Raw genomic sequence first — 57,671 nt, 5'->3', positions numbered from 1 at the left:
TGGTTTTTGTTATGGAAATTATGCTTGTGGTTTGGTGCAATATGATGGTATTCTGTATGATGAAACGCTTGATACGGCAAAATTGTATTTTTGGGATCTTCCGGTAGGAGAGTGTGCACTTGAAAATGAACTTGCGGTTATGAAGGAGTTTTTAGAAAACAAAACACCGGCGTATCGAGTATTTGGAAATGGAACTAAAAGTTCTTTTTCTTTTGAGTTTTTCCCAAAAGAAACTTCAGAAAATCAAGAGTGTTATTATTCTTCCAGGTTTGGTGATAATACAGATGCAACGATTACCATTTCATCTGTAGAAGAAGTAGATAAAGGAGTTTATATTGTAGAAGGAAGGTTTAGTTGTAAACTATATAAGTTAAATGATAGTGCTGTATTTAAACAATTAGAAGGAGGACAGTTTAGGGTTAAAATATCTAATAACTTGAAGGAGTAAAACTTAATCTAGACTTAATAATTAGAAGTTTTATCATGAAAATTTCATGATAGTCTATAACATTTCTTTGCCTTTCTAAATACTTGAAATCGTATTGATAAATAAAACCCAACCATATACAATGGTTGGGTTGTTTTTTTGAGATAATAGTGGAGGAGTTTTAAAAGTTTACTTATTAAAAGATCTTATAAAACAAGAAGGTTTGATCCCCATTTGTTTATGGAAAGCATTTGAGAATGTTTCTGCACTGCCATATCCCATTTCATTTGCAATAGCTTTTATGGTGTATTTTCTAAACTTAGAATTCTCTCTTATTTTTGTGATAGCATAAGTTATACGCAATTCATTTATATAAGAAGAAAAAGTTTTGTTTTTAGAGTATTTTATTACCTGAGACAAATATTTGACGTTAGTTTTTATGTGATCGGCCAAAGAATGTGCGCTTAACCCTGGTGTGAGATATTGTTTTTGATTTTCAAACTCCTCTAATTTTTTAATGATATAGGCGATGTGTTTTTCGGGGACATTTATAACGTTGTTAGGTGTCGTGGTTTTTTGGATATGTTGATTTTCGATAATCTTAGCATTGCTTCGTTCTTCGATTAGTTTCTTAAGATGGGTATGATAACATTTCGCTTTTCTATACTGATAAAGAAATGAAAATACAAAACAAATGCATAGAGCCAATATGATGAGTGTATAAATAGAGGTATTTTTGTTTACAGAAGCAGTTAGCTCATTTTGTTTTTTTAATAAAAGCGTTATCATACGCTCTTTTTGGGTAATATCATTGATCAAATTGGCTTTTGATCTATTCTGTATGTTTTCATTAGTATAATATGTTGTGCTTTTTTCTTTTTCAAAATTTGATAGAGTTGTTTCATGTTCTTTTAATGCTGTTTTTTGTTGTAGAAGCAAAGATGTGTTCTCTGTAAAAGATATTGATTCTAAGGGAAATACAAATGTCGGTAATAGGATTAATACCATTAAAATACGTGTTATAATACGATGGGAGTTCCTTATTTTCATAAGTATATGTTTTTTTGATTGATCGATGAATGAATGTTGATGTAATTGTGATGAATTTTTTGCTAAGAGATTAGATGAATATAAAAGATCCTATGATCATCCAGGTGCCAATTATAAATCCTAAGATGCCTAATTTGCCCTGTTTGGGAGCTAACTTTTTTCTGATATGGCTAGCTTGTTCTTGAGCAGTTTCATGATTTGATAAAAAAAAATTATTGATGAGTCCGAAACCAAGCATAAAGCCTAATAGTGTTTCAATGCTGTTGCCTACAAAAAGAGTGATCCACCAAATAGGTTCTGTGGTGAGTATTTCTATGTTTAGAATAGCACAGGTAACCCCCCAAATCCCCCAAAGACAAAAAGCGAGTCCAATCCAACCTTGGTTTGGTTCGATTTTTTCTAAAAGTTCATTGGCATTTGGTTGCTTAGAAATTAGTAGAGATGGTATTGCAATAATACTTAGTAAAATTAATGTAATTCCCCAGGCCATAGTTCTTAGGTTTTAATGATTTGACAACTTTTGTAATAAGTTGACCTTATTGTAGGTAAGTAATATTGCTACAATAACATTACAAGAATAGCGGATATTCATTCATAGAAAAACACTTATTTCAGTGAAAAAGGACTCACTGAAAACAGGGGGTAAGCAGTGTTTTTAAGAAATGGTTTTATAGTGTTTGAACAAGAAAAGTGTTCAAGCAGGAAAAGGAGAGTATATTAACTAGGGGTAGGTGTTGATATATAAGATTGGTTGAGGTTTTTTAAGGTTCTATATATTTCATTTTTAATGCATATTTTGTTAACCCAGCCAGATTTCTTACGTTAAGTTTTGCTATGAGATTTTTTCTGTAACTTTCTATAGTATGTTTGCTTAATGATAATTTATCGGCAATTTCTTGAGTAGTAAATTCATGCGCAATGAGCGTAATTACTTCAATTTCTCGTTGTGTTAACTTGATACTTTCGTCTTTCTTTTTAGAAAATTTGTTTTGCATATAGGAGTCCATTATTTCTCTTGAGAAATATTTGTTACCCTCTAATATGGTTTGTATAGCCCTAAAAAGTTCTTCCTTTTCGGCATTTTTAGGGATATAACCATCGACATTATCTGATATAAGCGTGTCTATTGTGTCTGGGTTGTTATGCATGCTTACCATCAGGGTCTTTATACGATTGCTATGTTGTTTTACAATTTTATTCAAGGTTATTCCATCCATCTCGGGCATAGAAATATCAGAAATGATAAGGTCAATTTTTTCATTAGGGTTAATTTCTATGTATTTAGAAACCTGCACTCCGTTTTTGGCAGTAAACAAAATAGAGTACTCTTTTTTAGAGGTAAGAAGACTTATTAATCCATCTAAAAACATTTTATGATCGTCGACAATTATTATGTTATATTTCATTTGACGTGGTTACTAGATTTGGAATTTCAATATTAATAATAGTACCTCTTTTTAACATAGAGTCAATATGAAGTGTGCCAGAAATTTTATTAAGCCTGCTTTTTATATTTTTAAACCCTATTCCGTTTATGTTTTTTTCTACTGAGAATCCAATTCCATTGTCTTCAAACAAAATATTTAAAATATTATCGACCAAATTAAGTTGCAACTCTATACACGAGGCTTTGGCATGTTTGATAGTATTTGTAATCAATTCCTGAATAATTTTAAAAACCTCAATTTGTAATTGCTCATTTAAGTCATCGATTTTTGTCCTGGGGTGAGCAATAAATGAAGATGAAAAGTTACGAGCGTTTCCTATATTACTACAATACTCTTCTAATACATCACAAAAATTATTTTCACTAAATTTTTTTGGAATCAAATTATGAGATAACTCTCTTACCTTTTCATAGGTATCATCTATTTGTTCGTTTATAGATAAAAAATGGATGTTCTCCTCTTTATTTTCCTTATTGTTTAGTTGAAGTTTGATTGCGGCAAGATTTCCGCCAATACTATCGTGTAGTTCCTGGGCAATTCTCTTTCGCTCATTATCCTGGCCTTTTATAGAAGCTTTTATAAGTTTTAATTCCTGTTCCTTTAATAAGGATGAAATTTTTTGTTCATTAATTTCCTCTTGCTTTTTATTTAATTCGCTTTGAGCCTGAAGTTTTTGGTAATAAAGAAAGAGCAACCCTATTAAAGGGATTAAAATGATTCCAAAAGCATAGGCAATGATTTTTTTTTGAGATTGCTGTTGTTGCAATTCTAAAGTTTTAAGCTCCTGATCTTTTTTAAGAACTGTTATTTCTTTTTCCTTTTTTAAGGTTTCATACTCTACTTCTAATTTAGAAATCTCGTTGTCTTTTTGCATACGGTTAATAGAGTCTTGTATCAAATTCTTTTTCTCGGTATAGGTAAGTGCCTTTTCGAATTTTTTTTCTTCAAGAGCGATATCTTTGAGTTGTTGGTATACATAGGTCTGTTGCATAAGATATCCTGATTTTTTTGCAATAGACAGTACTTCAAAATAGTTTTCTTTCGCTTTGGAAAAGTCTTTCTTATTCTTAAAAACCTCACCAATATTAATCATATTGTTAAGGGTAATTAGCGGGTAGTTATATTCTTTAGAGATCTTGATCGATTTGTTAAAGTACGTTAGTGCTTCATCATCTTTGTGTTTTTCAAGATAAATATTACCAATGTTAAGTAATGCAATAGCAATACTTCTTTGATTGTTATTTTTTTTAGAAAAATCTAATTCTTTTTTTTGGAAGAAAAGGGATTGATCATAATTCTTTAAATCCAAATAGCAGATTGCAATAGACGCATAATAATTTGGATATTCTTTATACTTGAGAGCAGATTTTAGGAGTTCAATGGCTTTTTTTGGATTTCCCATCTTACGTTCTATAAGTGCTAGATTGGATATGTGTTGACCCATATAAATACTATCATCGATTTTTTCTGAGGTTTTTATCCCTTCTAAAGCCCATTTTTTGCTGTCTTTAAGCAAATTTTTATCTCTTGAAGCATGAGAAAGTGCCATATATAAAGAAGATAAAAATCGTAGCGAGATAGAATCTTGTTTATTGCCTATTAATGCAATGGCATTTTTTGCATAATATATTGCAGAGTCGGTTGCGTATTTATAATAGTGATAATTAGACAAAATTCTATTTGCATGAACCTTATGATGAAATATCTGAGTTCTTTTTAAAATGTCATGACCTATATTAAAGGATTTTTCTCTATCCGCTTCTTTTTTTACATAGGTTTCTGCTGTTTCAAGTAATAAACTATCATTAACAGCAATTTTTGAAGTGGTATTGATTTCTTGCTGAGCATTTGTAACATAACAAACCATCAACAAAATGAATAGAATGCTAAACAGCAACGAGGTTGATTTATTAGGTTGAGACATTTTTTGAAGGCTTATTAGATAGGTAAAAGTAACAAAAAATGTGGTTTTTGTTTAATTCACAATAATTTAATATTTAGATGACCCGATGACTTATAAATGTTGAACTAATACCAATTGGACACATTTATGTTTTGTGTGACAGCTAACAATTTTTAGAAGATACGACCGCCATACTTTTCTATTGCATATGGATTAGAGTGTTTGTTTCGAAAATGCGTGCTATTTTTTTGACCAATTTACCATGTGATAAAAGGTCTAAAAGCGATAATGATACTTTATAAATGTTGTCCTATGGTTAGTGAATTTCTCTTATTTTAAAATCTCGAAGTTCGAATTTTTTACCACATTCGCATTGTCCGTAATAAATGGTAGAAGAAACCATTTTTGTTAGTACCAATTCATTACCACAACTACATGTGGTAAAGGCGTTAGTATGCATATAGGTTATAGGTCTTGTGTTGTTGGTTAACTTCATTTTTTTGGGGTTTTAAGATTTTGAACTACGCTAAAAAACTAACATAATCACGTAGTTAAGATACCTTAATTTTTTAAAATCTACTAACCGTTAATCGAGTTTAACATAAAAAACAACTGTGTATTGAAGTTACAATTAATTCAATATAGTGTAAATAATAAATAACTTAAGGTGTTATAAGATAGTAGGTTAAATGTATAAATGTCCTATTTTTTTATGCCTTTTAACAAATCATGAGGAGATACGTTTGTAATTATACTTGTAAAATCTAAGTATTTTTTTGATAGGAGTAATGTTGTTGATTAATTTTTATTAGCCATTTTTTTTGTCCCAAAGTAAATAGCAATACCCCCTGTAAAGAACATTAGAAGACTGTAGACAGCAGGTGCTACAGCAAACGAAGTGTTTTCGAGTAAAACAACGGCAATAGTAATCGCTAATGTCCCATTTTGAATACCCGATTCTATAGCTATTGAAATAGCCTGTTTGTTTTGGAGGCTTAATAATTTGGAAGAAAAGTACCCAACAGTCATGGTAATCACATTTAGGCATAAGGCAACTACACCTGCTTGTTGAAAATACGAAGCAAAATTATCCTTTTCTTTTATGGCAATACCGACAATGACAAGTATGATGACTATCCCTGAAGCTTTTCTAACAGGCTTAGCCATTTTTAAAGCAAAGTTTTCCTTGTATTTTCTAATTAGCATTCCAATGCTTACTGGAATTACCGTAATTATTAAAATCTGAGCAATTGTTTTAAAAATATCCAACTGTATCATTTGACCTTCTTCTATAAAATGCTCTAGTGCAAAATTAATGATAAATGGTATTGTTAATATGGTGATAAAACTACTTAAGGCGGTTAAACTAACAGATAAGGCAATATCACCTTTTGCCAAATGTGATATTAAATTTGAAGTAGGCCCCCCTGGACATGCAGCAAGAATCATAATTCCGATGGCAATCTCTGGTGATATTGGAAACAAGTTTGCTATAGCAAAACCTAGTAATGGTAAAATTATAATTTGATTGATCAGGCCTAAAACAATCGCTTTGGGATGTAAGAATATTCTTTTAAAATCATCTGTTACTAATGATAACCCCATGCCTAACATGATGATTATAAGGGATAAGGCTAAAATTGTAGTCGAAATAGTATCCATGTATTTGTGTAAAGATTAAATAAGCAATATAAAAAAATCTTATGGTCTATAATATAAAGTATCTCGGTTGTTTTGAAACTAATTCTAAATAGATAAGATCAGAAAAACGATTAAACATGTCTTTTATCTATGATTGCTTTCTTTTATGTTTTGTTTTTTAAGGGAATAGAAAAAATGAGAAGTAGTTTTAATACATGATAATCGTTGATAATAATATTTAGAAGAAATGTAATGGAAAAGGATATAGATATTTCTGAAATAAAGCTAATCATACGTAATCTGATTGCTTTTATCGTAGTCGAAGGTAAGCAGTATGTTAGTGAAGCAAAAAAGAAAGAATATGTATATGCTTATCTACAGCTTCTTATAAAAACTATTCATTTGGTCGAAGAAGAAAAATTATCAATAATTGAAGATATAGCAGAGGATATTTCAACTTTTATAGAATGAAATTTTATGATTATAATATTGAAGGATAAATGATCTCATAAGTTGATATGTGTTCTAGATGTTATTGAAATGGAATAAACTTATGAGAACTGATATAACTTTTATATCTTATGCCTGCTAATTTCTAAAAATTCGAGGCGTAGTGAACGAACAAGATTATATCGAACGGCTAAAGAAAGAAAATAAAATACTTCAGGATAAGCTGGATAAAATAAATAAAGGAAAACAGAAGAAAAGAAAATTTAAATGGTGGCTCTTAAAAAAAACCAGTACTCCAATTTTTGGGAACCGTCTAAAAAATAGTATTAGCAATGCGATTACCGAGTTTAAAGAGTATAAAACAGTATCAGTAGATACCGTTTCAGATGTTTCTTCTAGTGTTATTTGGAGGGTTACGAGAATAGGTCTGTTTGCTTTTTTCTTTGCTATAGTTCCTTCTTTAATTTTAATTTTTCAGACAAAATTATTAATAAATCAAAATAAAAGTATTAAACGTCAGAATAGCCTTATCGAAGCAGATCGTAGGTCTTCTTTGGTGTTTGTTATGAGTGATGTTCTTAAAGATTTAAATGAAGAATTAAAATATAAAGGAACTAGTAGTAGAAATATAAGTAGGACATTAGAAGCTAGAGTTATTAGTTTGTGTATGGCGATGAAACCCTATCATTATGTAGATAATGGGGTTTTGGTAGAAAAACCAATAAGCCCAGAGCGAGGACAGTTGTTGTATACAATTCTTAAAAGTGATTTGGGATTAGAGTCCTCTCAGGATATCCTTAACTCTGCTGCGTTTTCATACACTGATTTAAGAAAAGCAAACTTAGGAAGAGGAGTGAATCTCAAATATGCACAATTGGATCATTCTAATCTTACTGAAGTCGATATGCCCGCGGCTAACTTAGAACGAAGCGAGCTTAAATATGCAGAAATGTTTAAAATTAACTTGTCTGATTCTAATTTAAAGCGAGCTAGGTTGAATCATGCCAACTTGGAACAGGCAGAGTTGTTAAGTGTGGATTTGACCAATGCCAATTTGTACGGGGCAAACCTTACAAAGGCAGATCTTTCTGAAGCAATTCTTTGGGGTACCAAATTAGAGAATGCTAATCTTACCGATGTAGTGTTAGATAATGCTATTGTTGATCGACAAGACTGGATCGATTATATTTCGGATTCTCTGGATCTTGAAGGTGCATCTGATGTAGAAAAAAAATATAGAATTAAAAAACAAGGTAAACAACAATTTGTCTTGATAAGAAGAAAATAAATTCTGATAAATAACTATCTAGATAAAGGGAATATTTTTAAGTAGTATAAGCCCTTATCTTCTGGTTATGTCTAGGGTTCTATTTCTACAATCATTCGAAAAAATGGCTTTTTGTAAATTTTAAATTGTTGTATGTTGGTTTGCTGAAGTGTACTTTGTAATTCACTAATCGAAAAAGACCGTTGGATCGCAAGTAAACCATCTTCTTTAGCCATTTTAGATATAGGAATAAAATATCTGATCATTTTAAATGTATAGTAAGCGATCTTACTTCTGTATAACTCGCTAAAAATAATTTGCTTGACCTTTTGTTTTTTTAGTTGTTTTAAAAACTGAATGAGGCTTTTGTTGTCAAAATGATATATAAAATGACTACAGATTAAAAGATCACAATTTGGAATACTAAAATCCTTATGCAGAATATCAGCTACCATAAAACGAATCTGGTTAGAAGTGAAATTTTGTTTATTCGCATAAGAAATACTTTCTGGATTACCATCTATGCCTATAAAAGAAGCGTTAATATCATGTTGCTTTAACTTTTTTGAAATAAAATAAATGCAATCACCGCCCCCACAACCTAAATCTACAATATGATACTTGTTTTTAGAAGTGTTTTTTTTGCAATAAACTAATACAGCTTTTGATAATTGTCGATGATTTCCAAAAAATGAATTGATCCATTTTAGGCTTGATAGCGTTTTGTGCAATGTTTTTCCTGATAAAGTTAGGTCGTCGAGTTGTTCAGGAGTTAATGCCCTTTTACCGAAATTCATAAAGTAAGAATTAGTAAATAATTGATGATATATAGTCTTTAGAATAGTAATAACTTTACAAAAAGAAATTGCATATGAATATAAGTGAAATTATTAGAAATAGGAGATCTATTTTTCCTCCACAATATAATGAGCACCCTGTTTCAGAAGAATTTATTAAAAAACTCTTAGAAAATGCCAATTGGGCTCCTACACATCGATTAACGCAACCCTGGAGGTTTAAAGTAGTTCTTGGTGAGGCAAAGGATAGATTGGGAGTTTTTTTGTCAGATACGTATACTGATATTACCTCTAACGAGAGTTTTTCTCCGTTTAAGCATAAAAAAATAATAAACAATTGTAAATCATCTAGTGCTATTATTGTGATATGCATGCAACGTGATTTAAAAGGACGTGTTCCTGAGTGGGAAGAAGTAGCTGCCACAGCCATGGCGGTGCAAAATATGTGGTTAACATGTGCAGCTAATAATGTGGGATGTTATTGGAGCACTCCAAATTTAATAGAGTATGTTGGTGATTTCTTTGATTTTGAAGAAGGTGAACAATGCTTAGGGTTATTTTATTTAGGGAACTATAATATTGAAGAAGAGAAAACCGACCCAAAAAGAGATGCTATAGAAGATAAAGTACAATGGTTGTCATAAAAAAAACCACCTACAGGGTAGGTGGTTTATATACGTATGTATACGTATTATATTTTTCAAATATTATTGTTGCTGAGTCATTGACTGAGCTAATTCTTGCATCTTCTTAGAGCTTGCAGTCATATATTCTGTCCATTTCTGAGCATCTTCACCAGTAAGTTTTCCAGAAATTTCCTGAGCTTGAGCAGCAAGTTCTTGTCCTTTTTGGCTAAGAGAAGCAAAAGCAGTCATATCTTTACTTTCTACAATTTTTGTATACTCAGCAATATATGCTTCATATTTTTGAACGTATTCAGTAATAGCTTTATCGCTAAAAGTAGGTATACCGTCTACAGCGCTTTCTACCTTTTCAGCAACTTCCTGAACAGTTTCTTGTGCTTTATCTGCAGTTTCTTCAACAACTTCTTGTGCTGCATCTGCAGCTTCCTGAGTTTTGTCAGCAGCTTGTTTACAAGAAATTACCGATAAAAACATTAGAGCCATGGCCCCTAAAACTAATTTTTTCATAATTTAATAGATATAGTTAATTTGGTTATTTAAACGTCAAATCTAGGGCTTTATTTCATTTTGATAAAATTAAAAAAAGGTTAATTAACGTTAAATTTTTATTTCCTAATCAATAAATTGATCTATTAGTTTTGAAAGTTTCCTGCGTTTTAATAGGTAAAGCTAAACTATTGTAATTCTTAACATATAAATATTGATCGTATCGAGACAAACAATTTTTAATTGAAAGATGAATTATAAACCACTTGTTTAAGATTCTAATAATACAATTGTATTTACTTGATTCTTTAGTGCTCTAACAATTTCTTCAATGTCTGTGAGGATTTGATAATCGGTAAATTTAAGTACTGTAATGCCTAAAGATGCAATAGAAAATTTTTTTGGAGCATCAAGGTTGTATATATCAGAGAACTCATGTGCATAGCTATCTATCTCAATAGCTGTTTTTGATTCTGGACAATAAAAATCGAACTTGTAGTTACTAATTGTTTTATTTCTAAGAAATTTAAATCCCTTTTCAATTAGTGTTTGGTGTAATTGGTCAATGGCATTAATAGAGTTGTCTAAAGAGTGTCTTATAACGTGCTCTGATGTTTTTTGAAACAACGGGATTGTAGAGGTGTGCATGTTGTAATGATTTAATAGTAATTTTTCCAAATTTATGGAAAAATTCCATACAAATAAAAGTTTTATAATGTTAAAATTGGAAATATTCCTAAATCTCGTATCTTTGTGTGGAAAGTTTACTAAAACCCTCGCTTTTTATGAGAAACAACTAAAATCTTTTTTTATGGACGATCTAACCAACCAAACTATAAAGCGTTTTAAACAAATACGTGAGGAAAACCATTTTACCCAAGCAGATTTTGCCAAGGTACTACAGATAAAGAACTCTACAGCGGATATCGAACGAGGAAAAACAAAAATTTCGGGAAAAGTGGTAGCTCGTTTACTACAAGAATTTAATGTCAACCCCTTATGGTTGTTTGGAGAAAGTAGCCAGAAGAAATTAAAAGTGTATTCTGGAGATGTTTCACCCAAAGTAGTAACTGTTGATTCTGAAAAAAATGAAAATATTGTTTTGGTAAATGTAAAAGCGGCAGCAGGCTACCCTCATAATGTTCAGGATTTGGATTGGTACCAGCAGTTACCAGCTTTTGACATTCCTTTGCCAGAGTATAGAAATGCAAGTTATCGAGGATTTCAGGTAGAAGGAGACAGCATGTTACCTTTACTAGAACCCAAAGAATGGGTAATAGGTAAGGCGGTAAACAATCTTTCTGAAATTGCGAATAATACAGTTTGCGTTGTTGTATTAGAAGATAGTGTAGTGGTTAAAAAAATAAGAAAGAGCGAAGATGCGTCTGTTATTACATTAATTTCTTTAAATACAGAGTACTTACCCTATACCATTTTATCTCATCAGATTGTAGAGCTTTGGGAGGTAAATAGTAAACTAAGTTTTAATATAGATGCTAATCCTGATACTGCAGGAATTAAACAATTGCAAGAAGCAATGGCTGCTCTTACTTCTGAGGTACGCAGTTTAAAAAATTAAAGAATATATCCTAGATCTTTTGCATGTCTTATCGCTTCATCTGGATTTTGAATTAGTAAAATAGGACAATGGTTAAAAGAATTGATTATTTTTTTAATGCGCTTTTCTTTTCCAGAATGATTTACATTTCGAATATAGATTGCTAAAATTCTATTGGGGTGTTCTATCGCAATTTTTGTATAGATGTCGATATCCTTTTCACCACTATCGCCTATCATAATATAATTGAGATCAGGATAAAGTTGTAAAAGGTTGATGATTTCTGATCGTTTGTGAGGTGTTTTAGGTTTGGGAGTTTTATCAAAGGGAGTTCTAAAATCACGAAGTAAAACTGGACCTTTTGGAAAATTGTTTTTCTTTAAAAATGCAGATAGATAATCGTATAAATTCCAAGGGCTATTACTTACGTAAAAGAAGGGGTTGATAGGATGATTGTTTGTGCCAAGTTGTAATTTTTGATATAGGTTTACGATTCCCTTTGTAGCGGCTCTTTTATCATAGTTTTTGAAAATTGTATTTGCAATTACCCTCCATTTAAAAAGCGAAGCAACACCGGTGTGTAAAATAGTATCGTCAATATCACTAATAATTCCAAAATCAGCAGTATGGGACGGGATGAGCATTTTGCTTTCAAATTGATTTTGTTCGCTTATTTGCGAGTCCAGATGCTTATTTTTAAAAGAAACACTATACGATATCCACCCATCTTTATCTCTATATTCAGAAAGTGAAGGTACTGCTAGTTGTACATGATAATATCCTTCGGGGTCAGTAACTGTTTCAATTACTTGATTGTTTGGTAATATTAGTTTTATAGGAGTATTTCTAATTTCATCACTTTCGAACTGTTTGTAGATGTTTCTAAGGGTTTTAAAAAAATGTTGATTGGTTTCAAAATTGATATTCTCGCCTTCTAAAGCCCGTCCAGTTGCACGAAAAACAGTATTAGTACCATGACCGAGATACGTATTGATTCGTAGCGACTTTTTCTTAAACATAAATAATAAATTAAGTTATAAAAATAAACAACCCCGCTTAAATAGCGGGGTGTTACAAATTATTTTATGACTTTTATTTTAAAAGCTCACTTTTGGCTGTTTGACTTAATTCTTTTGTTTTCTCATTGTCTTGATGAGCAATATCTCTAGTTTCAGTAATTTCTGTTTTATTGTTGGCTACAGCGGTTTCTGATGTATGCCCTCCTAAAATAGGTGCAATTACAAGCCCAATAAGGCAAGTTAATTTAATTAAGATATTCATAGATGGTCCAGAAGTATCTTTAAAAGGATCACCTACTGTATCCCCTGTAACGGCTGCTTTGTGTGCATCAGATCCTTTGTAAGTCATTTCTCCGTTAATTTCTACACCTGCTTCAAATGATTTTTTAGCGTTGTCCCATGCACCACCTGCGTTGTTTTGAAAGATGGCCCATAAAACACCACTCACAGTAACTCCAGCCATGTATCCTCCAAGCATTTCTGCAATAGCTAGTCTTTCCATTCCAAATAATAAGGGTACAAAAGCAATTATGATAGGAAATCCAATAGTTAATAAACCAGGTAACATCATTTCTTTTAAAGATGCTTTTGTTGATATAGCAACGCACTTGTCATATTCTGGTGTTCCTGTACCTTCCATGATTCCTGCAATCTCTCTAAATTGACGACGTACTTCTTGTACCATTTCCATAGCAGCTTTTCCTACAGCATTCATTGCCAAAGCAGAAAATACTACAGGCACCATACCCCCAACAAATAGCATGGCTAATACTGGTGCTTTAAAAATATTAATACCGTCAATTCCGGTAAAAGTTACATAAGCGGCAAACAAAGCTAATGATGTTAATGCTGCAGAAGCAATGGCAAACCCTTTTCCGGTAGCTGCCGTTGTGTTGCCTACAGAGTCTAAAATATCAGTACGTTCTCTAACTATAGGTTCTTGTTCACTCATTTCTGCGATTCCACCTGCATTATCAGATATTGGTCCAAAAGCATCGATTGCTAGTTGCATTGCAGTAGTAGCCATCATTGCTGATGCAGATAATGCTACTCCGTAAAAACCAGCAAAAGCGTAAGATGCCCAGATAGCTCCTGCAAATAATAGTACAGAAGGAAATGTAGAAATCATTCCTGTAGCCAAACCAGCAATAATATTGGTCCCTGCACCTGTACTTGATTGTTGTACAATTTTAAGAATAGGTGATTTACCTAATCCAGTATAATATTCAGTTACAGATGAAATAACCGCTCCTACTACCAAACCAACCAAGGTGGCATAGAACACTCTCATTGCAGATATTTGTATGTTTCCTTCTCCAAAGAATTCCATCGTCATTGTTTCTGGAAGCATCCATTTACATAATCCAAAACATGCAAGGGCTACTAATATAATCGAAGTCCAGTTACCTATGTTAAGTGCTCCCATTACCTGAGACTCCTTAGCATCATTATTTTTAATTTTAACAAGTATGGTACCTATTACCGAAATAATGATACCAACACCCGCAATGGCCATAGGTAATAAGATTGGCCCAATACCTCCAAAAGCGTCTGTTATAGATCCGCCCATATCTTTTATTACATAATTACCTAATACCATAGCTGCAAGTACAGTTGCTACATAAGAACCAAATAAATCAGCACCCATACCGGCTACATCTCCTACATTATCCCCAACATTATCTGCAATCGTAGCTGGATTACGAGGGTCATCTTCAGGAATGCCTGCTTCTACTTTACCTACAAGATCAGCACCAACATCTGCAGCTTTGGTATATATACCTCCACCAACACGAGCAAATAAAGCAATAGATTCTGCACCAAGTGAAAAACCTGCTAAGGTTTCTAGTACAATTGTCATTTGATCGGTAGAGACCCATTCACCTCCCATAAAGAAGTGGTAGAATATAATAAAGAAAGCGGTTAGTCCTAAAACTGCTAACCCTGCAACTCCAAGTCCCATTACAGTACCACCACCAAATGATATTTTAAGAGCGTTTGGTAGACTTGTACGCGCGGCTTGAGTCGTTCTTACGTTTGTTTTAGTAGCAATTTTCATTCCTATGTTTCCTGCAAAAGCAGAGAATACCGCTCCAAAAATAAAAGCGATTACAATTAACCAGTGTGTTGTGTCTACTACTATAGAGACTATAAATAACAAGACACTTACAATTAAAACAAATATGGCGAGTAATTTATATTCTGCTTTTAAGAAAGCTAAGGCACCTTCGTAAATATGATCTGAAATTTCTTTCATTTTACCATCGCCGGCATCTTGTTTCATCACCCAAGATTTTTTAATAAGCATGTAGATAAGCCCTAGTAATGCCAAAGCAATTGGCATATAAATCATATTTGATTCCATTAAGTATGTTTTTAGTTAATTAGTTGCTAAAAGTAATAAAATTCGTCTAAATAGGAAAAATGTAATGTTTTTGTTTTAAAAGTGGTAATATTTTTGTGTTTAGGGTTTAAAATCGACGATATTACTGTTATTGAGTAATTTTATTGTGTTTTTAGCATTGTTTGTGATTCGATTTTTTGTAAAACAAATTGATGTTATACATGAAGTGTAAAAATTATTTTGATAATCAGTACGTTATTCGAAAAAACAAAGTTAAAGAGAAGGTTGGTGTTAATTTAGAGGAATACGTTTGATTAGTTTGAAATTTAAGTTTTATTTATTGTTTTTTTTGGGTAATGATTTACCTAGTAAATTAATAAAAAGAATCTTTTTACTTTATTCTTTTTCTAAGAATCATATAAATGAAATAAATATTTGTTAAAGCAATAAAATAGTTCAACAGTACAACTGGCATCGAGTTGATTAACAATCCGTACGTTCCCAAAAGTAATGCTCCGATAAAGTTTATAATTCTAAGTTTTAATATTGAACTCATTGTAATACTAAGCGCAATAAAAAAGGAAGCTATATAACCAAGAGTTTCTATCCAATTTGTTTGATCCATGCTTGTGTCGTTTTGGTAGGTTAAAGTTATAATGCTATCGATTATTTATAAAGTTTATTTATTTTCTTTTTTTATCAGGTCATAAATTATTGCTATTGTTTTTTAAAAATAAATCACTAATATCTATGTTACTTTATGTGTTTATAACCCTTAAAAAATATACACATGTCATTAGTAACAAAACCTACCGTAATTTTTCCTGAAAATCGAATAAATCAGGATCAAATGATTGAAGTTTTAAAAGATTTGTTTCCGTATCACCCAAAATGGAATATCGTCGAGAAAATGATTCGTAATACTCAAGTGAATAACAGAAACTTACTTTTGCCTATCAATCAGGTTGTTATTCATCCCGGTTTAGAATTTAGAAATAAGATATATAAAGATCAGGGGCTAAGAATGGCATCTGAGGTTACTCAAAAAGTATTAGAAGCTAATAAAATGAGACCAAAAGATATCGACTTGCTTATAGTTGTTTCTTGTACGGGTTTTTTGATGCCTTCATTAACATCATATTTAATAAGTGATTTAAACTTTAGATCCAATACTAAACAGCTTCCTGTAGTTCAATTGGGTTGTGCTGCTGGTGCTTGGGCTTTAAATAGGGCTCATGAATATTTAAAAGCTTATCCAGATCATAATGCTTTATTGATCTCGGTAGAGTTTTCTTCTCTTCTGTTTCAACCAACTGATGAAAAAATATCATCGTTAATATCTGATTGTTTGTTTGGTGATGCCGTTTCAGGGTGTATTATAAAAGGGACTCCATCTAAGGATGATGAAGGGTATATGATTGAAGGAATTGATTCATATTTGAAGAAAAATACAGATCATTATATAAAATATGATGTGAAATCAACTGGGTTTCATTTTGGTCTGGATAAAGAAGTTATGAATAGTATTAAAGATGTAGCTCCTATAATGAAAGATTTTATAAGTGATAATTATGATAAAAAAATAAACGCTCTTGATTTTCATGTTTTTCATACAGGTGGGAGGAAAATTTTGGATGAATTGGTTAGTAATTTGGATTTGGTTGAGGAAAACGTTTCTAAAAGCAGGGATAGTTTGAAGGAACATGGAAATATCGCTAGTGGAGTGGTTTTGGATGTTCTTAATAAAGAGTTTGATTCTTCAGATCGAAAAAATGGTGATCAAGGAATTATGGCGGCTTTTGGCCCAGGCTTTACCGCTGAAATTAATAGAGGTACTTGGATTAAAAAATAGAAAAATGATAGTTCACATCGTGATTTTTAAATTGTTTGAAAATGATAGTAACTCGATTGAGGATTTTATTTCTGAACTTGAAATATTAAAAAAATTGCCTTTTTCTTTGAAACTTAAAGTTGTTAAAAAAAGTAATATCTTTAAAAGTTATATTGAGGGTGATGTATTATTATATTCAGAATTTAATTCCAAAGAGGATTTAAATGATTACATGAATAATCACAAGCATTTAAAAGTAATTGAAGATACTTCAAGTAAAATTCAAGATAAATATATATTAGATTTTGGGGTGTAGTGTTAGCATTGTGTTCAATAACCCAAAACAATATCTCTTGAAGAGGGAGTAACTATTGAAAAATACTTGTACAATATTAAAAGTCAGTAGTCATAAATTGATTTAAATCTTAACGTAAATCATATAGAAACAATTATAATTTTAAAAGAGGTTGTTTAATTTTGAACAACCTCTTTTGTATTTTTGATGATTTTAGAATTTAATACCAGCAAAGAATTAAGCAATGCTAAACAATCCTTCTGGTTTGTTTTCAAATTCTTCAAATCGTTTAACACAAGCTTTGATGATTTCTTTAGCTTCGTCGATATTTCCCCATCCACCTACATCAACTTTTTTCTTTTCTAAATCTTTGTATACCTGAAAGAAATGTTCGATTTCTTTGATTAGGTGTGGATTCATTTCTTTTAAATCTGCAAGTCTACTGGCTATAGGATCTGCAACAGGGACGCAAATGATTTTTTCATCGGGCCCTTTTTCATCGGCCATATGAAATACACCAATAGGTTTTACTTCGATAACACAACCTGGAAATGTTGGTTCTGTTACCAATACCAATACATCTAACGGATCTCCATCAAGTGCTAGCGTCTCAGGAATAAATCCATAATCTGCAGGATACATCATCGATGAAAAAATCATGCGATCGTATCGAATTTTTTTGATATCAAAATCGTATTCGTATTTATTTCTACTCCCTTTTGGTATTTCAATTAGTACGTCAAAGCTTTCTTTAGTAGCTGCGCTCATAAGTATTTTGTTTTCTTTTTATGGGCGGCAAATATAAGGATTACAAGATGGAGTTAAAATTTATAAAGACAATTTATTGCGTTTTTATATAAATTTTAATGTTAAGGTAATAAATAAAGGTAAGATACTTTAATATCTATTATTGTATTGGTCTAGAGAAAGGTTTTAGAAGTAAAATCCAAAAGACCCCGTCACTCCAAATTTACGAGCATCTGGGTTATCAAAATAGTTACCCCTAAAATGAAAGTCTATTCTAAATATTTTAAAAATGTTACCTACTCCCAAGCTATATTCCCAGTAAATTTCATCATTGGGAACAGCTACTGTTTGTAAAAAACCAGAAGCATCTAAAGCTATGTTTTCATCAGAAAGTTCTCCCCAAACTCCTCTTAAACCAACAAGTTCTCTTAGGTTTAATTTTCTAAGAAATGGTATTCTTGAAAATATTCTCCCATTAAAGTTGTGTTCTAAGTGTAAAGTGGTGTAGGTGTCTGTAACAAATTCGTAAAAATTAAGTAATGGAAAAGTGTTACGAATTGATAAATAAGTTTGATTTCCGGGAACAACGCTTAGTAAGCCCAACGGTACTTCTCCAAAAGTTTTTCCTACTTCTAGCGTACTATTAAGTCTGCCAAAACCTCCAATATTCCAGGGTTGTTGATACAAAAACTGTACTTTTTCATATTCAAAATCACTTTCTATAATATCTTTAAGTCCAGTGCTATAATTTAGAAAAATAGTGGCAAAATCTCCGTCGTTAACAACAATTCTATCCACCCCATACCCGGTGGTTTTTCTACCAGGGAAATAGGCAATAGAAGTTGCTATTTCTGTTTGCTTGATTTGGCTTCTTACTTCTCCTGTTTCCTGATCGAAAAAATCAAGACTAAATAGTGAACGATCTGCAGGTTTAAGTGTTCTGTATGAACCTGTGACTCCTATTGTTAGATTTTTTTTGGGCTCTAACTGCATGGTGAGCGCAGATAGATTAATAGAGGTTAACCTACTATTGTCTCCTGTAGCAATAATAGAAGAGGAGGCAAGGCTTCTGCCTTCTACATTGTTTGTGTTCGTTAGACTGGCTCCTAATTGTTCTACATCTCTTCGATTTCCTGCAGATATGATCAGCCTGGATTTTCTGTCGGCAAGGTATTTACCAGAAATACCATATTTGATCTTATTGTCTTTAAAACCGTAGGCACCGTACCCTTCAATTCTCCATCTGTCATTGGCTGTAAAATAAGTTCTACCTCCTAATCGTAACCTGTAACCTTCTATATCATTATATCCAACAGTAGAAAATAAAGGCCCAAAGTCAAAACCATTAAATTCTATATATCCAGAGGCTAAAATAGTACCAATATTATATAGTCTTTTAAATGCTTTGACCGTTTTTAGGGTATCTAGCAATTTATATACTTTTTGTTCATCCTTGTTAAGTTCTTCCATTCTGGCGTTTGCCCAAAAAGAATCTTCTCTATTGTAGATGTCCTGATCATAAGGGTCTACTTGTGATTGGTAGAATTTTTTGTCTTTTTTTATGTCAAACTTATAATTGTCATAAAGAGTGGTTCTTTTTCCGTATACTCCCCGAGACTTTTCTTTTTTACTGAAAGAAAAATCTGATTGAAAATAATCTTTAGTGATTAAGAAAATAGAATCGTTTAATACGTCAAACTCTTGTTCTATGTATAAGTCTTTGATCCAGTTGATATTGGCACTTTTGGTGACCTCTAAGTTGATTTCTTTAATAGCCCAGGTCGTATCATTTACCCAAAAATCTCCTTTAAAAGTTAATTCGTTTTTTCTTCTGGGATAATAAATAATATTATAGCACCACTTATTGCCGATATAGGCACTATCAGTCAATACATAGTTGTATACACCAACTCCAGTTCTTGATAATGGACTGGTAAAGCTTTTGTCAAAAAACTTCAGATAGTTTTCATAAATATCATAATCAGAATATAAATCCTTGACAAATGCTATTAAAGTTTGATTGTCGCTAAAACCAGCATTTTTATTTCCTTTAAGGACTTCTTTGTATTCGTTAATTAGATTATCTCCATATACTTTTGATAAGGCTTCATTAAGAAAAATAGGTAAATATGTTTTTCCGGTAATGCGGGATGTGTCAATATCATCAAAGATGAACTCCATGCCATTAAATATTTTCTTATTTATTAGGGCACTATCGATAGTGTTGAGATCAAATTCTAATTTTTCGTATTTATCATACGTGTATTGTTTGAATTTTTTGACACCGTTTTCTCTTCGATTTTTCCATATCTTTTTTAAGATGTCTATTGCCGGATTATTCTTTTTCGAGGTTTTTCCTTTGTAAATAACTACTTCATCTAAGGATGCCGCTTCTTCTTCAAGAATAATTTCCATTTTATAGGTAACCTTTTTGGTTAACTCAATGGTTTTTGTCTGAAATCCAATAAAAGAAACTTTAATACTTGAATAGTTGTTGTCAGATTCCATATAGAATCTACCATTCTCATCGGTGATAGTACCAATGGTAGAATTAGTAAATACAATATTGGCAAAAGGAACAGGTTGTTTGTTGTTGTCAAAAACTTGTCCACCAACCTTGGTCTGTGAATGAAGGAACGTACAGCTAATTATAGTAAGAAAAATTCCTAAAAATTGGTGTTTCATCAAAAGATATTATAATTAATACTTAGTAAGTAACATCATTGTTTAGTCTTAACATTTGCATATTGCATACTATTGAGACTTTCGATCATGCACAAGTTTCATGCCTTAATTTGAAATTAAACAAAAACACCCTGTAAGAAAACCAATACATTATTTGTTTTCTGTACTTAGGGCTTTTTCATAACAAACAATTCAATGAAATTTTATTTTCGTTTCATACTTCAATTTTAGAGAGTATGAAACGAAAAACAAAATAATTCATTTTATTTATACATTACTTTTTTAACAGCCTTGACCACATCATTGCTGTTCGGAAGCCATTCTTCTAGTAATACTGGGGAATATGGTGTAGGAGTGTCTGCTGTGTTTATTTTTACAATAGGTGCATCAAGATAATCAAAAATTGTTGACTGTACCTGATACGTAATTTCTGACGCGATATTAGCAAGAGGCCAAGCTTCTTCTAGTATTACCAATCGATTGGTTTTTTTTACAGAAGTAAATATGGTATCTAGGTCTAAAGGACGAACCGTTCTTAAGTCGATTATCTCACATGAGATATTGTCTTTTGCAAGTTCATCTGCCGCTTTAGATGCTTCTTTAATGATTTTTCCAAAAGAAACGATAGTAACATCACTACCTTCTCTCTTTATATCAGCAACTCCTAACGGAATTGTATACTCGCCTTCTGGAACCTCTCCTTTATCTCCATACATTTGCTCACTTTCCATAAAGATTACAGGATCATTATCTCTAATAGCAGATTTTAATAATCCTTTGGCGTCTTTTGGGTTTGATGGAACAACCACCTTTAATCCAGGTGTATTGGCAAACCAGTTTTCGAATGCCTGAGAGTGTGTAGCTCCTAACTGTCCTGCAGAAGCTGTGGGGCCTCTAAATACAATTGGAATATTAAATTGACCACCACTCATTTGTCTCATTTTGGCAGCGTTATTTATAATTTGATCAATTCCTACTAGAGAGAAATTAAAAGTCATAAACTCTATGATAGGACGATTGCCATTCATGGCACTTCCTACACCGATACCGGCAAAACCTAATTCAGAGATGGGAGTATCAAGAACACGATCGGGGCCAAACTCATCCAACATGCCTTTACTAGCCTTATATGCACCATTGTATTCGGCAACTTCTTCACCCATTAGGTAAATGGATTCGTCTCGGCGCATTTCTTCACTCATTGCCTCGCAAATTGCTTCTCTGAACTGTATCGTTTTCATATGTATATCTTTAATGTTATTCTGTGGTCGTAATACCTATTTAATTGGTCGAAATAAAAGGCAAAAAAATAATTTTGTACCTATTTTAATATTGTTACCTATTTATAAATAGTAATTTTGATACGACGTTGGCAAAAGTAGCAATTAAAACCTTTTTCTAGACTTCGAAAATTAATTTTTTTATTATGCATGCATAGTAAATTAGACATTTTATTTGTACCTTCGCCTTTATTGTTGAATTCTAAAAAAAACACCTATATAAAATGAAGATATTAGTTTGTATTAGCCATGTGCCAGACACGACTTCAAAGATTAATTTTACTGATGGAGATACTAAATTTGACACCAATGGCGTACAGTTCGTGATTAATCCAAATGATGAATTTGGGTTGACACGAGCCATGTGGTTTAAAGAAAAGCAAGGAGCGTCTGTAGATGTGGTAAATGTAGGAGGAGCAGAAACAGAACCAACACTTCGAAAAGCATTGGCAATTGGTGCTGACAATGCAATTCGAGTAAATGCAGAAGCCACAGATGGCTTTTTTGTGGCAAATCAATTGGCAAAAGTAGTTAAAGATGGAGGGTATGATCTTGTAATAGCAGGAAGAGAATCGATCGATTATAATGGAGGAATGGTACCAGGAATGCTTGCTGCATTAACAGGGGCAAATTTTGTAAATACTTGTATTGGACTAGAAGTCGAAGGAGATACTGCTACTGCTACCAGGGAGATTGATGGAGGAAAAGAAACTTCTAAAGCCAAGTTACCTCTTATTATTGGTGGACAAAAAGGATTAGTTGCAGAAAGTGACTTACGAATTCCTAATATGAGAGGGATTATGATGGCTCGTAAAAAACCACTTACAGTAGTTGACCCTATTGATGCTAGTCAAGAAACGAAGACCGTACATTTTCAGAAACCAGAACCTAAAGGAGCGGTAACATTAGTAGATTCTGAAAATGTAGATCAATTGATCTCATTATTGCACAATGAAGCAAAAGTGATTTAAGAGAAGCCTTAATTAAAACTATAATATATCATAGTTCTTATGGTATTTAAAATATAAAATATATGTCAGTATTAGTATATACAGAAAGTGAAAACGGAGTGTTTAAAAAAGGGGCTTTAGAAGTAGCTTCTTATGCAAAAGGAGTTGCAGATTTGTTAGGAACATCGGTTACTGCAATAAGTATTAATGGAGGCGCTAGTGATGAGTTGGGTTTATATGGGGTAGAAAAAGTATTAGAGGTTAAAGAGGATAAACTAACAGCATTTAATGCCAAGGCATACGCTTCTGTAATTCAACAAGCAGTACAGCAAGAAGGAGCAAAGGTGGTTATTATAAGCTCTAGCGCAGATAGTAAGTTTATAGCTCCGTTATTGTCGGTATATCTTACTGCAGGTTATGTGTCTAATGTAGTTGCATTGCCAGAAAGCACATCACCTATTAAGGTGAAGCGTACCGCATTTACGAATAAAGCTTTTAATAGCACAGAGATTTCTAGCGATGTTAAGTTGATAGGATTGTCTAACAATGCATATGGATTAAAAGAGAATTCGGTTACGGTTTCATCAGAAGGATTTACTCCTTCATTATCTGACGAAGATTTTGGAGTACAGATCGAATCTGTTGATAAAGCAACCGACAAAGTTTCTATAGCAGATGCAGAAATTGTAGTGTCTGGAGGACGAGGATTAAAAGGACCAGAAAACTGGGGGCTGATAGAAGAATTAGCAGATGTTCTTGGTGCTGCAACAGCTTGCTCTAAGCCAGTAAGTGATATGGGATGGAGACCACATGCAGAACATGTTGGGCAAACAGGGAAACCCGTAGCGTCTAATTTATATATAGCTATTGGAGTCTCTGGAGCAATTCAGCATTTAGCTGGGATTAATGCCAGTAAGGTAAAAGTGGTTATTAATAATGACCCTGAAGCACCTTTTTTTAAAGCCGCAGACTACGGTATAGTGGGTGATGCATTCGAAGTTGTGCCGAAACTTATTGAAAAATTAAAGGAATTTAAGTCGAATAACGCATAATTTTCATAAATTGTGCCCAATTGAGGGCTGTTTGAACTATAGTAAAAGTCCACTTGTTCAAACAGCCCTTTTTATTGTGAATAATATGATGAGAGTACTATGAGCTTAGTTCGACTGAACATTAAAGGAATTTCATATAGTCAAACCCAAAATGGTGCATACGCATTAATTTTAAGTGAGGTCGATGGAGAAAGAAAGTTGCCAATTGTTATTGGTGCCTTTGAAGCGCAATCTATAGCTATTGCTTTAGAAAAAGAGATAAAACCGCCCAGGCCTCTTACACATGATCTTTTTAAAAATTTTGCAGACAGGTTCGATATTGTTGTGAAACAAGTGATTATCCATAAATTGGTGGATGGTGTGTTTTATTCAAGCGTTATATGTGAGCGAGATAATATAGAAGAAATAATAGACGCAAGAACTAGCGATGCAATTGCATTGGCACTTCGTTTTCAGGCTCCAATATTTACATATAAGAACATTTTGGATCAGGCAGGTATATACCTTAAAGTAAATCCAAAGAAAGATGATGAAACAGAACAAGAAGAGTTTCTTGTTGACGAAATGGTTCCAGATGTAGAAATGGTAGGAAAGGAAACCAGTTATACAGATTTATCTTTGGATGAACTTAACCGAATGCTTGATCAAGCAGTTAACAATGAAGACTATGAATTAGCCGCTAGAATTCGAGATGAGATTTCTAAGAGAGACTAATAGATCTAAAAAAGAATGATTAATTCAATTCATTTAGAATAATTTCAGATTTATGAAGAAAAAAATAGTAGTTTTCCTGTTTTTACTACTATCCATTATTACATTGCAAGCGCAATCCATAGAAAAAAAATGGGTGTTAGAAGAAGTTAGCGGTGTTTCAGAAGAGGTCTTTACTCCCAAAAAAGGAGATCACCTTCTACTTGATCAGGGGCAATTTTCGTATTCATTTAATAATGCTTCCCAAAAACTTCATGGAGATTATTTGCAACAAAATAAAATTCTCTTACTATTCCCTGAAACTGCACAAGACTCCTTAATACGATATAAGATTGAGACATTAAGCGATTCTGTTTTGGTGGTATCCAAAAAAGGAATGTTGTATCAATTAACTACAGCGCAAGAGGAGAAAGAAGGTACAGCGATAGCAGAAGTTAATCAATTAATACCTAATCAGGGGTTTTCTTTCAAAAGCTTTTATAGAGGGGTATTAGGGATGTTGGTCTTGCTGATTATTGCATATTTATTTAGTAGTAATCGAAAGGCGATTAATTGGAGAACGGTTGGGATTGGACTTGCTGCTCAATTACTCTTAGCTGTCGGTGTATTAAAAATAAATATTGTTCAAAAAACTTTTGAATTTGTAGGTAAGTTATTTGTGAAAATATTAGATTTTACCAGAGCCGGTAGTGAATTCTTACTAGGGGATATTATGAATGTTGAGAGTTTTGGTTTTATCTTTTTGTTTCAGGTACTACCCACCATTATATTCTTTTCTGCACTAACCTCAGTATTGTTTTACTTGGGAGTAATTCAATTTGTAGTAAGAGGAATGGCATGGGTGTTAACAAAATTAATGGGAATCTCTGGGGCAGAAAGTTTAAGCGTAGCGGGGAATATCTTTTTGGGACAAACAGAAGCGCCATTAATGATCAAAGCATATTTGGAGCGAATGACACGGTCAGAAATTTTATTGGTGATGATAGGAGGAATGGCTACAGTAGCAGGAGGTGTATTGGCCGCTTATATTAGTTTTTTAGGAGGCGAAGATCCTGTGTTGCGTTTAGAATTTGCAAAACATTTATTAGCTGCCTCGGTTATGGCTGCGCCAGGTGCGATCGTAATTTCTAAATTATTATATCCACAGCAAGAGGCTGTTGACGTAAATGTAAAAGTCTCTTCAGATAAAATAGGTTCTAATATTTTGGATGCTATTGCCAACGGAACAACAGAAGGTCTTAAACTTGCAGCAAATGTTGGAGCAATGTTGTTGGTGTTTATTGCGTTTATAGCAATGATTAATTATGGATTTGGAAAGTTAGGAGAGGTAACGGGGTTGGATTTATTTCTGGCAAGCTATACTCCTTATGATAAGTTTTCTTTAGAAGCTATTTTAGGAACCTTATTTGCTCCCTTAATGTGGCTAATTGGTATTGCTCAAGAAGATATGATGCTCATGGGACAATTGTTAGGAATAAAACTTGCTGCTAGCGAATTTGTTGGATATATTCAGTTAGCTGATTTAAAAAATCCGGCTAGCCCAATTCATTTAACCTACAATAAATCGGTGATCATGGCTACATATATGCTTTGTGGATTTGCTAATTTTGCATCTATAGGGATCCAGATAGGAGGTATTGGTTCCTTGGCACCAGGTCAAAGAAAAACACTTTCAGAATTCGGAATTAAAGCACTTATAGGTGGTACTATAGCTTCTTTATTATCTGCTACCATTGCCGGAATGATTATCGGATAAAATTATTAATAATTGTTGAAAAACTATACAATAATCAAAAAATAAGAATGTTTCTCATGTCTTATTTTTTGTATATTTGGATGCAATAATCATAATTTTAACAATTTAGAGGAGGGAGTAAAGGGAATGAAGCAATATCTTGATCTCGTACGTCATGTATTAGAGCACGGGAACGAAAAAGGCGATCGAACAGGTACAGGTACCAAAAGTGTTTTTGGTTATCAAATGCGTTTTGACCTAAGTGAAGGTTTTCCTATGGTTACCACCAAAAAACTTCATCTTAAATCTATAATCCACGAATTACTTTGGTTTTTAAAAGGAGATACGAATATAGGGTATCTTCAGGAAAACGGAGTAAGAATTTGGAATGAATGGGCAGATGAAAATGGTGATTTAGGACCTGTTTATGGGCATCAATGGAGAAACTGGGATAGTAATGAAATAGATCAGATAAAAGAAGTAGTCGATACACTTAAAAAGAATCCCAATAGCAGACGTATGTTGGTATCTGCATGGAACCCAAGTGTGTTACCTGATACATCAAAATCTTTTTCAGAAAATGTTGCAAATGGTAAGGCTGCCTTACCACCTTGTCATGCTTTTTTTCAGTTTTATGTTGCAGATGGAAAACTCTCATGTCAATTATATCAACGCAGCGCAGATATTTTCTTAGGGGTACCATTTAATATTGCTTCTTATGCATTATTTACAATGATGATGGCACAGGTTTGTGGATATCAGGTAGGCGATTTTATACATACTTTTGGAGATGCTCATGTGTATAATAATCATATACCACAGTTAGAGCTTCAGTTATCAAGAACGCCTCATAAATTGCCTAAAATGATACTTGATCCAGAGGTAAAAAATATTTTTGGCTTCGTTTTTGATAGTTTTAAGTTAGTAGGTTATGAATCGCACCCTCATATAAAGGGAACGGTTGCTGTTTAACCCCAAATTTTAAACAAACTACTATGAAAAAAACATTACTTATATTAACAATACTATTTACAGGATTTTCTTTCGCTCAGGAGAATATAATCTTGTCACAAGAAAATGCTAACGAAAAAGGAATAACGCCTATTTGGCCAAAATGTGATCGTTCTAGACTATCACCAGAGAAGTGTTTTGATCAAAAATTAAGAGATCATATTATCATGAACTTTGTCTATCCAGAAATAGCAATGGAGGATAAATTGGCAGGAACGGTTACCGTAGAATTTATAATTACCAAAAAAGGAAAAGTAGAAGTGCTTGAGGTAACAGGTGCACATCGCTATCTACAAAGAGAAGCGATTAGAATTATAAAATCTTTACCAAAAATGATTCCTGGTAAATGGGGTAATAAGCCTATTGCAATTGCCTATACAGTGCCTATTACTTTTAGAGCACCCCAATAGATTGTTACATTTGTGTATAACTTTAACACCTCGTTAACCATGTTAAAGAAATTGTAAAGATAAAAATTAGTAAATTTGAGTGTGTACGTAAGCCGTGCACACTTTTTTTATGATAGTTACCGAAAGTTTACTGGCTTCTTTTCTAAAAACTCGCTCAGATACCGAAGAAATATGTGCCCCGTTACAAATAGAAGATTATGTAATTCAACCTACAGAAAATGTTTCTCCACCAAAATGGCACTTAGGCCATACAACCTGGTTTTTTGAAGAATTTATTTTATCAAAATATTTAGAAAACTATAAACGTTTTAACTCAGATTATGCATACGTTTTTAATAGTTACTATGAAAGCGTAGGGGAGCGTGTAATACGAACCGATAGAGGTAATCTTTCCAGACCAACCGTTAGAGAGGTATATGAATATAGAGATTATGTGACCGCTCATATCCAGGAATTATTTGAAGGAGGGTATCACACCTCAAAAGTATTTGATTTATTAGAAATAGGGATTCATCACGAAAAACAACATCAGGAATTGCTTCTGACGGATATAAAGTTCATTTTAGGGAATAACCCTTTGTTACCCAAATACAACGATACTTTTACAGAAGACCCTACAACAGATAATATATCTGGATATACCAGGGTAGAAGAAGGGGTATATCAAATAGGGCATGAAGGAGATGGGTTTTGTTATGATAATGAACTAGGAAGACATCAAGTGTATCTTCGAGAATATGAAATAGCAAATGATCTTGTTACCAATGAAGAATACTTATCTTTTATAAAGGATAGTGGATATAAGAATACGCTTCTTTGGCATTCTGAAGCATGGGACTGGATTAATAAAAATAATATTGCATCCCCATTGTATTGGCATGTGATAGATGAAAAGTACTACCATTATACATTACAAGGGTTAAAAGAAATAGACCTTTCGGCTCCAATAACACATATCTCTTATTACGAAGCATATGCATATGCGCAATGGAAAGGAGAACGTTTACCAACAGAGTTCGAGTGGGAAGTAGCTCATCATAACTTTGATTGGGGAATACGTTGGGAATGGACAGAGAGCTCGTATGTACCTTATCCAGGATATAAGAAAGCAGATGGAGCGTTAGGAGAATACAACGGAAAATTTATGGTAAATCAAAAAGTACTAAGAGGAGGGTCCATAGCAACTCCACTTAATCACATACGACCAACCTATCGTAATTTTTTTCATCCACAACTACGATGGCAATTTACAGGGATACGATTGGCTAAAGATATTTAATAATACATTTTTAATTTAATGAGTTGTAAAGAACAAAAAAAGATAAGTACGCTTTTCGAAAAAGAAGTACATGAAGGACTTACTGCTTTTCCAAAATATTTGTCCTCTAAGTTTTTTTATGATGAAATAGGAGATGCTCTTTTTCAAGAGATCATGGCGTTACCAGAATATTATTTAACTAGGGCAGAATATGAAATTTTTAAGATTCATAAATCAGACATTGTAAAAAGTTTTAATGTAAATGGAGAAGGGTTTGATTTAATAGAATTGGGAGCAGGAGATGGTAAGAAAACAAAAATACTTTTAAAAGAATTAGTAGACCAAAAAATAGATTTTAAGTATATTCCTGTAGATATTAGTCAGAACGCAGTTTTTGGGTTAGAACAAAACTTAAAAGAAGAAATGCCCAGAGTAAATGTAGAAGGGCAAATAGGAGAGTATTTTGAGGTTTTGGATCGTTTAAAAGAGATGAGTGATAGAAAGAAAGTAATCATGTTTCTGGGGTCTAATATAGGTAACTTATTACATCCCAAAGCCATTCATTTTTTGAAAAAATTGTTTGAGTCAATGCATTTGGATGATCTTCTTTTTGTTGGCTTTGACCAAAAAAAACACCCTCAGAAAGTTTTAGATGCATATAACGACCAATCTGGTGTAACTGCAGCTTTTAACAAGAATGTGCTTACGAGAATTAATAAAGAGCTGGATGCCAATTTTGACCTTAATAAGTTTATGCATTGGGAAACATATGACCCAGAAACGGGAACCGCCAAAAGTTATTTGATAAGTGTAGAAAGACAGACGGTAGATATTAATGAATTAGCATTACAGGTTCATTTTGAAGCCTGGGAGAGTATTCATACAGAGATTTCGCAAAAATATGATGATGATACGGTAGAGTGGTTAACAAAAGAATCCGGTTTGCAAATGATAACATCTTTTTCTGATGCTAACAATCAGTTTAAAGATTATGTAATCGCTAAAAATAAATTATAAACAATATATTCTAAAAGATGAAAGCAATTTGGAACGGAGAGGTAATAGCAGAGAGTAATGAAACAAAAATCATAGAGAATAATCATTATTTTCCCCCTGAAGCAATAAAAAAAGAATTTTTTGTGTCTAGTGATACTCATACAAAATGTCCTTGGAAAGGAGTAGCTTCTTATTATACAATTTCTGTGAATGGTAAAGAAAATCAAGATGCGGCCTGGTATTATCCTACTACAAGTGATTTAGCTAAACAAATCAAAGGATATATCGCTTTTTGGAAAGGGGTTGAGGTGACCGAATAAATAGTTGCAATTAAAAATCTATTCTAAAAACCATGTTGGGTGTAATACCCAAAGAGTATTTATCGATTTCTTTAAGTTCGTATTGAGGAATACTGGTATCTACAAAAATTCGGTAGGATCGATTTAAGGTATTCTTTTTATCATAGATGTTTAAAAGCGAAAAGCCTATTTTTCCTTTAATGTTTTTATCATGAATTAGATCAAATTTATAAGTAGCAGAAAAGTCCATTCGATGATAATCCTTTAAACGGTTGCTATTAATTTCTCCATAGTCGATTTTGAGATTTTCTGCAGTATTTCCAAGTACACCATAGGCGGGTGTATAAGGAATAGAGGTTCTGTATTTCCACCCTAATGAGAATTCGAAGTCTTCTAAGCTGAATGTTTGAACCCAAGAAAGATAATGCCTGATATCAAAATTACCAGGAAAAGATCTACCGTTATTGAGATTATCAAAAGATGATTGCGTAGTAGACAAAGAGTAACTTATCCAGTTAGAATAATGCTGGATTTTCTTTTTTAATAATATATCGATGCCATAGGTATTGGTTTCTCCCATAGAGTAACCACCTACTTCTTGATTAAATCCTTTGGTAACAGAAGTTATTCCGCTTATTTTTTTGTAATAACCTTCTATGTCAAAGTACCAATTGTTTTTTGTATAAGTTAATCCCATATCAATTTGATGACTTTTTAGTAATGGAACCACATCATTATTGGCCAATACCCATATTTGATTTTCAAGCCCTAAATTTTGAGTTTCGAATTCGATAATCTGACTTATGTTTTGATATAATTGGTGGGCGGTAAGCTTTATATTAACCGATGGAGATAGGGTTACTTTTGCCATAAGTCTAGGTTCAAAAACAAATCGGTTCACGTTAGAAAAATAATTTACTCTACAGCCACCATTTAATGCCCATTTTTTTTGATCATATCGATAGGTGCCAAATAAAGAATGACTTGTGTTTTTTGATGCATTTGATTGTAATACAAAATTGTTTTCAAAAATAACATCAGAAGTATTCCCTAACGCATAGGAGAGATCGATGTTAGAGAGTTCATAACCTGTAGTAAAAGATTGGCGACTATCAAGTGAATGATCAAGCAGAAACAATGCCCCAAATTCTTTAATACTATTCTTTTTGATCACTTGATAGTCAAAAATAACAGAAAGTAGTTCTTCTCCCAAATAATCAAAATTATAGTTTGAGTAGAAGGTTTTAAATGAATGGGATAGTTTGGGAGTCCATTGCTTTTTCCAGTTTAAACTAACACCTTTGTTTTCAATATTTAATTTGTCAGAAGTATTTTGATCAATCTGATCGAATTGAGAAACAAAAAGCAACTTGTTTTTAGAATAAGTGGTACTGATTGAAAATAAGTCATTTTCTTTAGGTTTATAAATAGACTTGGCTGTAAAATCTGTAAAGTAATAAGTGTTATTGGTTTTGGATAGACGCTCATTAAATGTTTGATTAGCACCTTTGATTTTTGTGTTTTGAAAAATATGTTCAGAGAATCGGTCAAAAGTTATGGTCTCTACAATATCTGTATAAGATCGCCGGGCAGACGCAATTATGGCACTTTTGGGATTAATAGGAGTTTTGATGTAAAAATCGCCATAGATCATATTAAAACCGCCGCCTCCAGAGGTTTTGACAGGGATTTTTGTATCAGAACTGATATCTACCACTCCAGAAATAGCATTGCCATATTTTGCACTCATTCCACTTTTAAATAGCTTAACATCATTTGTTATGTAGGGGTTAAATGAAGAAAGCATACCAAAAAAATGTCCATAGTGGTACATTTTGATACCGTCCCAGAGAATAAGATTTTGATCGGGAGTTCCTCTTCTAATATTCAGGGCAGTAGAGCTTTCGTCTGTTGTTTGTATTCCGGGAATTAATTGTAAACTCTGTAAGATATCAGGCTCGATAAGACCTGGTAAAATTTGTAATTTACTTGGTAAAGCATTAATAGAACCATCTTTGTCTTTTGAAACCCCGTTGGCAAGATAATCGGTAATAATTACTTTCTTTAAGGCAATAAAACTTTCTTTAAGAGATATTTTAAGACAATCAGAATTTGCAATAAATTTAGCAATATGTATTCTTTTTTTTTGATATCCTAATAACTGAATTTCAATTTTATCGTTGGCCGATGTGTATTGAATTTCAAAAAAACCAGAATCATGCGATGCAGTAATCTCATGTGTTTTTTTGTTAATGACATCTGCATCTGCTATTGGGGTCATATCTTTTGCATTGTAAATATAACCGCAGATCGATCCCGAAAGGTTTTTTTGACTTGTGATCACATAATGCCGATCGTTTGTTTTTGTATATACAATAGAAGTTTGCTTTTTAATTTCATTTAGCAGAGTGGTAAGTGATAATTTTGTTTTGGGGATACTTATTATCTTTCCTTTAACCAGTTTTGCATTGTAAGAAAATTTGATGTTAAATAGTGTTTCTAACTCAAATAAAATTTCATCTAACGGTTTGTTTGTGAAAGAAATAGTTTCTTTCTCTTGTGCAGCCATATAACCAGAAATCAAAAAGAAAAAGAAAATCCTTTTTAAGCTGTTGAGTTTTGTTAGATGTTTTGAAATCAATTCGTACTGATTTTTGAAAATAAAATTCGTTCTACCGTTATAACGTGTTGTATATAAGTGTCTTTATATGATGTTAACGTCTTTATTAGTAAAAATGATACTTTCTACCAGTGTTTTTTTGTTATTTGAGAATGATTGTATTTCCTTGTTTTATGTAGTCGATTTCCATTGCAGAGAAAACCATCTGTAGAGAAGTGTCTAAATCGTTGTGTATAAAGCTTCCGGTAAAACGGGCTGTTTTATAATTTTCTTTTTGATAGGTAAGCGTAATTCCGAATTGATTTTTTAGAGCAGAAAGAACATATTCTAAAGGCACATTCTTAAAAGTACTTTCGCCAGTTAACCAAGATGGGTTTTTATCAACTATATCCAATTGATTATCAACAGCTCCTTCCATTCGATAAGCATTTCCTTTAGACAATATGATATCTCTTGCTTTACTAGCTGTAACTTTTACTTTTCCTTGGTAGCATTGTGTTTCAAAATAAGTGCCATGTGACGTCACATTAAATTGAGTTCCTAGTACTTCAATAGTAGCGGTATTAGTATTAACGCTAAAAAGTGCTCCATGCGTTACGCTGAAAAAAGCTTCTCCATCTAGTGTTACTACTTTGTTTTTCTCCCAATTATTGGTAGAAAATATCAAAGAAGAATTCGAATTTAAAGTTACTTTAGTGCTATCAGGTAAAACAAAAGTTAATTGCTCTCCTATTTTGGTGGTAAATTCGGTTTGAGATGGTTTTAATATATGAAAAACTCCGAATAAGATAATTGCTATGGCCGCAACTTTATATATCCAATGGGACCGAATAGATCTTATTTTTGTTCTTGTGTTTTTTTTGTTTTGTAGGTTAGAGAAGACCTTGGTCTTTTCATAGTTTGGGATTTTTAGTTTTTGAGATACCTCTGCAATTTTTTTTAACGTTTCATATTCTGGAGACTCTCTAAAGCTCAGTTCTTCTTCTTTAGATAAATCATTATTTATCCACCGCCCCAAGAATGTATTTTTAAAATGTTCTTTCATCTGTTTGTATTTATTGTTTTTTAATGGTCAGATGGAATCGCCATGTAATCATTTTGGTGGGTGTCATCCCGATTGTTATGGCTTATTTCATGTGTTTAGAATAAATGGTCTTTATACATTTCCAATTTCTTTTCGTAATATCACCAGGGCATGATGCATTCGTTTTTCAACAGCTTTAACCGATATACCTACAATAGCGGCTATTTCACTATACTTTTTGTTATCAATTCTATTTAATAAAAAGACTTCTCTTTGTTTACTTGATAATTTTAGTATTGCCTTTTGAAGTTTAATCATAAACTCTTTCTCCTCAACAAGAAATTCTGGACTTTGATTTGTTATTTCGGGTTGCACAAAATATTTTGTGTGATCTAAGATAACTTTATTGTGCTTAACATTGTTTAAAAAAATATTTTTTGAAACACGGTATAAAAAGAATTTAACTTTGTAAAATGATACTTTTTTACATTGATCCCATAGTGTTAAAAAAGCTTCTTGAACAATATCTTCTGCCAGTTGTTGATCTCCGCATTTATAAAAAATATAATTACGAATATCATCAGAATGTTCATGAAAAATAGATTCGAAAACACGATCTTCACAGACAGATGTCTCTTTTGCGGGGGATGATACACTATGTTTATACAATTTATTAAGCTTTTTTTAGATTATATTTTATTAAACAATACTGCTTTAACTAGTAATAAACATACCTCCACTACTTCTAGAAAAGTAGCAGAGGCATTGATGATAAATAATTAACTGACTACATGTATTATGTTAAATTAACACGAAGCATAAAATAAAATAAATTTGTGTGTGTCAAAAATGATACGATTTGTTCCTCAATAGAATTTAATTCGACTCTTCATTTTCGAAATTGCAATTTTCAAAAACCGTATTTAATTCTTCATCATTGTTTATGACTTTTTTAGTGCCGTCTTCAAGTTCAATATTCATGGGGTATGTTATAGAAATAAGTTCATCTTCTTCCAAGTTTTCGAAAGTGTTGAATAATTCTTCGTCATTATTAACTTCTATAATAGCACCATCTTCTTTTACAAAATTAAGAGGGTATATTAACTTAAAACAAAATGTTGTTGTACAATCTGTGCAATCTTCGATATCATAACAATCATTATATAGTTTGTCAAAATCCTCGTCACTAGTAATTTCTTTTTTTGTACCGTCTGTAAGTGTTACACTAATTGGATATACAAAACCTAAAATATATGGATGAGAATATAACTCGTCATAATTATTAACCACAGTTTCATTGTCTTGACAATTGATAATGGTTATAGGAAAATCTAGTGTAAAACAATCATTTTCATTAATAACATCTACATCTTCGTAACAAGAAATTATAAGCTCATGAAACTCCTGGTCATTAGTAATTACTTTTTCAGTTTTGTCTTTGTTTATGATGACAGTTATAGGAAATACATGCCATACATATGTAGAAAAATCAAACTCTAGTTGTTCAAAGAAATTTTGTAATTCCTCTTCGCTATTAATGACAGTTTCGTTTTCTCCATCTGTAAGTGTATAAGGAAACTTGATTTTAAAACATTCTATGTCTTCGAGATACTCATCTTCCTGATCAGAGGTGAATTTTGTTTTGGCATAATTTGCTATTTTGGCCTTTAACTCTTTCTTGGTCTCCAAAGATTCGTCTGGAGGGGTAATTGCATCATCGTTATCGTTACTACATGAGATAACAAACAAGGATATTAATAAAATAAGAAGTGAGTTTTTACAAAATGTCATCATGAGTTTTAGTTTTAATAGGTTTATACTTTAAAGACAACTCAAATCAACTTTACCCTACTTTGACATTAATTTTTTCGATTATCAACACGATACTCGATTCTTATCAGATGTATAAGATGAATATTGTCAATAATTTATAAAGAAGATTGCCTTCTTAATGATAACTATTTTATCCATATAAAATTATAGTAGCGACTAGAGTTTATGATATTTATATAGTGCTTTCAAGAGTGTTTCTATATCCTCTATTGTATTGTAGAAATGCATGCTAATACGAATTCCTTTACCTCTTAAGGCGGTAATAATATCGTGATCTTTTAGATAGTTATAAAGTTCCTGATCTCCTTTTAGGTTAAAAATAGAACTGTGTTTTTTCCTTTTTACCACGGTTTCGTCAAGAAGTTCTAATTTAATTAACTCATGTTTTGTATACTCGGTCAATTCTTTTATCTGATGCTCGATGGTAGTCAAACCTATTTTTGAAATTCGTTGAAGCGAATAATGTAAACTACTAAAATTAAACGTATCCAAATGTCCACTTTCAAACCTTGCAGGTAAGCTGATGTAAGAAGTGTCATAGGTAGATTCTGAAGCAGATTTTACATAAGAATCGGGTGTAGTCTGAACTAATACCTGGTCTTTAAAAAGTATAAAACCATTTCCATATCCACCCAACAACCATTTATATCCGCTAGCTCCCAGAATATCTATACCAGACTCATCAAAATTAAAAGGAGCTGTGCCACAAAATTGAGTGGCATCTGCTATGATAAGCATATCGGGGTATTTGACTTTTATCTCTTTAAGAAAACCCAAATCTATCAATAGTCCATTGGTATATTGTACCAGGCTAAACAAAAAAATGTTTGGTTGATGGTGGGCGATGGCTTGAGTAACATTTTGTTCCAAATTTGCATCGATTTGCGCATAACAGATCTCGAAAGATTTATTGGTAGCTGCGAAGTTAACAGATGGGTAGTCTTCGTCTAGTAAAAGTATTTTTTGATTTTCTTTAAAACCGTTTAGCAAGGTATTTAATCCTATAGAAAAATTAGGTGATAGCACTACATTACTCTTTGAACTTCCAAATAGAGAAGCAATAGTGTCTCTTAAATTATTGAAAAGGTTTACGTTATCATCTCTAAACTTGCTTCCACCAATCAAAAAGTCTAAATCGTGTTCTTGTCTATGCTCTAAAAGAGAATCATAGAGTAAACCAGAATAGGCTGTGTTAAGATAGGTGTAGGTGTTTAAAACAGGAAACTCTTTTCTTAAATTCTTCATAAGTAATTTTAGTGATTTTTGGTAAAAACTATATCTTTACTAGCAGATACTAAGGTAGCATTAATATGTTTTCAAAAAAGAAAAACACCGCACAAATCGATCCGCTTCAACGAGAACTTTATGAAAATGCTCGTAGGCGTATTCTTCAGAAAAAAAGACTTTTTAGGCATTTTATAGTATTTATAATTGGGTCCTTATTTTTTTTAACTTTTATGCTTTTAGGGTATGGGAAAGAACACACCATATTAGGGCTTAATTGGTTTATTATAGCGATTCTTATTTGGGCATTTATTTTTGTGATACATTTTTGTAATGTATGGCTTTTTAGCACATTTATGGGAAAAGAATGGACCGATCGACAAATGGAACGTTTAATTGCAAAACAAAAACAAGAGATCGAATTGATACAAAAAGATGTGGATTTAATGTACCCTAAAGACGAACTAACTAAAAAGAAAGAGGGATTTATTCAAAAAACAATGAACAAGGATAACGAAAAAGCAAGCAAATTAGAAGGAGAAGTTACCATGATTGCCGCTGCTGGAGAAAATAATGCTTTAGGAAAAGATAATGATTTGGTTTGGCATTTACCAGACGATTTTAAGCGCTTTAAGAACTTAACAACGGGTCATTATATTATTATGGGGCGCAAAACTTTTGAAACTTTTCCAAAGCTTTTACCCAACCGAGTACATGTTGTTATTACCCGAAATGTAGATTACAAGGCAGAAGGAGCCATTGTGGTACATACAATAGAAGATGCACTGCAAGTTGCCAAAAGTGATGCGCAACCTTTTATTATAGGAGGAGGCGAGATTTATACCATGGGTATGAAACATGCTGACTGTATAGAACTTACCAGAGTACATGAAGAATTTGAAGCCGATGCTTTTTTTCCAGAAATAGATAAGAATGATTGGAAACTTGTAAAAGAGGAGTTTCACGACAAGGATGAGAGGCATAAATACCCTTTTACCTATTTAACATATAAAAGAGCATAGTAATCGCAATTAATAAAGGATGAATTAATATTTTGTTATCTCAAGCATGTATAATTTCTTTTCAAGAATTACTCTCTGAAAAAATAGTACGTACACAACCATTATATGGAGGTGATATAAATGAAGTATATGTGTTATCAACAGCTACTAGAAGAGTAGTGGTAAAGGTAAATAACACGATACAATTTCCTAATATGTTTCAAGAAGAAGCTAAAGGGTTAGATTTACTGAAGCAATCTAATTCATTTAAGATTCCAAAAGTTTTTGGCTATGGAGAGGTAAAGGATGGCAACTCATTTTTATTGTTAGAATATATAGGTGAGAGTAATAATACTAAGAGTTTTTCTGAAACATTTGGAACCCAACTAGCAAGTCTTCATTCATATACTTCGTCTTATTTTGGGTTCGAAACCAATAATTATATAGGTAGTTTACCACAGTATAATAGTTTTTGTGATAATGCCAGTGACTTTTATATTACCCAAAGATTACAACCTCAATTCGAATTGGCTAGACAAAAAGGATTTACTTTTCAAGAAGAAAACACTTTGTATAATTCTCTTAAAGATAGTATTCCCGATGAAAAGCCTAGTTTAATTCATGGTGATTTATGGAGCGGTAACTATATTGTTGGTTCTGATACTACAATATTCTTAATTGATCCGGCTGTAGCATTTGCGCCAAGAGAAATGGATTTGGGAATGATGCATCTATTTGGAGGGTTTCCAGAGCAATTATTCGAAGTTTACAACGAAGTGTTTCCTTTACAACAGGATTGGAAAAAACGTTTACCCTTATGGCAATTATATTATCTCCTCGTACACCTTAATCTTTTTGGAGCATCTTATTACCCAAGGATCAAAAGTATATTAAAACAATATACATCATAAAAAAACTATATTCCTAAAGATCTTATGAAATATAGAGATATGTTGATTTTGATATAAACAGGAAGAAGGGTTTAACACGGGTATGACATATATTCCGTACTTTTGCCAAAATTTAAATACACAAGTACATGAATGCATACGTATTTCCTGGTCAGGGAGCTCAGTTTTCAGGAATGGGTCTTGACTTATACGAAAATTCGGAGATAGCAAAAGAACTTTTTCATAAAGCTAATGATATTTTAGGTTTTGAAATTACTAAAATCATGTTCGAAGGAACAAAAGAAGAATTAACGCAGACTAAGGTAACACAGCCGGCGATTTTCTTACATTCTGTAATTTTGAGCAAAGTATTAGGAGACGATTTTAAACCCGATATGGTAGCAGGGCACTCTTTAGGAGAATTTTCTGCGTTGGTTGCAAACGGGACCTTGAATTTTGAAGATGCCTTAAAATTAGTATATAAAAGAGCTATGGCAATGCAAAAAGCATGCGAATTAAAGCCTTCGACTATGGCTGCTGTATTAGGATTAGAGGATGCGGTGGTAGAAGAGGTTTGTGAGAATATTGATGGCGTTGTGGTAGCTGCTAATTATAATTGTCCAGGTCAATTGGTAATATCTGGTGATGTAGAAGCTATTGAAAAGGCATGTGAGATTTTAAAAGAAAAAGGAGCTCGAAGAGCGATGGTACTAGCTGTAGGAGGTGCGTTTCACTCACCGTTTATGGAACCTGCAAGAGAAGAATTGGCTGCGGCAATAGAAGCAACCACTTTTAATACTCCTAACTGTCCGGTTTATCAAAATGTTTCTACCAAAGCGGTTACCGACCCAGAAGAGATAAAAAAGAATTTGATAGCACAACTGACTGCTCCCGTAAAATGGACACAGAGTGTTCAAAATATGATTCAAGATGGGGCAACTTCTTTTACAGAAGTAGGACCAGGTAAAGTTTTATCAGGACTGGTAAAGAAAATAAATAGAGAAATGGAAACCAGTTTGGCAGCAATATAATCGTATTATAAAAAGTTTCAAATATTAAACCTCATAAGCATATAACCTATGAGGTTTTTGTTTTACTACTATCAACACTTTAGAGCTTCATTTATTAAGTTAATTTCTATTTTTAGAATTTTAATAGCAGGTTTCAAACCGCAAGTGAGATACGATTTTATTAAAGTTTTTAGAAATAAGATATACATATATGAATACAGGTTTACTTAAAAAAAATGTGTTTTGTTTTGTTTGAAAAGAATAGTTCATGTGCAAAGGTTTTAAAATAAATTAGTTAACTTTAAGTTGTTTCAATAACCAACTTAAGTAACATGATAAAAGGACTTGTATATATAAGTAAAACAATTCATGAATTTAATTTTGAAGAACTTCATGAATTATCAGAAAAAGCGGCCAATTATAATAAACAATATGGTATTACCGGGTATTTGTATTATGAAAAAAAGTACTTTTTACAATATATCGAAGGAAAAAATAAGGATATAGATCGACTCATAGAAAATATAGAAAATGATGACAGACATGAGGTGTTAAGCATACAGGTAATTAAGGATATTTCTGAAAGAAAGTTTCCTGCCTGGCATATGCATCAATTAACAAAATCTTCCTTGATGCAAATTAATATGGAAAATGTTCTGATAGACTATCTTTCATATTGTAGTAAAAATGAAGGTAGGGATATTAACACAGAAAGTATTTGGCGTATGATTGATAAACTTTCGAAGTTTAGAAAGAGACTTTCATATTCGCTCAATTCATAGTAAAGTACACTAGTTTTGATAATGGTTTGACAGATAAATGAGTTAAGAAAACGTTTGTTAAGCTTTTATCATAAATCTGGAATGATAATATTCTGCTATAGCGAATAAATAATCTTTTTGTAATGGTTTTTCGATATAGTCATATACAATGTTAGTATCTATAGCTTTTGCTTTGTCTTTACACCAGTTTGAAGTCGTAAGAAATACAATGATCATTTCTGCTCGTTTTTCTTTGGGAATTTGGGGATAGTGCTCTAAAAACTCAAAACCATCCATGAGTGGCATATTGATATCCAAAAAAATCACATTGGGTTTAGGAAAATCTGCATCTTTAAACTTACCTGTTTTACGTATATAGTCTAGTGCTTCGAGTCCGTTATATGCTTCATGAACTTCATGTGCAACATTAGACATTTCTATCATTTTTTTATTAAAAAAATTAGTAGAGGGACTATCATCTACCAATAGTATACAATTTATTTTTTTCATGTACTGTTATTTTTCAATAAGTTAAAATAAAAGGTAGCACCTTTACCAAGAGACGATTTTACCCAAATATTACCCTTGTGATTATCTACGATTCGTTTGCAGTTTGCCAAACCAATACCGGTTCCGTCATAATCGTTTTGACCATGAAGCCTTTTAAAAACTTCAAATATTTTTTTATGGTGCTTAGTTTCAATACCTATTCCGTTATCTTTAATATAAAATTGATAGTGTGTACGTTTTGTTTCAAAGTCAATATCAATTTGGGGATTCTTATTGTCTTGATATTTTAGACTATTAGAGATTAGGTTTTGAAAAAGTTGTCGAATTTGAACCATATCACAAACAATCACCGGAAGATCGGGATAGTTAATGACTGCATTTTTTTCTTTGATATGTTGTCTTAAATCGTCTAGTATTTCAGATAACAATATGTTTAAATCGACAGGTTGAAAGTTTAAGGATTTATTATCTAATTGAGAGTAGATTAGTAAATCATCTGTTAAAGTGATCATTCTTCTCGATGCATTTTCTATAAATTCTAAGTATTGATTGGCATTTGCATCAAAATCCTGATAGTACTCTTCTCTAAAAAGTTTGGTAAAACTAGAAATAGTTCTAAGAGGTTCTTTGAGATCGTGACTAGCTAAATAGGCAAATCGTTCTAGCTCTGTATTAAGTTCATTCATCTTATTTTCGGCTTCTTTTCTGGCATTAATATCCATTAAAGTACCTACGATTTTTCTAATACTCTTTTTAGAATCAAATTGTGCTTGCGCACTAATTAAAAACCAGCGATATTCATTTTTATTTGTTTTGATTTGAATCTCATGCTCAAAACTTTCTGTTTCCTTGATATGATTTTGTATTTTTTCTCTAAAATCGATCAATTGATCGGGATGTATGAGATTGGTAAATGAAGTAAAAGAAGAGAGCCTTTTGTTCGAGTAATAACCTAGAAGTTTCTGAAACTCGTTAGACCACCAGGCTTTATCTGTTGTTACGTTGCTCCATTCCCATAAACCTGCTCCAGACCCCATAATTGCTAATCTATAGCGTTCCTGGCTTTCTTTTAATTGTAACTCCATATCCTTGGTTTTGGTTATAATATTGATAACCCCCAAGATGTTACTTACTTTTCCAGAAGTGTCTGTTTCATTTAATTTATCAGTAGATAATACCCAGATATAGGAATTTTCATTTTTGTGCTTTACGCGATATTCTATTTGTAGTATTTCATCTTTCTTTATGTTTTTTAGCTTTTCAAAGTGAATTGCTACCATAGAATAATCGTCTGGGTGCACTATTTTTTGTAGCAATTTAGGCCCCATTTTCTGAATATCTACAGCGGTATAACCAGCTTCTTTTAGTATATCACCGCTACTATAGATATACTCACTTTTTACGATATCATAAATGTATATGATTGCTGGATTTGCGTTCATAACATGGGTTAGAAAGCCATTTAGTTTTTCTTTGTCATAAATGGATTTTATATTATGAATATTTATAAAGTTTACCACAACACCTTCGATATTGTTTTTGTGATATTGATACGGAAATATTTCCATCATAAACCAAATACCCGTAGCGTTTTGTACCTCTTTTTTATAAGGCTGTAGCGTTTTGATAACATTTTTAGCGTACTCGGTTAGGTTTTCTCCTCCCAATGTACCAGAAAAATGATTGATAGGCCTTCCGATATCTTCTACACGTAATTGAAAATGTTCGTTTATTAAAGGCGTAAATTTTCTGATTCTAAAACTTTTGTCTAAAAATATGGTGCCAATATTGATGTTATTAACCAAATTCTCCATATCAGAATTTAGCTCTATTAATGAATTGTTTTTTTCCTGTAATTCTCCGTTTACCAAATGCAGTTCTCCATTTACTGAATGTAATTCCTCGTTTACAGATTGTAGCTCTTCATTAGTACTTTGCAGTTCTTCATTGGCAGCCAGTAGCTCTTCATTAGTGGTTTGCATTTCTTCATTAGAAACTTCTAACTCTTCTATAGAAGCTTGCAGATCGTTTTTTGTTTCGTTAAGAGCTTGTTCTAATTCTTCTATATCGTTTTTGTGTATATAATTACGATTCCATGAAGAGAATTCTTTTTCTTCTTTGGTTAGTTTTCTCTCGATTCCCTTCAAAAAAGTAATTAGAAAAGAAGTATGGTTTATCGATTCAATTTTGATCGAGCGTATGACGATACTGATAATTTTTACGGTGTCTTTTTCGGTAGAGAGTTTTATTTGTTTTTCGATGATATCGATTTCGTTAGATAGTAATTTTCTAGTGCCTAAAACAATGGGTGTCCTAAATTCATTAGGTAACATTTTCAATAAATTACTAGAAAACCCTTCTCCTGGAAAATGGAGATATTTTCTAACTTCGCCAGATGCATGAATGATCTCGAAGTTACTATCGACACAGATGCTAACAGCCCCCAATTCATTCATTAAAGTCTGATTGATAGATTGCTCAACCTTTTTCTCATAGGTTTGCTGTATACGCTTACTTTTAAAGACTTCGAAATTGGTTTGCTGTATTCTCCAGTCATTGATTTGAGTTGGCTTTTTGATATCAGTAGAATTAGCATAAAGCTTTTTATAGATTTTCCATTTCGTACTGATTTTTTCAAACCATTCATTTAAAGATCCGAGATTTTCAGAACTTCCTAAAAAGAGACATCCGTGTTGGTTTAACGAATAATGAATTGTACTTAAAACTTTTTGCTGCGCACCGTTTTCTATATAGATTAACATATTTCTACAAGAAATAAAATCCATTTTGTTAAAAGGAGGGTTCTGTAGAATGTCATGTCTAGAGAAAATGATCTTTTGTCTGATATGCGGAGTTATATAATAATTCTTTCCCTTTTTTATAAAATATCGGTCTAACATATGTTGAGGTACATCAGAGTTCGTTATCTTATAACTACCTTCAGAAGCTATACTTATTGCTTTTTGATCGATATCGGTAGCAAAAATTTTATACTCAATGTCTTTATGATTTTTTGCAGACATATACTCTTCAAGAAGCATGGCCATAGAATACACTTCTTCACCGGTAGAGCAAGCGATAATCCAAATTTTAATGCTAGTTGAATCTTTTTCCTTTTTTTCTAACAAATGGGGGATTACTTTTTTTTCTATAATTTCAAATGCTTCGCTATCTCTAAAAAACGAGGTGACTCCTATCAAAAAATCATTAGCAAGTATGTTTTTTTCTTCTACATTTTGTTCTAAATAGCTTGCATAGTCTTGTATAGATAGATTATTGGTGATATTCATTCTTTTCGCAATACGTCGGGATAGTGTCGCTTTTTTATACGAAAAAAAGTCATGATCAATATCGTTTTTTAAAACCTCCAAAATGTAATTAATTGCTTTTTCTTCCTTATCATTAATAGTTGTAGCAACTTGACTGGATTGAAAATTTTCTATGTGCGAAATTAGTTTGTTAGGCATTTCTTCAGGTTTTAATACAAAATCATTGACCCCACTAGAAATAGCATTTATGGGCATTCCGTCAAAGCGAGAGCTTTCGGGATTTTGTACAAGAACTACACCTCTTGCTTTTTTGATTGCCATCGCCCCCCGAGTACCGTCTGATCCTGTGCCAGATAAAATAATGCCAATGGATTTTTCTCCTTGTTCTATAGCTAGTGAATTAAAGAAAACATCTACAGAAAAGTTTACCTGTGGCCGTTTTGAACGGGAAATCAACCAAAGTCGTTGATCTTGAACGATAATATTTTTGTTGGGCGGGATCAGATAAACATGATTGGGTTTAATGCTATTTTCTTCTATGACTTCGTGTACAACCATCTTAGTATGTTTAGATAGCAATTCGGTCATCAGGCTTTTGTGATCGGGAGATAAATGCTGTATGACTACAAATGCATATCCCGTAGTATTAGGACAAGCTCCAAAAAAATCCTGTAATGCTTTTAGGCCCCCGGCAGAGCACCCTATTCCTATGATATAGGATACCTCTTGTTGGTTTACTGTTGTAATAGCCTTGGTAGTTTGTGTGAATTCAGAAAATCCTTTCTCCATAATTAGCGTACTTAATGAACTAAAATAGTAATGGGAAAATTAAAAGAGGGGGTGTTTTAATTGATTAGGGTATTAGAAAGGTATAACAATTTGTTAAAAAAATAAAAGAATAAAAGTAAAAAATCTGAAGACCATAAATGGTTTGCGGATAAACCATTGTACGGGAGTTTTTTCAGATACTATTACTTTGTATATAAAAGATAGGAGGTTAATTTTTAAAGTATTACCCATAATATAGTACCTCAGTTTTTTTTAGATATAATCAAAGAAAGTATTGATAGCTATTATTAGGTTATAATTCGTATAACAAAGATCTTTAATGATTGGGCGGTGACCAAAAATTACTCAATTTAACAGCTTTTTTAAACTAAACCCTAACATCGATTTACCTTAACAAAGTATCCAAATTTTCGTCAATATAATCGGGTAGGGTATTGATCTCGATGATCTCATCAGATAAGCCTTTCTTTTTTTGTTGTAACTGCAAGATTTTTTCTTCGATACTATCTTTGGCAATAAATCGGGATACCATCACCTTGTTGGTTTGCCCGATACGATGTGCTCTGGCAATCGCTTGCTTTTCTATAAAAGGATTCCACCAGGGATCTAGTAATACTACATATGATGCCTTGGTAAGATTAAGGCCCACGCCACCTGCTTTTAACGAGATAAAAAACAATAAAACATCCTCGTTTTCCTGAAACTCGTTAACCACTTTCTCACGATCGGCACTCTGGGTTTGCCCGGTAAGGGTTACAAAAGGGATATTATTATCGATGCACCATTGCTGGTATAGATCGAGATGAGAGACAAAAGAACTAAAAATAAGTACTTTCTTATTGGATTTTATCAAAGTAGTTAGGTAATGGGTCACATCTTCGAATTTTCCAGACAGATCAGAGGTGTCATTTTCCAGTAATTGCGGGTGATTAGCAAGCTGTCTAAGCTTAGTAAGTGTATTGATGATATGAATTTTGTTGGTGGGTTCAGCAGAAATACCCAGCAACAAGTTTCTGGCTGCCGATTTTAAAGATTCATATTGCTTTTTTTGATTGGGGAGCATCTCTGTATAAATCGTCTGCTCTGATAATTCTGGTAAATCCTTGGCAACTTGCTCTTTGGTTCTTCGTAAAATAAAAGGATCGATCAATGTTTTTAACTCCTGTATACGTTCCTGATTTTGGTTTTTCTCTATTGGGGTTTTAAAATGATCCTTAAAAAAAGAAAAACTCCCCAATATCCCAGGGTTGATAGATTCCATTTGTGACCAAAGGTCTGACAATGAATTTTCTATAGGAGTACCACTTAATGATATTTTATGTTGGGTTTGTATACGATTAATGGCTATAAAAATCTTTGAAGCCGCATTTTTTAGTTGCTGACTTTCATCGGTGATCAAATAAGAGAAATCTACTTTTTCTAAAATATCAATATCCTTTGCGGCTGTGGTGTAGGTCGTAAGAATGACATCATAGGTCTCTAGATAGGGGACTATTTTTTTTCGATCACTACCGGCGTATTTGGTAATGGTGAGATGAGGTGCAAATTTAAGAAGCTCTTGTGCCCAGTTAAATAATAAAGAAGATGGTAATACAATCAATGCTTTTAGATACGTTCTTACCTCTAGAGGATCAGTAAAAAGATCTAATCGAATGGTTTGAGCTTCTCCGTTTTTTGGAACAATTTGTTCTTTAGCATGCACCAAAACAGCAATAGTCTGTAACGTTTTACCTAATCCCATATCATCGGCAAGACAAGCGCCTAATCCATTATAATAATGATTGATCAGCCATTGTACTCCTTCATACTGATAGGGGCGAAGCGTAGCTTTAAGCTTAGGAGATGGGGTGTAAATATGCTTTTCTTTAGGACTAAATGAGTTTTGACCAATAGGAGTAACCTCTTCTAGAAGGGTATAGTTACTTTTAGGAATTCGGACCGTATCATTGGTAACATTACCAAAATCGGCCAGTTTTTTATAACGAGCCATCCATTCCTGGGGAATGATAAATATCTCTTCTTCTGATAAAGGAAAATTACGTTGGTTCTGCTTGATGTACGAAATAAACCTAGAAAAAGGTATTTTGTGTTGATTAATAGTAACCACACCTTTAATATCAAACCAATCATTCTCTTTTTCACTCTCTATAGTAATTTGATGTGTATCGGTATTGATTTTTTTACCTTCTATGTTAGGAATTTTGATTGTAAACCCCTCTTCTTTTAATTGAGAGGTATACCGTTTTAACCACTCAATAATAGCAAAGGAGTCTTGCGATGCTTTCGTTTCTAGCAATAAGGTGTTATTAACGACCAGTTCTTTAGAGAGTAATAAAGAAATGATTTCTTGCTCTGCTGTGGCATCTCGTTTGGTTTGCGAGATTTGTATATGATCATTTTCCTTTACAAGGGCATTCGATACTATAGTTTTAGGGCTATGATAGTCAAAAAAAGTATCGTTATACTCAAAAAATACCTTAATCACATATCGATGCTGCATAAAATCCTGAACCACTTCGATACCATATGATGTTATTTTGTTGAAGGTAGTAATGTCAAAACCATTGGTGATTACATCGATATTTTTAATTACCGGGATGATGACTTTTTCAAGATACATTTTGATATGTTTTTGAGCAATAGTGATCTTATCGGTTTTAAAAAACGGTTTTAGTTTATTGGCGTTTAAATTTTTAATTTGATAGATACGTTTGTCAACGATAATCCAAGCCGGATCATTAAGAAGAATGACAATATCATGATCTTTGGGTAGTAGTATATGTTCTTCATTTTTTAAAGAAAATGAATATTCGATCCCTTCAGGTTTTTTGGTAAACTCTAATATAGGTAAGAGCTCATTACTGCCCAAGGTAAGTTCAAAACCTTCTATAGGGTCTTTTCTTTGTAAATGATAACACAATCTATATTGATGCTTAGATACAAAAGAATAGAAAATAAGCAGTTTCCCATAAACATATTCTAGTAGTAGTGTTTTTGTCTTAGCATCTAATAAAAGCTCGTTAAGTCTAAGGTTTTTTTTTCTTTTTGTCGATTTAAACCTTCGTTCTAGTGCAATGGGTTTTAGATCGTCGCAAATCTGAATTAGTTTTTCATGAGGAGTATCAGTAAACGATAGGGCATAACCTGTTAAAACCTCTTGGGTTGCTTGTTTTTCTATATAGCTAATTCCTTTGCTATTGGTGGCTATGACAAATGCTTCGGGGAGGCAAGGTATTTCTGAAACCTCTGGTGTAAATAGATTATAACAAATATGATACGAATCCATTGTATGATAGTAGGTTATGTTAATAATAGAGGGGGAGTATCAATACTATATGAAATGCACGCTAACAATTTTGTTGATACCATCCAAAAAAGTTATTGACCAAATTGTATTTGACTTTACAACATTGAAATATACTTAAAATGGAAAAGTTTGACAAAAACCATCTGATTTTTGCCAAACTTGTATACTAAAAATGCTTTCTTTATCTATAGACGACATTATTTTTATGATGTGACAAAATCAATAACAGTTTTTGTAATAAAGGCTATTTGTTCGTCATCTAATTCGGTATGCATAGGTAATGAAATCACTTCCTTAACCAGTTGATTCGTTACTGGGAAATCAGCTTCATTGTATCGATCATCTTTATATGCTTTTTGGCTATGTAGTGGTATAGGATAGTATATACCGCATGGGATGCCATTGTCATTTAGATGTTGTACCAGCGCATCTCGTTTGCCATTGGTGATTCTTAAGGTATATTGATGAAAAACATGCGTGTCTTCAGTATCTATAATTGTTGGCGTAATAATATGTTCTTGGTTAGCCAGTGCGGTGGTATATTTTTGAGCAGCCGTACGTCGAGCCGTATTATAGATATCCAGATTTGGTAATTTTGCTCTTAATACGGTGGCCTGGATCGAATCTAATCTCGAGTTTACCCCTATTACATCATGATGGTATCTTACATACATCCCATGATTTACAATACCTCTCAAGGTATGCGCCAATTCATCATCATTAGTAAAAATAGCACCGCCATCTCCATAACATCCTAAGTTTTTTGAAGGGAAAAAAGAGGTAGAAGCTACATGACCGATCGTTCCTGATTTAGAAACGGTTCCGTTAGCAGCACGATAATTTCCTCCGATACCTTGTGCATTGTCTTCTATGACATAAAGATTATGTTCTTTTGCAATTTCCATAATAGCATCCATATCGGCGCTTTGACCAAATAAGTGAACCGGTACGATCGCTTTTGTTTTAGGAGTAATTGCTTTTTTTATGGCTTCGGGATCAATGTTAAAAGAAACAGGGTCAACATCAACCAATACGGGAGTAAGTTGTAGTAATGCAATTACTTCTACTGTAGCAGCAAAAGTGAAATCGGCCGTAATCACTTCGTCACCAGGCTGTAGGCCTAATCCCATCATTGCAATTTGTAAAGCATCCGTTCCGTTACCGCAAGGGATCACATGTTTTACATCTAAATATTCTTCTAATTCTTTCTGAAAACTTTTAACCTCAGGACCGTTAATAAAGGCAGAGGATTCTATAACATCAAGAACAGAGGAGTCGATACGTTCTTTGATTTTCTCATATTGACCTTTAAGATCAACCATTTGTATTTTCTTCATGGATGCATTTGTTATAACCCTACGAAAGTACAAAATATTGATACTATAGACAATGTAAAGTAACTTGTATTTAGATATTAATGGGATAAAAAAATATGCGTACATTTTAACAGTAAAAAAATAGGTAAAAGGGTATCTTGTTATTTTAAAAACAAATTTTTCTTTACGTTTAGAATTCGAAATAAAAGAAACGTATTTTAGCATTTCTTATTAAAAATGTACACTCTTGAGTAGTTTATATAACATTCTAATTAACCTGTTTAATGGTATACTACCTGTAATCGGTATGTTAAGTCCTAAACTTAAATTATTTGTAACCGGAAGAAGATCTGTTTTCGAAACATTAAAACAACACATCAAAGCAGAAGACCAAGTGATTTGGTTTCATTGTGCATCCTTAGGAGAATATGAGCAAGGTGTACCCGTGATACAAGAGTTAAAGAAAAAATACCCGAACTATAAACTACTGGTCACTTTTTTTTCTCCATCAGGATATGAGGCTAAAAAAAATAGTAATCTGGTAGATGTAATTGTATATCTTCCTATAGATACAAAATCAAATGCAAAGCGCTTTTTACAAATAGTACAGCCTGATTTAGCTGTCTTCGTTAAATACGAGTTTTGGCCAAATTTTTTGAATGAATTAAAAGTAACCCATACCCCTACTGTATTTATATCGGCTTCTTTTAGAAAAGACCAGGTATTCTTTAAGTGGTATGGTAGTTTTGTAAGGAAAGCATTAGATGCGGTGGCTCATTTTTTTGTACAAGATAGAATCTCATTAGAATTACTGGAGAAAGAAGGGTTTACCAATGCAACCTTGAGTGGTGATACTCGTTTTGATAGAGTATCTCATCAAATAGAAATGGATAATTATGTAGATTTTATTTCAGAGTTTATAGATGATAGATTATGTTATGTCATAGGTAGTTCATGGGCAGAAGATGAAGAGGTTTTTGTAAATTATATCAATGCGGCACCAGATAATATTTGTTTTGTGATCGCACCGCATGAGATAAAAGCTGCCAAAATAGCTGCGTTACAACAAAAAATAGAAAAGAAAACAGTTAGATACTCAGAAAAAGATACGATATCTGTAAAAGATCATCAAGTATTTCTTCTGGATACCGTTGGTTATTTATCAAGAGCTTATAGTTATGGTGATATAGCATATGTGGGAGGAGCTATGGGAACCAGTGGCTTGCACAACATTTTGGAACCAGCTACTTTTGGGATTCCTATTGTTATTGGTAAGAACTTTGAAAAGTTTAGAGAAGCCAAGCAACTACAAAAATTAGCAGGGCTTTATTCGATTGCTAACGCAGAAGAGTTTACTCACATATCTAATAAACTAGTCACTAATAAAAAGTTTAGAGAAAAAACAGGAATGATTGCTGGTCATTTTATCAATAGCAATACGGGAGCTACTGGTATAATAATGGACTATTTAGATACTTTGATAACCAAATAGTTTTAATGACTTCTTTTTTTTGAGAATAAGGTTTTACCTTAAAAATACATAGGTGTTTTAACTGTTTTACCAACCATTATTACCTTAGTTATCGGTGGTTTTTTCCTTCTGAAAACAGGTCATTTACTCCGTTGATTTTTATAGTATTGAAACTAAATTTGTCCATGAGAATTAGCTAATCTCTCAAAGATCCTAATTCATATTGGGGCAAATTAACTTTTAAAACTTATTAATCATGAAAAATCAATTTTTGAAGGTTTTTGCAATCGTAATGATCCTAAGTATTGGATTTGTTGCGTGCGAAAAAGAAGAAGTAACAGAAAAAGAACCGCAAACGGCAGTAAATGATGTGCCTACAGAAGATGCGGTGCTTCCTACAGAAGTATCATTAAACTCACGTGTGGTGGCAAAGGTCCAGAAGAATGGGCATGAAATCAGCTTTATTGCACTGGGAGAAGAAGATGATATGGTAATCATAGAAAGATTATATGGAGAAGCAGCTAACCGCCAGGAAAAAGGACTTATTGGAGAAGAAAAGTTAACTGCTTTTGATGTTTTTTCTAGAGTAACAGACGGTAATGTCGAGGTACCAGAACGAATTGCAAAAACAGCAAGTAATGATGTATTAAAATCTTCTGGAAGAAAAGTTCAGGCTAGCGAAAGATATGTAGAAGTTCTAGATGCTAATTATAATGAACAAGCTCAAAAAGCGGCTTGTTATGATGTAGGAGCAACTAACTTTAGAAACATATATTGTGCAGCACCTGTAAGTTCATCACCATCTAATATAGAATTTTGTGACGAAGGAGCTAGAACTTCTCCATTAACCAGAAACTCATATTTTGGAGGTTCTTGGAGAGAGTTAGACGATACTCGTACTTGGACCAATGTGATTTGTGGTAGAGTTAGAGTGCAGTTTTACGCATGGAAAAGAGATGGTATCTGGCCATGGTCTCCACACAAATGGTTCCTAGAATATCAGGTAGATTTTGATAACGGAATATGGTATGCAAATCGCTTAACTTCTAATAACACAGAAAGAAAAGTAGTTCGCACCAGAATATCTAGTAACGGTTCGTATAGATCGTATACCAGATTTCACTAGACTGTTCTTTTTTGATTATTATACTTAGTGCAGTTAGTATAATAATTCGAAAATAAAACTGAAATCACAATCGAAAGGTATGCCGTTGGTATATCTTTCGATTCGTCTTATACCGTTACTGCCTGGTTAAAGTATCTTCTAAACGGTAACATTTCTTGGTATACATGTACTACCTTATCCATAAAATCATCTTTTAGAATATCTTCTTTTGTAAGAGGATGTATAACCGCAAATGTTCTGTGTCTAAGTAAGTCTATATACTTATGATCAGAAGAAAATCCTTTGGGAGTACCTTTCAATTTATCCTTATCATGAAAAAGCCCGCCAAAAGTTTCTTGAAAACTTTTTTTGTTCAGGATTTTTTGTAATTCTTCACCATTATAATCGATGGCTTCTCGAATACTGGTAAGAATTTTACTGTCAGGTTTCCAATACCCACCTGCCAGTTCGCAATCGTTAATGCCAATTTGAATATAAAAATCACCTTGTTTACTGCGCTGATCTAACCCTGCTGCAAAATGATCTTTGTATACCGACCTGTTTGGGTGAAATAACAAATTGTTATTAATTCTATTGAGTCCTTTTCTACCAGACGTAGGATAGTAGTCAGGATCTATTGCAGCTAATCTAGACTCTAATTCATCTAACCAGTTTATAAACGAATTTCTAACAGTATGATAGCGTTTTCTATTATCATCCATCCATTCTTTATGATTGTTATTTTGTAAATCACTTAAGAATAGAAAAAGTTCATTAAAATCCATACAATACAATCGTTTAGAATAAACCGTTTAACTCGGCATCAATACGATTGATAATGTTACCCAAATCTTCAGGATTGTCAACAAAGTTAAGGTTGTCAACATCTACAATCAAAAGGTTCCCTTTGTCATAATTATGTGCCCAGGCTTCATATCGTTCATTAAGTCTACTTAAGTAATCAATACTAATAGTATTTTCATACTCTCGACCTCGTTTATGAATTTGATTCACTAGATTTGGAATACTACTTCTAAGATAGATCAATAAATCAGGCCCTTCAACAACATTTTCCATAAGGTCAAAAAGAGATCTGTAATTTTCAAAATCTCGATTGGTCATTAATCCCATTGCGTGTAGGTTAGGAGCAAAGATATAAGCATCTTCATAAATGGTTCTATCTTGAACAATGTCTTTTCCTCCTTCTCTGATTTCTAGTATTTGCCTGAAACGACTATTTAGAAAATAAATCTGAAGATTAAATGACCAGCGTTCCATTTTATTATAGAAGTCCTCTAAGTATGGATTTTCTAGTACATCTTCAAAATGAGCTTCCCATTTATAATGTTTTGCAAGTAATCTAGTTAGTGAAGTTTTTCCTGCTCCGATATTTCCAGCTATAGCGATATGCATAGTCAGTTGAGTTTTTTGGGGTGTTTTATAAAAAATGTGTGATAATCGTTGGGTAAATATAATGGATTTTATGAGTAACGAAAAAAGGTTGCCTAGTATTTTCATGAAGAAATGTTTTTTGATGTAAACCGGTTGATATTCTCATTAATCTTGATGAAGTCGGTTGATTGCAACAAGTGACTTTAGAATAAATGTACATGTAAAAGATAATTGAAAAGGGAATTTCACTCCTTTTGTGTTAAAGCGGATTAACATAAAATACTTGTTAAAAATAGATAAAGTGCGTATTTTGTCGATAAAAGGGTGGTTTGTAAGGATTTTATAAATTATTTACTTACATTTAGGTTGTGAGAATATAACTAATAAACAACAGCATATGATAAAATAACTACGTTCCCATAACTACCTAATAAAATAATAGTTTGGTCACCCAATAAGATGCTTGGGTGTAGACAACTATTGCAAAAATTGAAGCTTTCAAAATTCTTAATTGCTTTAAAAATCAATTCAATTTTTTCTAATCCAAACACAAAAAATAGATATTATTTCTGTGTTGTAAACCAATACCAAAACTAACTAAATCATAAAAGCCCCTAACCATGATCTCAGTTCTTCCCCTCAATTTCTCAAAGAGTAGATATTCTACGAGAATTATTTTTATACTTTGTTTGCTCAGTTTTTTTACAACTGTGTATTCCCAAACCACAAATGTTTGTGTTACTAAAAATAATATCGGAATCGCAGATCATGATAATGATAACATATGCGACTTGTATGACCTTGATGATGATAACGATGGGATACTTGATGCAGTAGAGTGTGGGTATCTGGAGGTAGTAGTAAACGGTAGTTTTGAAGCAAACAATCTAATTGGTCCTAACAGATGGGGCCTCATACCCGATTATCGAGTGCCAGGATGGTTTAGTTCTTTATCAAATAAAAGATTAGAGTTTTGGGGACAAAATTTCTTAGGAGTAACAGCTCCCCAGGGTAATATAAAAGTAGAGTTAAATTCGACAGCTCCTTCTTCAATATACCAGTATATCAATGTAAATCCAGGAGATGAAATTCTATGGTCTGTGAGTCATAAGGGAAGAGCTCGAGTAGAAGAAGCTGCTGTAAAAATAGGAGGAAGTTTGGCCGCCGCCAGTGTACAAGAGGTAATGAGTACAGGTACCAGCGCATGGAAAAGATATGTGGGGTTATATACCGTTCCTGCGGGTCAAACATCTACAGTATTTGCATTAGAAACGGTATCGCCGGGAGGATCTGTAGGAAATCTAATTGATGACATAAGAATCTTTGTGGTTAATGGAGAGCCTTGTAATGATTTTGATAATGATGGCATTCCTAATGATAGAGATTTAGATAGTGATAACGATGGTATCTATGATGTAGTTGAAGCTGGAGGAGATGATGCTAATGATGATGGTATAGCAGATGGAGCTGTAGATGGGTTTTACGGAATTCCTACCTCTGCAGGAGATGGTATAACACCCATCGATACCAACAACAACAATTCTTTTGATTTTTTGAATTTAGATAGTGATGAAGATGGATGTAGTGATGCCGATGAAGCGTATAATGACCCTGATGCCGATGGTAATGATACAGGAGTATATGGTGTAGACCCTGCGACAGTAGATGGTAATGGGTTGGTTAATGGAGCTCCCTATACAGATCCGGTAGTGCTCAATGATCCTGTACTAAAAGTAATAAAAAGAGTTTTAGATAGGAACGGAGTAGATATCACAGGGGGGGCTGTAGATCCGGGTGATGAGATTTATTTCGAATTAGTAATAGAAAATCAAGGAAAAGAGGATATCACTAATGCAAGTATTAAAGATGTACTTGCTTCCAATATTAGTTTTCAAACCGGGAGTGTAATTGCAGACCCTGGAGTAAATGTTACTTACAATACGGGGAACAGAGAAGTTAATATTACTATTGATAATTCGTATGTCCAACAATTTGATAGCGCATTAACTGTACGTTTTTTAGTTGATGTAGAATCCAGTTGTTTAAACTTACGTAATGCTTGTGATGATAAAATTGTTAATACAGCTTTGGTTACTTATACCGGGGCAACTTCTGGAATCAATATTGTAGATGAGCCTAGCGTATTAGGTCAAGATGCGTGTTCATTTGATGAGGTTGGCGCGTCGACTGTAATCATTGATATGTCTAGTTGTAATATAAATTTTGAGGCAACTCTATGTGCCAGTTTTATGGATCTGGTAGCAGGTGCTGGGTTTTCAAGTTACCAATGGGTGGATTTGGATACAGGTAGTGTTGTCGGAAACTCGCAAATATTAACCATAAACTCTAAAGGGTTATATAGAGTTACCAAAGGAGGAACAGCAAATTGTTCTGGCGGAGTTGAAACATGGAATGTGACTTCTTATAGTAGTGTTGTTAATCCAATAATTGCTATAGCTAATGACCCTTTGGTAAATGGTAATATACGTACTTGCCCGGTAAACGGTAGTAGTTTGCCAGAGATACTATTATGTGGAAGTTCTGAAACACAATATTTAGACTCTGGTTTTGTAGATGTTAAAAATCTTGTTTGGGAACGATTGGATCCTACTGCATGTCCATCGGTAGTTAGAGATGTTAACTGTCCAACTTTTGATGCTACTTGTGAACCTAGTTGGGTACAAGTGAGTACGGCAAGAGATTATACCGTTACACAGGCAGGAGAATACAGGATAAGAGTAGAGTTTGATGGTAGTTGTGAAATTAATTTTTACTTCAACGTATACCAAAGTAATTTTGAACCTAATCTTGTCGCTATTAAAGATATCGTTTGTGGTGTACCAGGTACGTTACATGTACAAAACTCATCAAGTCAATACGAATATCAGTTAGTTACCCCAGTAACCAATACCGTAATAGGATATCAATCATCACCAGAATTTTCTGGTTTAACAGAAGAAGGAACCTATACTGTTTATGTACGTCAGAATAGTGGTGTAATAAAAGGTTGTGTGTTCGAAGCAACCGAGTTTATGGAAATTTCTGAATCTGTTGTTAGTATCACTCCTACATCCCCAGGTTGTCCAGACGATACAGGAAGTGTTTTAATCCAGGTAACCGAAGGAGAGTCCAATTATACCTATAACATTAGTAGTACAACCAATAGTTTTAGTACTTCTGTAGGCCCAACAACAACGACCAATCATATTTTTAATGGATTAAACCCAGATGCGTATCATGTAGAAGTGCTTTCTTTTGATGGAGATTGTATAGATAACCAAAATGTGGTGGTAGATCCTCCTTCTAAATTTGAAGCAACAGCATCGTTAAAAAGAGACCTTAGCTGTAATACATACTATCAACCAGATCCTATGGCAAGTCAATATGATCCAGATGAGTTTATTGCAATTGTAGCAATAAATGTAGAGGGAGGTACTGGTCCTTTTGAGTATAGTACCAGTGATACCATGACCCCGCTGTTGGCAATCCAACCGGGAACTATGAATGAAGTTAGGTTTACCTCTGATGGGGTGTATCCAATTTATGTAAGAGACACTACTACAGGTTGTATTATAGCTGCAGGATCGGTGACCGTTACCGATTATGAAGAGTTACAAGCCAATTTTACCGGTAATGCTCCTTTGTGTGTAGGAGAAACCGGTACAGCTTATGTAGAGGTAACTTCTGGAGAAGGTCCATTTATCTATGTGTTGGATAATACACTATTTATTGGGCCCACCAGTACTCCAAATCATACTTTTCTCAATGTGGCTGCAGGAAATCATTCCGTAATCATATTTGACCGTTTTAGTTGTCAAATTTCAAAAAGTACTACAGTAAATAAAACGGATCAAA

48 protein-coding genes (2 of these 48 cut by a window edge) are annotated in these 57,671 nt (G+C 32.9%); 23 read left to right on the top strand and 25 right to left on the bottom strand.

From position 1 onward, the window contains the following. A protein-coding gene (locus tag ABW636_RS01625) for a hypothetical protein (protein WP_367588206.1) crosses the window boundary here: on the top strand, positions 1 to 448 show its 3' portion. It extends 233 nt beyond the left edge of the window; only the last 448 of its 681 coding nucleotides appear in the window; its start codon lies off the left edge, out of view; its stop codon occupies positions 446 to 448. Between the two features lie 168 nt (positions 449 to 616). On the opposite strand, the gene ABW636_RS01620 is transcribed toward ABW636_RS01625, so the two are convergent. The 6 genes from ABW636_RS01620 to ABW636_RS01595 form a co-directional block, all read right to left on the bottom strand. Continuing rightward, on the bottom strand, positions 617 to 1,477 hold the full coding sequence (locus ABW636_RS01620; RefSeq protein WP_367588205.1) for a helix-turn-helix domain-containing protein: 861 nt from the start codon (positions 1,475 to 1,477) through the stop codon (positions 617 to 619). Positions 1,478 to 1,547: 70 nt separating this feature from the next. Beyond that, positions 1,548 to 1,967 (bottom strand): hypothetical protein, encoded by a 420-nt coding sequence (locus ABW636_RS01615; RefSeq protein ID WP_367588204.1) that lies wholly within the window; start codon positions 1,965 to 1,967, stop codon positions 1,548 to 1,550. 271 nt (positions 1,968 to 2,238) lie between these two features. Beyond that, entirely contained in the window at positions 2,239 to 2,883 is a 645-nt protein-coding gene (locus tag ABW636_RS01610; RefSeq protein WP_367588203.1) for a response regulator transcription factor, read from the bottom strand. Beyond that, positions 2,873 to 4,849: a tetratricopeptide repeat-containing sensor histidine kinase gene (locus ABW636_RS01605; RefSeq protein WP_367588202.1), complete on the bottom strand. Its 1,977-nt coding sequence runs from the start codon at positions 4,847 to 4,849 to the stop codon at positions 2,873 to 2,875. Before ABW636_RS01605 ends, ABW636_RS01610 begins: the two co-directional genes overlap by 11 nt. Positions 4,850 to 5,144: 295 nt before the next feature. After that, positions 5,145 to 5,324 (bottom strand): hypothetical protein, encoded by a 180-nt coding sequence (locus ABW636_RS01600; protein ID WP_367588201.1) that lies wholly within the window; start codon positions 5,322 to 5,324, stop codon positions 5,145 to 5,147. A 302-nt stretch (positions 5,325 to 5,626) separates the two neighbouring features. Further along, on the bottom strand, positions 5,627 to 6,490 hold the full coding sequence (locus tag ABW636_RS01595) for a bile acid:sodium symporter family protein (protein WP_367588200.1): 864 nt from the start codon (positions 6,488 to 6,490) through the stop codon (positions 5,627 to 5,629). A gap of 231 nt (positions 6,491 to 6,721) precedes the next feature. Here ABW636_RS01595 and ABW636_RS01590 point away from each other — a divergent pair, with 231 nt between their 5' ends. Together ABW636_RS01590 and ABW636_RS01585 are read left to right on the top strand one after the other, a co-directional pair. Beyond that, complete coding sequence (locus ABW636_RS01590; protein ID WP_367588199.1) at positions 6,722 to 6,940, top strand: hypothetical protein; 219 nt, start codon at positions 6,722 to 6,724, stop codon at positions 6,938 to 6,940. Between the two features lie 142 nt (positions 6,941 to 7,082). Further along, the gene (locus ABW636_RS01585; protein ID WP_367588198.1) at positions 7,083 to 8,207 is read left to right on the top strand and encodes a pentapeptide repeat-containing protein; all 1,125 of its coding nucleotides are present in this window, start codon (positions 7,083 to 7,085) and stop codon (positions 8,205 to 8,207) included. A 71-nt stretch (positions 8,208 to 8,278) separates the two neighbouring features. Here the strand turns inward: ABW636_RS01585 and ABW636_RS01580 are convergent, their stop codons facing one another. Then, positions 8,279 to 8,983: a methyltransferase domain-containing protein gene (locus tag ABW636_RS01580; protein ID WP_367588197.1), complete on the bottom strand. Its 705-nt coding sequence runs from the start codon at positions 8,981 to 8,983 to the stop codon at positions 8,279 to 8,281. 74 nt (positions 8,984 to 9,057) lie between these two features. Between ABW636_RS01580 and ABW636_RS01575 the strand changes: the two genes are divergently transcribed. Beyond that, the gene (locus ABW636_RS01575; protein ID WP_367588196.1) at positions 9,058 to 9,627 is read left to right on the top strand and encodes a nitroreductase family protein; all 570 of its coding nucleotides are present in this window, start codon (positions 9,058 to 9,060) and stop codon (positions 9,625 to 9,627) included. Positions 9,628 to 9,690: 63 nt separating this feature from the next. Here the strand turns inward: ABW636_RS01575 and ABW636_RS01570 are convergent, their stop codons facing one another. Both ABW636_RS01570 and ABW636_RS01565 read right to left on the bottom strand, forming a co-directional pair. Further along, positions 9,691 to 10,110, bottom strand: coding sequence for a hypothetical protein (locus ABW636_RS01570; RefSeq protein ID WP_367588195.1), 420 nt, complete (start codon positions 10,108 to 10,110; stop codon positions 9,691 to 9,693). A 273-nt stretch (positions 10,111 to 10,383) separates the two neighbouring features. Continuing rightward, positions 10,384 to 10,761: a DUF559 domain-containing protein gene (locus ABW636_RS01565; protein ID WP_367588194.1), complete on the bottom strand. Its 378-nt coding sequence runs from the start codon at positions 10,759 to 10,761 to the stop codon at positions 10,384 to 10,386. 163 nt (positions 10,762 to 10,924) lie between these two features. On the opposite strand from ABW636_RS01565, the gene ABW636_RS01560 reads away from it, so the two are divergent. After that, a complete protein-coding gene (locus ABW636_RS01560; protein ID WP_367588193.1) occupies positions 10,925 to 11,692 on the top strand; it encodes an XRE family transcriptional regulator in 768 nt (255 codons plus the stop codon). On the opposite strand, the gene ABW636_RS01555 is transcribed toward ABW636_RS01560, so the two are convergent. Both ABW636_RS01555 and ABW636_RS01550 read right to left on the bottom strand, forming a co-directional pair. After that, a complete protein-coding gene (locus tag ABW636_RS01555; RefSeq protein ID WP_367588192.1) occupies positions 11,689 to 12,690 on the bottom strand; it encodes an App1 family protein phosphatidate phosphatase in 1,002 nt (333 codons plus the stop codon). The genes ABW636_RS01560 and ABW636_RS01555 overlap by 4 nt on opposite strands. 73 nt (positions 12,691 to 12,763) lie before the next feature. Further along, positions 12,764 to 15,055, bottom strand: a complete 2,292-nt coding sequence (locus tag ABW636_RS01550) for a sodium-translocating pyrophosphatase (RefSeq protein ID WP_367588191.1) — start codon at positions 15,053 to 15,055, stop codon at positions 12,764 to 12,766. Between the two features lie 769 nt (positions 15,056 to 15,824). Between ABW636_RS01550 and ABW636_RS01545 the strand changes: the two genes are divergently transcribed. Next, entirely contained in the window at positions 15,825 to 16,886 is a 1,062-nt protein-coding gene (locus ABW636_RS01545) for a type III polyketide synthase (RefSeq protein ID WP_367588190.1), read from the top strand. Between the two features lie 4 nt (positions 16,887 to 16,890). Further along, positions 16,891 to 17,181 carry a Dabb family protein gene (locus ABW636_RS01540; RefSeq protein ID WP_367588189.1) on the top strand — a complete coding sequence of 97 codons (291 nt, stop codon included), beginning with the start codon at positions 16,891 to 16,893 and terminating at the stop codon, positions 17,179 to 17,181. A 216-nt stretch (positions 17,182 to 17,397) separates the two neighbouring features. Here the strand turns inward: ABW636_RS01540 and ABW636_RS01535 are convergent, their stop codons facing one another. From ABW636_RS01535 to ABW636_RS01525, 3 genes are all read right to left on the bottom strand, one after another. Further along, positions 17,398 to 17,928, bottom strand: a complete 531-nt coding sequence (locus ABW636_RS01535; protein WP_367588188.1) for an inorganic diphosphatase — start codon at positions 17,926 to 17,928, stop codon at positions 17,398 to 17,400. Positions 17,929 to 18,093: 165 nt separating this feature from the next. Further along, the gene (locus ABW636_RS01530; protein ID WP_367588187.1) at positions 18,094 to 20,592 is read right to left on the bottom strand and encodes a DUF5686 and carboxypeptidase-like regulatory domain-containing protein; all 2,499 of its coding nucleotides are present in this window, start codon (positions 20,590 to 20,592) and stop codon (positions 18,094 to 18,096) included. 263 nt (positions 20,593 to 20,855) lie between these two features. Then, entirely contained in the window at positions 20,856 to 21,833 is a 978-nt protein-coding gene (locus ABW636_RS01525; RefSeq protein WP_367588186.1) for a pyruvate dehydrogenase complex E1 component subunit beta, read from the bottom strand. Between the two features lie 263 nt (positions 21,834 to 22,096). On the opposite strand from ABW636_RS01525, the gene ABW636_RS01520 reads away from it, so the two are divergent. The 9 genes from ABW636_RS01520 (at position 22,097) to ABW636_RS01480 (ending at position 30,315) form a co-directional block, all read left to right on the top strand. After that, complete coding sequence (locus ABW636_RS01520; protein WP_367588185.1) at positions 22,097 to 22,843, top strand: electron transfer flavoprotein subunit beta/FixA family protein; 747 nt, start codon at positions 22,097 to 22,099, stop codon at positions 22,841 to 22,843. A 62-nt stretch (positions 22,844 to 22,905) separates the two neighbouring features. Next, the gene (locus ABW636_RS01515; protein ID WP_367588184.1) at positions 22,906 to 23,874 is read left to right on the top strand and encodes an electron transfer flavoprotein subunit alpha/FixB family protein; all 969 of its coding nucleotides are present in this window, start codon (positions 22,906 to 22,908) and stop codon (positions 23,872 to 23,874) included. A gap of 99 nt (positions 23,875 to 23,973) precedes the next feature. After that, on the top strand, positions 23,974 to 24,588 hold the full coding sequence (locus ABW636_RS01510) for a bifunctional nuclease family protein (protein ID WP_367588183.1): 615 nt from the start codon (positions 23,974 to 23,976) through the stop codon (positions 24,586 to 24,588). Between the two features lie 52 nt (positions 24,589 to 24,640). Beyond that, entirely contained in the window at positions 24,641 to 26,341 is a 1,701-nt protein-coding gene (locus ABW636_RS01505) for a NupC/NupG family nucleoside CNT transporter (RefSeq protein ID WP_367588182.1), read from the top strand. Between the two features lie 126 nt (positions 26,342 to 26,467). After that, positions 26,468 to 27,292: a thymidylate synthase gene (locus ABW636_RS01500; RefSeq protein WP_367588181.1), complete on the top strand. Its 825-nt coding sequence runs from the start codon at positions 26,468 to 26,470 to the stop codon at positions 27,290 to 27,292. A 23-nt stretch (positions 27,293 to 27,315) separates the two neighbouring features. After that, the gene (locus ABW636_RS01495; RefSeq protein WP_367588180.1) at positions 27,316 to 27,741 is read left to right on the top strand and encodes an energy transducer TonB; all 426 of its coding nucleotides are present in this window, start codon (positions 27,316 to 27,318) and stop codon (positions 27,739 to 27,741) included. A gap of 109 nt (positions 27,742 to 27,850) precedes the next feature. Then, complete coding sequence (egtB, locus tag ABW636_RS01490) at positions 27,851 to 29,020, top strand: ergothioneine biosynthesis protein EgtB (protein ID WP_367588179.1); 1,170 nt, start codon at positions 27,851 to 27,853, stop codon at positions 29,018 to 29,020. An 18-nt stretch (positions 29,021 to 29,038) separates the two neighbouring features. Then, a complete protein-coding gene (locus tag ABW636_RS01485; protein ID WP_367588178.1) occupies positions 29,039 to 30,016 on the top strand; it encodes an L-histidine N(alpha)-methyltransferase in 978 nt (325 codons plus the stop codon). A 17-nt stretch (positions 30,017 to 30,033) separates the two neighbouring features. Beyond that, on the top strand, positions 30,034 to 30,315 hold the full coding sequence (locus tag ABW636_RS01480; protein ID WP_367588177.1) for a DUF427 domain-containing protein: 282 nt from the start codon (positions 30,034 to 30,036) through the stop codon (positions 30,313 to 30,315). Between the two features lie 10 nt (positions 30,316 to 30,325). Here ABW636_RS01480 and ABW636_RS01475 read toward each other — a convergent pair whose 3' ends face one another. The 5 genes from ABW636_RS01475 to ABW636_RS01455 form a co-directional block, all read right to left on the bottom strand. Further along, complete coding sequence (locus tag ABW636_RS01475) at positions 30,326 to 32,863, bottom strand: TonB-dependent receptor plug domain-containing protein (RefSeq protein WP_367588176.1); 2,538 nt, start codon at positions 32,861 to 32,863, stop codon at positions 30,326 to 30,328. Between the two features lie 193 nt (positions 32,864 to 33,056). Beyond that, entirely contained in the window at positions 33,057 to 33,959 is a 903-nt protein-coding gene (locus ABW636_RS01470; RefSeq protein WP_367588175.1) for a FecR family protein, read from the bottom strand. 111 nt (positions 33,960 to 34,070) lie between these two features. After that, positions 34,071 to 34,607 carry an RNA polymerase sigma factor gene (locus ABW636_RS01465; protein ID WP_367588174.1) on the bottom strand — a complete coding sequence of 179 codons (537 nt, stop codon included), beginning with the start codon at positions 34,605 to 34,607 and terminating at the stop codon, positions 34,071 to 34,073. A gap of 207 nt (positions 34,608 to 34,814) precedes the next feature. Further along, positions 34,815 to 35,732, bottom strand: coding sequence for a hypothetical protein (locus tag ABW636_RS01460; RefSeq protein WP_367588173.1), 918 nt, complete (start codon positions 35,730 to 35,732; stop codon positions 34,815 to 34,817). Positions 35,733 to 35,927: 195 nt separating this feature from the next. Further along, the gene (locus ABW636_RS01455; RefSeq protein ID WP_367588172.1) at positions 35,928 to 37,016 is read right to left on the bottom strand and encodes an aminotransferase class V-fold PLP-dependent enzyme; all 1,089 of its coding nucleotides are present in this window, start codon (positions 37,014 to 37,016) and stop codon (positions 35,928 to 35,930) included. A 65-nt stretch (positions 37,017 to 37,081) separates the two neighbouring features. Between ABW636_RS01455 and ABW636_RS01450 the strand changes: the two genes are divergently transcribed. From ABW636_RS01450 to ABW636_RS01435, 4 genes are all read left to right on the top strand, one after another. Next, positions 37,082 to 38,017 (top strand): dihydrofolate reductase, encoded by a 936-nt coding sequence (locus ABW636_RS01450; protein WP_367588171.1) that lies wholly within the window; start codon positions 37,082 to 37,084, stop codon positions 38,015 to 38,017. Between the two features lie 32 nt (positions 38,018 to 38,049). Further along, the gene (locus tag ABW636_RS01445; RefSeq protein ID WP_367588170.1) at positions 38,050 to 38,907 is read left to right on the top strand and encodes a fructosamine kinase family protein; all 858 of its coding nucleotides are present in this window, start codon (positions 38,050 to 38,052) and stop codon (positions 38,905 to 38,907) included. A 128-nt stretch (positions 38,908 to 39,035) separates the two neighbouring features. Beyond that, positions 39,036 to 39,917 carry an ACP S-malonyltransferase gene (gene fabD, locus ABW636_RS01440; RefSeq protein WP_367588169.1) on the top strand — a complete coding sequence of 294 codons (882 nt, stop codon included), beginning with the start codon at positions 39,036 to 39,038 and terminating at the stop codon, positions 39,915 to 39,917. Positions 39,918 to 40,228: 311 nt separating this feature from the next. Further along, on the top strand, positions 40,229 to 40,678 hold the full coding sequence (locus ABW636_RS01435; RefSeq protein WP_367588168.1) for a BLUF domain-containing protein: 450 nt from the start codon (positions 40,229 to 40,231) through the stop codon (positions 40,676 to 40,678). 57 nt (positions 40,679 to 40,735) lie between these two features. On the opposite strand, the gene ABW636_RS01430 is transcribed toward ABW636_RS01435, so the two are convergent. From ABW636_RS01430 to ABW636_RS01415, 4 genes are all read right to left on the bottom strand, one after another. Beyond that, the gene (locus tag ABW636_RS01430) at positions 40,736 to 41,167 is read right to left on the bottom strand and encodes a response regulator (RefSeq protein WP_367588167.1); all 432 of its coding nucleotides are present in this window, start codon (positions 41,165 to 41,167) and stop codon (positions 40,736 to 40,738) included. Beyond that, positions 41,164 to 45,225, bottom strand: coding sequence for a CheR family methyltransferase (locus ABW636_RS01425; RefSeq protein ID WP_367588166.1), 4,062 nt, complete (start codon positions 45,223 to 45,225; stop codon positions 41,164 to 41,166). The genes ABW636_RS01430 and ABW636_RS01425 overlap by 4 nt, the downstream gene beginning before the upstream one ends. 385 nt (positions 45,226 to 45,610) lie before the next feature. Continuing rightward, positions 45,611 to 48,511 carry a DEAD/DEAH box helicase gene (locus tag ABW636_RS01420; protein ID WP_367588165.1) on the bottom strand — a complete coding sequence of 967 codons (2,901 nt, stop codon included), beginning with the start codon at positions 48,509 to 48,511 and terminating at the stop codon, positions 45,611 to 45,613. 224 nt (positions 48,512 to 48,735) lie between these two features. Beyond that, positions 48,736 to 49,869: a DegT/DnrJ/EryC1/StrS family aminotransferase gene (locus tag ABW636_RS01415; protein WP_367588164.1), complete on the bottom strand. Its 1,134-nt coding sequence runs from the start codon at positions 49,867 to 49,869 to the stop codon at positions 48,736 to 48,738. Between the two features lie 226 nt (positions 49,870 to 50,095). On the opposite strand from ABW636_RS01415, the gene ABW636_RS01410 reads away from it, so the two are divergent. Next, the gene (locus ABW636_RS01410; RefSeq protein WP_367588163.1) at positions 50,096 to 51,340 is read left to right on the top strand and encodes a 3-deoxy-D-manno-octulosonic acid transferase; all 1,245 of its coding nucleotides are present in this window, start codon (positions 50,096 to 50,098) and stop codon (positions 51,338 to 51,340) included. 235 nt (positions 51,341 to 51,575) lie between these two features. After that, positions 51,576 to 52,445, top strand: a complete 870-nt coding sequence (locus tag ABW636_RS01405; RefSeq protein ID WP_367588162.1) for a hypothetical protein — start codon at positions 51,576 to 51,578, stop codon at positions 52,443 to 52,445. 107 nt (positions 52,446 to 52,552) lie between these two features. On the opposite strand, the gene ABW636_RS01400 is transcribed toward ABW636_RS01405, so the two are convergent. Then, a complete protein-coding gene (locus tag ABW636_RS01400) occupies positions 52,553 to 53,209 on the bottom strand; it encodes a DUF2461 domain-containing protein (RefSeq protein WP_367588161.1) in 657 nt (218 codons plus the stop codon). 13 nt (positions 53,210 to 53,222) lie between these two features. Next, complete coding sequence (locus tag ABW636_RS01395; protein ID WP_367588160.1) at positions 53,223 to 53,837, bottom strand: deoxynucleoside kinase; 615 nt, start codon at positions 53,835 to 53,837, stop codon at positions 53,223 to 53,225. A 689-nt stretch (positions 53,838 to 54,526) separates the two neighbouring features. Here ABW636_RS01395 and ABW636_RS01390 point away from each other — a divergent pair. Next, positions 54,527 to 57,671 carry the start of a T9SS type B sorting domain-containing protein gene (locus tag ABW636_RS01390; RefSeq protein WP_367588159.1) on the top strand. The gene runs 6,932 nt beyond the window's last position, so the window shows 3,145 of its 10,077 coding nt (coding positions 1–3,145); it begins with the start codon at positions 54,527 to 54,529; its stop codon lies off the right edge, out of view.

The organism is Aquimarina discodermiae, from assembly GCF_040786235.1.
Classification (GTDB): Bacteria; Bacteroidota; Bacteroidia; order Flavobacteriales; family Flavobacteriaceae; genus Aquimarina.
The sequence above is the reverse complement of the archived record's forward strand: the minus strand, read 5'-3'. Positions and strand labels throughout refer to the sequence as shown.

What these genes read in the sequence shown, in the direction of transcription:
- ABW636_RS01620 (WP_367588205.1), bottom strand. Translation starts at nt 1,477, where the DNA reads ATGAAAATAAGGAACTCCCATCGTATTATAACACGTATTTTAATGGTA.
- ABW636_RS01615 (WP_367588204.1), bottom strand. Translation starts at nt 1,967, where the DNA reads ATGGCCTGGGGAATTACATTAATTTTACTAAGTATTATTGCAATACCA.
- ABW636_RS01610 (WP_367588203.1), bottom strand. Translation starts at nt 2,883, where the DNA reads ATGAAATATAACATAATAATTGTCGACGATCATAAAATGTTTTTAGAT.
- ABW636_RS01605 (WP_367588202.1), bottom strand. Translation starts at nt 4,849, where the DNA reads ATGTCTCAACCTAATAAATCAACCTCGTTGCTGTTTAGCATTCTATTC.
- ABW636_RS01600 (WP_367588201.1), bottom strand. Translation starts at nt 5,324, where the DNA reads ATGAAGTTAACCAACAACACAAGACCTATAACCTATATGCATACTAAC.
- ABW636_RS01595 (WP_367588200.1), bottom strand. Translation starts at nt 6,490, where the DNA reads ATGGATACTATTTCGACTACAATTTTAGCCTTATCCCTTATAATCATC.
- ABW636_RS01590 (WP_367588199.1), top strand. Translation starts at nt 6,722, where the DNA reads ATGGAAAAGGATATAGATATTTCTGAAATAAAGCTAATCATACGTAAT.
- ABW636_RS01580 (WP_367588197.1), bottom strand. Translation starts at nt 8,983, where the DNA reads ATGAATTTCGGTAAAAGGGCATTAACTCCTGAACAACTCGACGACCTA.
- ABW636_RS01575 (WP_367588196.1), top strand. Translation starts at nt 9,058, where the DNA reads ATGAATATAAGTGAAATTATTAGAAATAGGAGATCTATTTTTCCTCCA.
- ABW636_RS01570 (WP_367588195.1), bottom strand. Translation starts at nt 10,110, where the DNA reads ATGGCTCTAATGTTTTTATCGGTAATTTCTTGTAAACAAGCTGCTGAC.
- ABW636_RS01565 (WP_367588194.1), bottom strand. Translation starts at nt 10,761, where the DNA reads ATGCACACCTCTACAATCCCGTTGTTTCAAAAAACATCAGAGCACGTT.
- ABW636_RS01560 (WP_367588193.1), top strand. Translation starts at nt 10,925, where the DNA reads ATGGACGATCTAACCAACCAAACTATAAAGCGTTTTAAACAAATACGT.
- ABW636_RS01555 (WP_367588192.1), bottom strand. Translation starts at nt 12,690, where the DNA reads ATGTTTAAGAAAAAGTCGCTACGAATCAATACGTATCTCGGTCATGGT.
- ABW636_RS01550 (WP_367588191.1), bottom strand. Translation starts at nt 15,055, where the DNA reads ATGGAATCAAATATGATTTATATGCCAATTGCTTTGGCATTACTAGGG.
- ABW636_RS01545 (WP_367588190.1), top strand. Translation starts at nt 15,825, where the DNA reads ATGTCATTAGTAACAAAACCTACCGTAATTTTTCCTGAAAATCGAATA.
- ABW636_RS01540 (WP_367588189.1), top strand. Translation starts at nt 16,891, where the DNA reads ATGATAGTTCACATCGTGATTTTTAAATTGTTTGAAAATGATAGTAAC.
- ABW636_RS01535 (WP_367588188.1), bottom strand. Translation starts at nt 17,928, where the DNA reads ATGAGCGCAGCTACTAAAGAAAGCTTTGACGTACTAATTGAAATACCA.
- ABW636_RS01530 (WP_367588187.1), bottom strand. Translation starts at nt 20,592, where the DNA reads ATGAAACACCAATTTTTAGGAATTTTTCTTACTATAATTAGCTGTACG.
- ABW636_RS01525 (WP_367588186.1), bottom strand. Translation starts at nt 21,833, where the DNA reads ATGAAAACGATACAGTTCAGAGAAGCAATTTGCGAGGCAATGAGTGAA.
- ABW636_RS01520 (WP_367588185.1), top strand. Translation starts at nt 22,097, where the DNA reads ATGAAGATATTAGTTTGTATTAGCCATGTGCCAGACACGACTTCAAAG.
- ABW636_RS01515 (WP_367588184.1), top strand. Translation starts at nt 22,906, where the DNA reads ATGTCAGTATTAGTATATACAGAAAGTGAAAACGGAGTGTTTAAAAAA.
- ABW636_RS01510 (WP_367588183.1), top strand. Translation starts at nt 23,974, where the DNA reads ATGAGCTTAGTTCGACTGAACATTAAAGGAATTTCATATAGTCAAACC.
- ABW636_RS01505 (WP_367588182.1), top strand. Translation starts at nt 24,641, where the DNA reads ATGAAGAAAAAAATAGTAGTTTTCCTGTTTTTACTACTATCCATTATT.
- ABW636_RS01500 (WP_367588181.1), top strand. Translation starts at nt 26,468, where the DNA reads ATGAAGCAATATCTTGATCTCGTACGTCATGTATTAGAGCACGGGAAC.
- ABW636_RS01495 (WP_367588180.1), top strand. Translation starts at nt 27,316, where the DNA reads ATGAAAAAAACATTACTTATATTAACAATACTATTTACAGGATTTTCT.
- egtB (WP_367588179.1), top strand. Translation starts at nt 27,851, where the DNA reads ATGATAGTTACCGAAAGTTTACTGGCTTCTTTTCTAAAAACTCGCTCA.
- ABW636_RS01485 (WP_367588178.1), top strand. Translation starts at nt 29,039, where the DNA reads ATGAGTTGTAAAGAACAAAAAAAGATAAGTACGCTTTTCGAAAAAGAA.
- ABW636_RS01480 (WP_367588177.1), top strand. Translation starts at nt 30,034, where the DNA reads ATGAAAGCAATTTGGAACGGAGAGGTAATAGCAGAGAGTAATGAAACA.
- ABW636_RS01475 (WP_367588176.1), bottom strand. Translation starts at nt 32,863, where the DNA reads ATGGCTGCACAAGAGAAAGAAACTATTTCTTTCACAAACAAACCGTTA.
- ABW636_RS01470 (WP_367588175.1), bottom strand. Translation starts at nt 33,959, where the DNA reads ATGAAAGAACATTTTAAAAATACATTCTTGGGGCGGTGGATAAATAAT.
- ABW636_RS01460 (WP_367588173.1), bottom strand. Translation starts at nt 35,732, where the DNA reads ATGATGACATTTTGTAAAAACTCACTTCTTATTTTATTAATATCCTTG.
- ABW636_RS01455 (WP_367588172.1), bottom strand. Translation starts at nt 37,016, where the DNA reads ATGAAGAATTTAAGAAAAGAGTTTCCTGTTTTAAACACCTACACCTAT.
- ABW636_RS01450 (WP_367588171.1), top strand. Translation starts at nt 37,082, where the DNA reads ATGTTTTCAAAAAAGAAAAACACCGCACAAATCGATCCGCTTCAACGA.
- fabD (WP_367588169.1), top strand. Translation starts at nt 39,036, where the DNA reads ATGAATGCATACGTATTTCCTGGTCAGGGAGCTCAGTTTTCAGGAATG.
- ABW636_RS01435 (WP_367588168.1), top strand. Translation starts at nt 40,229, where the DNA reads ATGATAAAAGGACTTGTATATATAAGTAAAACAATTCATGAATTTAAT.
- ABW636_RS01430 (WP_367588167.1), bottom strand. Translation starts at nt 41,167, where the DNA reads ATGAAAAAAATAAATTGTATACTATTGGTAGATGATAGTCCCTCTACT.
- ABW636_RS01425 (WP_367588166.1), bottom strand. Translation starts at nt 45,225, where the DNA reads ATGGAGAAAGGATTTTCTGAATTCACACAAACTACCAAGGCTATTACA.
- ABW636_RS01420 (WP_367588165.1), bottom strand. Translation starts at nt 48,511, where the DNA reads ATGGATTCGTATCATATTTGTTATAATCTATTTACACCAGAGGTTTCA.
- ABW636_RS01415 (WP_367588164.1), bottom strand. Translation starts at nt 49,869, where the DNA reads ATGAAGAAAATACAAATGGTTGATCTTAAAGGTCAATATGAGAAAATC.
- ABW636_RS01405 (WP_367588162.1), top strand. Translation starts at nt 51,576, where the DNA reads ATGAAAAATCAATTTTTGAAGGTTTTTGCAATCGTAATGATCCTAAGT.
- ABW636_RS01400 (WP_367588161.1), bottom strand. Translation starts at nt 53,209, where the DNA reads ATGGATTTTAATGAACTTTTTCTATTCTTAAGTGATTTACAAAATAAC.
- ABW636_RS01395 (WP_367588160.1), bottom strand. Translation starts at nt 53,837, where the DNA reads ATGCATATCGCTATAGCTGGAAATATCGGAGCAGGAAAAACTTCACTA.